Source organism: Fictibacillus fluitans, from assembly GCF_030418125.1.
In the GTDB taxonomy this organism is placed as follows: domain Bacteria; phylum Bacillota; class Bacilli; order Bacillales; family Fictibacillaceae; genus Fictibacillus_C; species Fictibacillus_C fluitans.
Genome location: NZ_JAUHTR010000017.1, coordinates 1 through 57,671, shown reverse-complemented (window position 1 = coordinate 57,671; position 57,671 = coordinate 1). Strand labels below are relative to the sequence as shown.

Here is a 57,671-nt window from a genome sequence, read left to right as displayed (position 1 = left end):
TCAAAGTACAGGGAAGCGATGATTCGGTTCGTCCGGAGCTTGATCTTCGCGGCAAGCGCTATGAAGATGCCATGATAGAGGTGGATAAGTATCTGGACGAGGCAATGCTCGCTGGCTATCCACAGGTTTCCATCATTCATGGAAAAGGCACGGGCGCTCTTCGTTCCGGTGTTCAGCAGCTTCTTAAATCCCATCCCAATGTGAAATCCACACGCATGGGGGGAGCCAATGAGGGCGGAAGCGGAATTACAGTCGCCTTACTAAAATAATCGGAGGTTAGAGATGGATGTATCCCAGAATCCGTTTATCCAAACGGCAGCATACTACAGTGTAGTCGTCCTTTTTCTAGTAATATTCCTTGCCATATTTGAGCTGGTTACCCGGTATCAGAACTGGGTGGAAATAAAAAACGGAAACGTGGCCGTTGCCATGGCAACAGGCGGGAAGATTTTTGGCATCGCCAATATCTTCAGGTACTCCATCGCCCAGAACGACTCCCTGCCGCAAATGATGGGGTGGGGTCTGTTTGGCTTCGTGCTGCTTTTGATAGGGTATTTTATCTTTGAATTTCTAACCCCGAAGTTTAATATTGATGAAGAGATTGAAAACGATAATCGGGCAGTGGGACTGATTTCTATGATCATCTCCATCGGACTGTCCTTTGTTATCGGTTCAGGGATCCATTAGGAGAGAGTGAAGCATCAGTGGACACATTATGGAAAGTGTTATTCGTAGTAAGCGGCCTTTTTATTCTGTTCGGCATCGTTTATTTACTTTTTTTATCGTAAATTTAAAAAGCTGCAGCGCGTCCACATCGCACTGCAGCTTTTTTATTGTTGAATGAGAAACCGGCAAGAATTGGGCCGGTTTTTGAGTAAATAGAGGTTTTTTTGGGTCCGCCATGATTAACTAGCCCTTTTGAGTGGGGGCTGAACTAAATTTTGCTATCGTTTTGCTAAAATACTGCCCGGTTTGAGATATTTACTGGCCAGAATGAAGAACTTACTGGCCAGAATTAAATATTTACTGGCCAAAATCGAAAATTTACTGTCCGGGGCCATTATTTGGAAAACCGGTTCAGCTTTTCATGATCCAGCTTCAGCAGGCAAAGCCTCGGCCGTTTCACTCTCTCACCTCAACACAAAAAGCGTGTTGCTGTGCGAGGGTTCCAACGTCTATCGGCTTTAAACGCCTGCTTCAGCTTTTCTTATCAATACTCAATCTCGTCGTAGTCGGCTGGCTGGGTGGTGAGCTCATTGTTGTCTTTCATGCCGATTTCGCTTGAGATTTCATGCTGTGATTTAATTTTGCCATGGGGGTGCTGGGTTTCTTTTCCCGCTCTTTTCTCCCCGTCTCTTCTTGCTTTGGATTGGGTCATTTTTTTCTCCTCCTTGCGCTTTAGTATGCGGCGTACCAAAACAGTCGATTCCCGAAAAAAAGTGCCAAATCCGGTAAAAATTTTTTAAATTTTAAAAATATATGTTAAATTGAATGCGTTTTCACTATAATATTATATGAGAGAGTATTTTTAGAGAAAGGCGTGAATTAAGGAGGAGATAGAAGTGGAAAGAAGATGGCTAAACCATTATCCACCCGAAATCCCCAGTGAGGTTGATTACAAAGAAAAGCCTTTATTCACGTACCTGGAAGAAGCAGCTGACATAGAGCCAGAAAAAACTGCTCTTCATTTTTTAGGAAAAGAATTAACGTATCAGGAGCTTCATGAGAGTTCACTTCGTTTTGCCAATGGTCTGGTGTCACTTGGAATCGAGAAGGGAGACCGTGTGGCCATCATGCTGCCCAATTGCCCGCAGGCGGTCATTGCCTACTACGGCATTCTTCTTGCCGGGGGAATTGTTGTCCAAACCAACCCTCTTTATACAGAAAGAGAACTGAGCCATCAGCTTGAAGACAGCGGGGCTGTTGCGATTGTCTGTCTGGACCAATTGTTTTCGAGGGTAGCGGCGGTCAAGGAAGACACTTCACTAAGGCATGTGATTGTCACAGGCATTAAGGATTATTTGCCGTTCCCGAAAAACCTGGTGTATCCGTATATCCAGAAAAAGCAAAAGCCGTATATTCTGGTTGATGTCCAGTATGGAGACACCGTGCATGCGTTTAAAGAAATGCTGAACAAAAGCCATGCAACAAGAATCGCCCTGACCATTGATCCAAAGGAAGATATTGCGCTTCTGCAATACACAGGCGGGACGACAGGGCCTTCAAAGGGTGTAATGCTTACGCACTCCAACCTCGCAGTGAATGCGAAGCAATGCAGTATCTGGATTTATAAACACAGGGTAGGGGAAGAAGTGGTGCTGGCGGCACTTCCATTTTTCCATGTGTATGGCATGACTGTGGTCATGAACCAGGCGATCATGACTCGTGCGAAGCTGATCATCCTGCCCCGTTTTGATGCCAAACAGGTGCTTCAGACGATCCATAAACAGCGCCCGACGTTGTTTCCCGGGGCACCAACCATGTATATTGCCCTGTTGAATCATCCGGATTTAGGGAAATATGACCTTTCCTCGATCAAGGCGTGCATCAGCGGTTCCGCTCCGCTTCCATTGGAGGTTCAGCAAAAGTTCCAGGAAGTCATTTCCGGCAGTTTAGTCGAGGGCTACGGGCTTACGGAGGCTTCCCCTGTTACCCATTGCAATTTTATTTACGAAAAAAAGGTAAAAGGAAGCATTGGTGTTCCCTGGCCGGATACCGAAGCAGCCATCTATTCCACGGAACGGGATGAACCGGCGCATGTCGGTGAAGTCGGCGAGCTGATGGTGCGCGGCCCCCAAGTGATGAAAGGCTATTGGAAACAGCCTGAGGAAACAGCAGCTGTTTTGAAAGACGGCTGGCTATTGACCGGTGATATGGGATATATGGATGAGGACGGATACTTCTATATCGTGGACCGGAAAAAGGATCTGATCATTGCAGGCGGCTATAATATTTATCCGCGCGACGTGGAAGAAGTGCTTTACGAACACGAAGCGGTAAAAGAAGCAGTGGTGGTCGGGGTACCTGACCCTTACCGCGGAGAGACGGTTAAAGCCTTTGTGGTGTTAAAAGACAACATACCGTGTACCGAAGATCAGCTAAATCAATTTTGCCGGCAACATTTGGCCGCATTTAAGGTGCCAAGGATATACGAGTTCCGCACTGAACTTCCGAAAACCATGGTTGGAAAAATTTTACGGCGCGTTCTGCTGGAGGAAGAAAAAGCAAAGGAACAGCAGGCAGAAGAACAAAAAGTACAAGAGATTTAAAGGGCCTTTAAAAAAGGCCCTTGTTTTTTTAGCAAAAGAATTGAATAATAGAATTGACAGAAAAAAACGACTTGTTTTACAATTAAAATATGAATGAACAATCATTCAGTTTACAGCAGCTCGTTTGAAGTGAGGAGATTATCGTGAAACGTAAAGGCCCAAAGTACGACCAAATTATTGATGCCGCGGTGAATGTCATCGCAATTCATGGATATCATCAGTCCCAAGTATCCAAGATTGCAAAGCAGGCATCTGTAGCAGATGGGACGATCTATCTTTATTTTAAAAATAAAGAAGATCTGCTCGTTTCTGTTTTTAACGAAAAAATGGGATCCTTTATCGAAAAAACGGGGAATGAGCTCAAGGGCAAATCATCGGCCATTGAAAAGCTGTTAACACTGATCAAGATGCATTTCAATCTTTTGAATGAGGATCATGAGCTGTCCATTGTCACCCAGCTGGAACTGCGCCAGACCAACCGTGCGCTTCGTGCCAAAATCGGAGAAGTGTTAAAGCGGTACCTGTCCCTGATTGACCTGATATTGAAAGAAGGGATGGAGGAAAGGGTGTTTGACAGAACGATGGACACACGGCTGGCCCGGCAGATGATTTTCGGGACGATAGACGAAACGGCGACAAACTGGGTAATGAATGATCACCGTTATGACCTGCCTTCCCTGGCTCTTCCAGTACACCGAATGCTTGTTAATGGATTAAGCAATAATGCAGGGAGCTAATTGCCCCTGTATCTGCCAGATAAATAAGGAGTGTGAGAGAGTGGAGTTTTTACAGGTTAATAAAGAAAATCGCATCGCCACCATACAGCTCAACCGTCCGCCGGCGAATGCCCTGTCGACTCAGTTAATCCGTGAGTTGTCCAGTGTGTTTGATGAATTGGAGCATGATGACGAAGCAAAAGTGATCGTGCTTAAGGGAGAGGGCAGATTCTTTTCTGCCGGTGCGGATATTAAAGAATTTACAACGATTCAGAATGAAGCAGATTTTGCTGAACTTGGAGCGTTTGGCCAGCAGCTTTTTGACCGGATGGAGAATTTTCCTAAACTGATCATTGCTGCTATACATGGTGCAGCGCTGGGCGGAGGCCTGGAGCTTGCAATGGCCTGCCATATCCGGCTTGTTACAAGTGAAGCGAAGCTTGGTTTGCCAGAACTGCAGCTTGGGTTAATCCCCGGTTTTGCCGGAACACAAAGGCTTCCGAAATATGTAGGAGCCGCAAAAGCGGCAGAAATGCTGATCACCTCCGAACCGATCACTGGAGAGGAAGCGGTTAGCTGGGGATTGGCAACGGCCGCATATTCTGATGAAGAACTTTTTGAAAAGGCTTACAGCCTTGCGGGAAAGGCAGCAGCCAAGAGCTCTCTCTCGATCCGCTATACCCTGGAGCTTTTGCAATATGCCGCAAAAGGGCAGTACGCGGAAGGTGCCAAAAAGGAATCTCAGTACTTCGGAAAAGTGTTTGTATCAGAAGATGGGCAAGAGGGAATTCAGGCGTTCATCGAAAAACGAAAGCCAAACTTTAAAAACTAATTTTTCATTGGAGGGTTTCGCATGAATTTATATGTAATTTTAAAACGAACGTTCGATACTGAAGAGAAAATCAGCATTTCCAACGGGGCAATTTCCCATGACAGTGCCGAGTATATTATCAATCCCTATGATGAATACGCGATTGAAGAAGCGATCACACTTCGTGACGCGCATGGCGGAGAAGTTACAGTGGTAACGGTCGGCACAGAAGAATCTGAAAAAGAATTGCGTACCGCACTTGCCATGGGGGCGGATAAAGCGGTTTTGATCGATACTGAGGAACTTGAAAGCACAGACCAGTTTACGACTTCTGCTGTACTGGCGGAGTTTTTCAAAGATAAGGAATACGATTTGATCCTGGGCGGAAACGTAGCGATTGATAATGGATCAGGCCAGGTTGGTCCGCGATTGGCAGAACTTCTCGGAATTCCGCAGGTTACCACCATTACAAAAATTGAAGTGAATGGCACCGATGTATTCATTGAACGCGATGTTGAAGGCGATGTTGAGAAAATCGAAACTTCACTTCCATTGCTGGTAACAGCACAGCAGGGATTGAACGAGCCGCGCTATTCTTCCTTGCCGGGAATCATGAAGGCGAAGAAAAAGCCGCTTGAAACGCTGGAAATCGATGATCTGGACATCGATGAGGAAGATGTAGCAGCCAAAACAAAGACAGTGGAAGTATTCATGCCGCCAAAGAAAGAAGCAGGGAAAATCTTAAGCGGTGAAGTCAACGACCAGGTAAAAGAACTTGTTTCATTACTACGCTCAGAAGCAAAAGTGATATAAGGAGGAATACAACATGTCTAAAAAGGTTCTGGTACTCGGAGAAGTTCGTGACGGAGAATTAAGAAATGTATCTTTTGAGGCGATAGCCGCAGCGAAGGAAATTTCTTCAGGCGGAGAAGTTGTCGCTGTCCTGTGCGGTGAAGGATTAAACGAAGCGGGTAAAGCATTGATCCACTTTGGAGCCGACCGGGTGGTACTAGCTGAACACAGCCTGTTATCCACCTATTCAACAGATGGATACGTTCAAGCGCTTTTGCAAGTGATTGATCAGGAAAAACCCGATGGATTAGTACTTGGGCACACAGCGCTGGGGAAAGACCTTTCTCCAAGACTTGCAGCCCGCCTGAAATCCGGATTGATTTCCGATGTGACGTCACTTGAGCAAGCCGGAGAAAACGTGGTATTCACCCGTCCGATTTATTCCGGAAAAGCGTTCGAGAAAAAAGTGATCACAGACGGGCTGGTATTCGTCACCATTCGCCCGAACAATATCCCGCCGCTTGAAATTGATGAAAGCCGTTCGGGAGATGTTGCTGCTCTAGCAGTTGATGTAAAAGATTTACGCACAGTTGTTAAAGATGTAGTCCGCAAAGCTTCCACAGGCGTTGACCTTTCCGAAGCGAAAATTATTGTGGCAGGCGGGCGCGGCGTAAAATCTGAGGATGGCTTTAAGCCATTGCAGGAACTGGCAGATGTACTGGGTGCAGCGGTAGGTGCTTCCCGCGGAGCATGCGATGCAGACTATTGCGATTACTCCCTGCAGATCGGCCAGACAGGCAAGGTGGTAACACCGGATCTTTATATCGCATGCGGAATTTCGGGCGCGATTCAGCATCTGGCCGGCATGTCCAATTCCAAGGTGATCGTTGCCATCAATAAGGATCCGGAAGCGAGCATCTTCTCTGTTGCCGATTATGGAATTGTAGGAGATTTGTTTGAAGTGGTTCCCCTGTTAACAGAAGAATTCAAGAATGTTCTCGTGAAATCATAAGCAAAGCGCCGGCGGACTCTGCCGGCCTTTTGTTTTTACCATCCCATCAATGATACAATGGGTCCAAATCTGAAGAAATGAGTGGGCAAATTGACAACAGTAGCATTTGTAAGACATGGCCAAACCGATTGGAATGCCGCTGGAAGAATCCAGGGAATCATGGATATTCCCCTTAATTCAGATGGCCGCAGCCAAGCAGATGCATTGGCCGCACGGTTCAAAGGAGAACAATGGGATTTCATTGTGACCAGTTCACTCTCCCGTGCCCGTGAAACGGGAGAGATTATTGCAGAAGTCCTTCATGTTCCTCTGGCTACGGATTCAAGGATACGCGAAATGAATTTCGGGCGCCTCGAAGGAACGGATGAAGCCGGGCGGATCGAGCGATGGGGAGATAACTGGAACAAGCTGGAACATGGGATTGAAAAAAAGGAAGAGGTCCTGAAGAGGGGATATCAATTTCTTCAGGAGCTGACCGAAAACCATGCAGGTAAAAAAGTTATGGTCATCAGCCATGGGGCGTTTATCGGAACCCTGATCAGGGATATGATGAAAACGGCGGAGTATGAAGCTTCACTCTTTAATACATCGGTGAGTATCCTGATATATAGAGAGAAGCATTGGGAGTGCCAGTTGTTTAATTGCAGCGCTCACCTGAAAGCGTCGGAGCCGATGAATGGCGGGGTTTGATTCTATCGTAATTTGGGTAGCATAAATCATGAGCAAACAAATAGATGTAAATTAGGATTGATGATATACTCTGTTTACATGCTGAAATTAAGGAGGCAATTTTAATATGGCAATTGTAAATGCAACAGATCAGACGTTCAGCCAAGAAACAAGTGAAGGCTTAGTGCTAGCAGATTTTTGGGCACCTTGGTGCGGACCTTGTAAAATGATCGCGCCCGTTCTTGAAGAGCTGGCAAGCGAAAACGAAGATTTAAAAGTAGTAAAACTTGATGTTGACGAAAACCAGGAAGTAGCCGGAAAATACGGAGTAATGAGCATCCCGACTCTAATCGTTTTCAAAAATGGCGAGGTCGTTGACCAGGTTGTAGGCTTCCAGCCGAAAGAAGCATTGGGCGAACTCCTAAACAAACACAAATAAAAACCTAAAGTAAGGGCTGGCCATTATATGGCTGGCCTTTTTCTTGGTTTAGAAGGTGGAGAGCATCTGTTCTTATAAACTGCAAAATTAAGGGTATCATGCTATGATATTACATAGAAAAGGGGGGAGAGGCACGTTGGATATTATAAGAGAAAAGCTGGCAGTACTTCCCGATCAGCCAGGATGCTACCTCATGAAAGACCAGTTTGGTAAAGTTATCTATGTTGGTAAAGCGAAAGTCCTGAAGAACCGGGTAAGATCCTATTTTTCAGGTTCACATGATGGGAAAACTCAGCGGCTGGTCGCAAATATTGCGGATTTTGAATACATCATTACCTCCTCGGAGTTTGAAGCTCTCCTTCTTGAAATGAACCTGATTAAAAAATATGATCCGAAGTTCAATGTCATGCTGAAAGATGACAAAACGTATCCCTATCTGAAAATAACCGCAGAAGAGCAGCCCCGGCTGCTATATACACGAAAGGTGAAAAAAGATAAGGGTAAATATTTTGGTCCCTTTGTCAATGCCTATGCAGCCCAGGAAACCAAGAAGCTGCTGGACCGGTTGTATCCGCTCCGCAAATGTGACCATATGCCAAACAAAGTGTGCCTGTACTATCACATCGGGCAATGTCTTGGCCCTTGTGTTTATGATATTACGAAGGAACAGAACAAAAAGATGGTCGATGAGATCGTTAAGTTCTTAAATGGCGGTTTTCCAGAAGTCCGAGAAGAATTAACGAAAAAAATGCTTGCGGCTTCGGAAGAGCTGAATTTTGAACGTGCAAAGGAACTCAGGGACCAGATCCAGCATATCGATGCGGTTATGCAGAAGCAAAAAATGATGACCGCTGATATGGCTGACAAAGATGTGTTTGGCTATCATTACGATAAAGGCTGGATGTGTGTTCAGGTTTTCTTCATCAGGCAGGGAAAGCTGATCGAGAGGGATGTTTCCCTTTTCCCGTTTTATGGAGAAGCCGCCGAGGATTTTTTAACGTTTATCGGCCAGTTCTACCTGCAAAAAAACCATATCCTCCCCAAGGAAGTTATTTTGCCGCATGATGTAAATGGGGAGATGATTAAAGAGCTTCTTCAGGTAAAGGTCTCGCAGCCGAAGCAGCGGCAGAAAAAAGAATTTGTTGACCTTGCCACAAAAAATGCCCAAAATGCACTGAAAGTAAAGTTTGCACTTATTGAGCGCGATGAAGACCGAACCATCAAAGCCGTCGAAAACCTCGGAAAGCAGCTGAACATCCCTGCACCATACAGGATCGAAGCGTTCGATAACTCAAATATTCATGGCACGAGCCCGGTTTCAGCGATGATTGTTTTTGAGGATGGCAAACCAAACAAAAAAGAGTATCGGAAATACAAGATTAAAACGGTAACCGGTCCTGATGACTATGCTTCCATGAAAGAGGTCGTGCGAAGAAGATATTCGCGCATTCTGAAGGAAAACGGTCAGATGCCTGATCTCATTATAATAGACGGTGGAAAAGGGCAGATTGCGGCAGCGCAGGATGTTCTTGAAAACGAATTGAATCTCTTTATACCGGTTGGCGGTTTGGCGAAGGATGAAAAGCACCGTACCTCTCAGCTGTTAATGGGGGACCCGCCGGTAATTATGGAGATGCAGAGAAACAGCCAGGAATTTTATCTTTTGCAGCGTATACAGGATGAGGTCCACCGGTTTGCCATCTCCTTTCACCGCCAGGTCAGGGATAAGGGCATGTTCCGATCCAGCCTTGATAATATTCCTGGAGTCGGTGAAAAAAGAAAAAAACTGCTGCTCAGAAAGTTTGGTTCGATTAAAAAGATGAAGGAAGCAACCATCGAGGACTTTCGGGCAGCAGGCATTCCTTCAGGAGTAGCAGAAGAAATCATTCAGGCACTTCAGAAAGATCCTTCTTAAAAAGGGTTGATTTTTAAAATCTACTTTGCTAAACTAAAAACAAATTTTAATAGAGCGCCATACTTCAGTTTTTGAAGTGATGGTAGAGGAGCAAAAACCAATAGTAAGCAACCGGAAGAGAAGGAGCTCTTATGACGGTGGCTGAAAGGGGATTTTTGCCGAAGCTTTGGGAAACTACCTTTTTCTTAAGGCTGGACCTGCATTGAACAAATGCAGAGCTGTCACACATTCCTTGCCCGGAGGATGTGTGGAGGACTATCTCACATGAGGGGAAAACATGCTGGCTTACTGTTGCCTATTCAAGCAGCGATAAGGTCTTTTCCTTATTGCTGCTTTTTTGTATGTATTCATAAACAGTTTTACAGCTTGTTAAAAAGTGGAAGCCGACGATGGCTGGCCATATCTGGGTGTCTTTTATAAGCATAACCATTATTGAGGATGAGAAAGGATGGACCATTGTGGCATTAATCGTTCAAAAATTCGGAGGGACAAGTGTAGGTACTCCCGATAGAATCAGAAATGCGGCCAGACGGATTATTCAGGCGGCCAATGAAGGCAATCAGGTCGTAGCGGTTGTTTCTGCCATGGGCAAAACAACGGACGAACTGGTGAAGCTGGCAGGAGAAATCACAAGCAAACCGTCTAAACGAGAGATGGATATGCTGCTTACAACAGGTGAACAAATTACCATATCCTTATTGGCTATGGCTCTTGAGGAGGCGGGTTATCCGGCGGAATCCCTTACCGGCTGGCAGGCAGGTATTCAAACAGAAAGCCTCCACGGTAATGCGAGGATATTAGACATTGATACAAATAGGCTGAGAACGCTTTTAAATAAAGGGAAAATAGCAGTAGTTGCCGGATTTCAGGGATGGACAGCCTCCCACAACATTTCGACTCTTGGCCGGGGCGGTTCGGACACAACAGCTGTTGCTTTAGCTGCGGCATTAAGGGCGGATAAATGCGAAATTTATACCGACGTGACCGGTGTGTTTACCACCGATCCCCGGGTTGTGAAGCATGCTCGTAAACTGTCTGCCATTTCTTATGATGAAATGCTTGAACTCGCCAATTTGGGGGCAGGTGTCCTGCATCCAAGAGCGGTTGAGTTTGCCAAGAACTATGGAGTAAAGCTAGAAGTACGTTCAAGCATGGAACAGGAACGTGGAACAATCGTTGAGGAGGAAGCAGAAATGGAAAATAATTTAGTGGTAAGAGGATTGGCTTTTGAAGGCAATGTGACCAAAATTACAATTGAGGATCTCCCGAACGGGCTGAATACACTTTCGTCTGTATTCTCTTTGCTCGCGGACAATAATATAAATGTAGATATTATTATACAAAGTGTAAACAAGCAGGAAAAGACCAACATTTCATTTTCAATTGACAGTTCCATTTTTGATGATACGGTCAAGCTTTTGGAACAGAACAAAGTACAGTTAGGTTACGGCCAAATTCTGCACGAAGATGGATTGGCCAAGGTTTCCATTGTCGGCTCAGGGATGATCTCCAACCCTGGTGTCGCTGCGCAAATGTTTAAGACCTTATCTGATCAGGATATTATGATTAAAATGGTAAGCACTTCAGAGATCAAAGTATCTACTGTAGTTGGACAGCAGGACATGATTAAAGCGATTGAAACACTTCATGATGTCTTTGAACTGGATGCCAGAGTGCCAGCTCAGCAAGCATAATAAAAGTCCGGGCGATTTTGCCCGGACGTTTTCTTTTTTATGCGAAGGCCTTCTCGTTCAAAAAGTCGATTTCAAATCCAAGGTCCTCGAGGATTTGATGATCAGCAGTGGTTTCTTGTCCACCGGTCGTCAGGTAATCCCCGACAAAGATTGAGTTTGCTGCATAAAGACCAAGCGGCTGCAGGCTGCGAAGGTTTATTTCCCTGCCGCCTGATATTCTGATTTCCTTCGAGGGATTCAGGTAGCGGAAGAGAGCCAGGACTTTTAAACAAAATCGCGGGTTCAGGCTGTCCATATTTTCAAGGGGAGTTCCCGGTATGGCATGAAGAAAATTGACAGGAATTGAATCTGCATCAATCTCCCGGAGAGCCCTCGCCATAGCAATAATATCCTTGTTGCTTTCTCCCATGCCGATAATAACACCTGAACAAGGCGAAAGGCCGGCTTCTTTTATTTTACCGAGGGTGGAGACTCTGTCTGCATATGTATGAGTGGTTGTGATGGCACTGTGATGGCCTTCCGCTGTGTTGATGTTATGGTTGTACCGTTCTACGCCCGCCTCTTTAAGCTGCTGTGCCTGAGTTTCGCTGACAATGCCCAGACAGGCGCATATTTTCAAATTATACGAGGATTTAATCTCTTTTACTGCTTCAATGACGGTCGCCAAATCCCTCTGAAGGGGTCCCCGCCCGCTTGCCACAATACAATAGGTTCTGACATTTTGCCGATAAGCTTTTTCTGCTCCGGCCACAATGGTTTTCTTGTCCATCATCGTGTATTTTTCGATAGGAGCTGATGAAACGGAAGATTGCGAACAATATCCGCAGTCTTCGGGGCACATGCCGGATTTTGTATTGATGATTTTATTCAATTTCACCTTTTTGCCATAGTAATGCTTTCTTATGATAAATGCACCATGAAGAAGGGGAAGCAGTTCGTCATCCGGAGATTCCAGTATTTTTAACGCCTCCTCCAGGGTAAGCACTTTTCCTTTGATTACCTCTTCTCCAAGCTGGGTCCAATTCATAAAATCCCTCCCGATTGTCAACCTTATTATTTTACAAGTTAACATTAAGGGTCAGGCGGGCAAATTGTCAATGGTGAGAGCAATAAAAAAAACCGGCATGCCGGTTTCGGAGTGTGGCCTTAAGCTAATTTTTCTGTGGTTGTTTCATCTTTTCGGTCCCACTGTACAGTAAATTGGATTTTATTTTTACGCTTTACTGTTTCATGGGTTTCCGAGATGCACTTCCGCTGATTTTGCACCTGTTCTGCAATAAACCCCGCTTCCAGGCCGAAGGTAGGGTTTTGCTGGAGTTCAAAGCGTTTGTCAATGAGTGGAGAAGAAAGCTCCAGTACCATCTCATTCTTGTTCATTTCGGCAATAACCAGACTTCCCCAGCCCGCTTCCGCAAAAAAATGAACCAGTTCTTCTGTTGAGCTTAAAGGAAATTTCCTTGCCAGACTGCGCCCGGCCCAGTACAGGATGTTGCGTTCTTCTTTTCCAAGCAATTCCGGCAGCAGAATGTTTTTCAGAAGTTCATAGCCGAAAACCGGAACACCTCCAGCATGTGGGGGTTCTTTGGCCGTTTCTTCCTCTTTTTGCCGGATGTCCTCATGTTGTTCCATTTTGATCTCCCCGCTTTCTACGTTTTCCATTATAGCCTGAATAATACGAGAACTCTATAAAAAGTCACATATTTGTCGAATTTTCCGTGAGCGATGATGTGGAAAAAACCCTTTAAAATCAAGACTTTTTTGAAATTTTTATGTTAACGTTTTCTTGACGGTGTCAAACGATGGGAGTAAAATGATACATGTTATTAGGTTAACGCATTAACAGTCATCTTTTTACTTCAAGCGCTGAGGAATAGCTTTCAAAAGGGACGGAGAGAAACCAGGGGTTTCAAAAAAGACAGAGGTAATTTAGAAAGGGGCAAATTGAATGGCAGGCAGTCGAAGTTTTAACACAAGAAGGCTACACTCATTACTCGGTGTAATCCCGGTAGGATTATTTCTACTTGAACACCTTGTTGTAAACTACTTTGCAACAAAAGGGGCGGCATCGTTTGATAATGCAGCAGATTTTATGGGTAACTTACCATTCCGTTATATTCTGGAAGCGGTTGTTATTTTTATTCCTCTCTATTTCCATGCGATTTACGGACTTTATATTACTTTTACGGCAAAGAACAACACAAGCCGTTATGGGTATTTCCGTAACTGGATGTATCTTTTACAGCGCGTAACTGGAGTTATTACTCTAATCTACGTTTCCTGGCACGTTTGGGAAACTCGAATTGCAGCAGCCTTTGGAGCAGAAGTAAACTATCAAATGATGGCAGACATTTTAAGCTCACCATTTATGGTGGCATTTTACTTAATCGGTGTACTTTCCGCCGTATTCCACTTTTCAAACGGTTTATGGTCATTTTTTGTCAGCTGGGGTCTTACGGTTTCGCCTCGATCACAGAGAATTTCAACTTACGTGACGATGGGCGTTTTTGTTGCGCTTGCGATCGTGAGTGTCCGAACTATTTTTGCATTCATTTAAGAAGGGGTGAACCATCTTGAGTAAAGGAAATATTATTATTGTCGGAGGAGGCCTTGCAGGGCTTATGGCTACCATTAAGGCAGCAGAAGCCGGCATGAAGGTTGACTTGTTTTCACTTGTTCCTGTAAAACGTTCCCACTCTGTATGTGCACAGGGCGGAATTAACGGTGCTGTAAACACAAAAGGGGAAGGGGATTCCCCGTATGTCCATTTTGATGATTCAATCTATGGGGGAGACTTTCTTGCGAACCAAACTCCTGTAAAAGCAATGTGTGAAGCTGCACCCGGGATTATCCACCTTATGGACCGAATGGGTGTAATGTTTAACCGTACGCCGGAAGGATTGCTTGATTTCCGCCGTTTCGGGGGGACACAGCATCACCGCACTGCATTTGCCGGAGCAACTACCGGACAGCAGCTTTTGTATGCGTTGGATGAGCAGGTAAGACGCCACGAAGTAGCCGGCCTTGTAACCAAGTATGAAGGCTGGGAATTCTTGTCCGCGATCGTGGATGATGAAGGCGTTTGCCGGGGTATCACTTCCCAAAACTTAAAATCAATGGAGATTCACAGCTTTTCAGCGGACGCTGTTATCATGGCGACCGGAGGACCTGGAATTATCTTCGGTAAATCCACAAACTCTGTCATCAATACTGGTGCAGCAGCAGCTTCTCTATATCAGCAAGGTGTTGATTATGCAAACGGTGAGTTTATTCAGATTCACCCAACAGCCATACCTGGAGATGACAAGCTTCGTCTTATGAGTGAATCAGCCCGTGGGGAAGGCGGCCGTGTTTGGACCTATAAAGACGGTAAGCCTTGGTACTTCCTTGAAGAAAAGTATCCTGCATACGGAAACCTGGTTCCCCGTGATATCGCTACACGTGAAATTTTCCACGTGTGTGTTGATGAAAAGTTGGGTATTAACGGCGAAAACATGGTCTATCTTGACCTTTCACATAAAGATCCAAAAGAACTGGACATCAAGCTTGGCGGAATTATTGAAATCTATGAAAAGTTCATGGGGGATGACCCTCGTAAAGTTCCAATGAAAATCTTCCCTGCCGTCCACTATTCCATGGGAGGCATGTGGGTGGACTTTAACCAGATGACCAACATTCCTGGTCTGTTTGCTGCTGGTGAATGTGAGTATCAATATCACGGAGCCAACCGTTTGGGAGCCAATTCTCTTCTTTCTGCGATATTTGGCGGAATGCAGGCTGGCCCTGCTGCTGCTGCGTATGTAGCCGGCCTTGAAAAAAGCTCGGATGACGTTTCTTCTTCTGTATTTGAGCAGCAAGTTCGCAAAGAACAAGAAAAATACGATAATATTCTTAGTATGGACGGTAATGAAAATGCGTACGTTCTTCATAAGGAACTTGGAGAATGGATGACGGATAACGTTACAGTCGTTCGCTATAATGACAAGCTTCAGCAAACTGATGAGAAAATTCAGGAATTGATGGAGAGATATAAAAAGATCAACATTAACGATACAGCTAAGTGGAGCAACCAGGGTGGATCCTTTACACGCCAGCTGTGGCATATGCTTCAGCTGGGAAGAGTCATTACGCTTGGTGCCCTTAACCGTGATGAAAGCCGCGGAGCGCACTATAAGCCGGACTTCCCGGAGCGTAATGATGATGAATGGTTGAAAACCACAAGAGCAGCCTTTAACCCTGCCACTAATGGTCCAGATTTCTCTTATGAAGAAGTGGACATTCAATACATCAAGCCGCGTAAGCGTGACTATTCTAAAAAGAAAGCGGAGGCGAAATAAATCATGAGTGATAAGACAGTTAAGTTTCTCATCATGAGACAAGACACTCCTGAAACGGCCCCGTACGAAGAAGAATTCGAACTTGATTACCGTGCGAACATGAATGTCATTTCCGCACTGATGGAGATCCGCAGAAGCCCTGTGAACGCTAAAGGCGAAGCGACTACTCCTGTAACATGGGAAATGAACTGCCTTGAAGAAGTATGCGGAGCATGTTCCATGGTCATTAACGGGAAGCCGCGCCAAGCGTGTACGGCTCTCGTTGACAAGCTTGAACAGCCGATTCGTCTGGCCCCTATGAAAACATTTCCGGTCGTACGTGACCTAGCAGTCGACCGAAGCCGTATGTTCGATGCCCTTAAGCGGGTAAAAGCGTGGATTCCAATCGATGGCACCTATGATTTAGGCCCCGGACCCCGAATGCCGGAAACAAAACGCCAATGGGCGTATGAACTTTCCAAGTGCATGACATGCGGTGTTTGCCTTGAAGCATGTCCGAACGTAAACAGCAAATCTGATTTCATCGGCCCTGCGCCTTTGTCTCAGGTTCGATTGTTCAATGCGCATCCAACAGGAGCGATGAACAAGGAAGAGCGTTTGAACGCGTTGATGGAAGACGGTGGTCTTGCATCTTGCGGTAACTCTCAAAACTGCGTGCAGTCTTGTCCAAAGGGTATCCCATTGACAACTTCGATTGCCTCTTTGAACCGTTCCACTACATTCCAGGCTTTCAAAAACTTTTTTGGAAGCGACCGAGTATAAAGCAAAACCCCTTCGTCATTGAAGGGGTTTTTTTTATACCCATTTTAAAAAGGCGCATATTACGGGAAGATCAATTGAAATCTAAATACTTTTTCAATGAACCAAGTCACTCCTAAAAACCTTCTGACATAGTATATGTTGACTAAATACTTCCAATTTGCAAATGTGCATTGGCAGTTCTTTAAACCCTAGCAAGGAGGGGTGAAATCATTGAAGGAGAAACACTACCGACCGAAGCCTCTACTTACAAAACGAGAAAGAGAAGTTTTTGAATTATTGGTCCAAGACAAGACAACCAAAGAAATCGCAGAACAGCTTTTTATCAGCGAGAAGACCGTTCGAAACCACATTTCCAACACTATGCAAAAGCTTGGGGTGAAAGGGCGCTCTCAAGCCGTTGTAGAATTATTGAGGCTTGGAGAACTAGAAATTTAGTCAGAAAACGGCTTTCGCTGAAAGCCGTTTTTCTTTTTTGAGTCGATGTCTGATTTTGTTAATTGCTAAACATAATGATTTGGGCTATTATGTAGACATTGCGAAATTTCAGGCTTACTGCTCGAAAGGAATGGAAACAGGATGAATACACCCTTTCACATTAATAAAACACTCAACAATAATGCAGTGGTCGCCAAAGATGCATCAAGCAGGGAATTAATCCTGATTGGAAAAGGTATCGGGTTTGGAAAGGTGAAAGGTGACGTTATAGAGGCTGATGACGTTGACAAACTCTATATTTTGACCAGCGAAAAAGAGCAACAGCAGTATGTGTCTCTTGTCCGTTCCCTTGAGGAGTCGTTTATCGAACTTCTTAATGATGTGATCACCCACATTGAGAAGCGGATGCAAACCAAATTGAATGAACATATTCATGTCGCGTTAACCGACCACATGGCTTTTGCCGTTAAGCGTCTTGAACAAGGCATGGATATTCGGAATCCGTTTCTGGTGGAAACTCAGACTCTTTATCCAAAGGAATATACCGTAGCCGAAGAAGTAATCGAGGAAATCAATCAGGCGCTCGGCATTCATTTGCCCGATGGCGAGATTGGCTTTGTTGCCCTTCATATCCACAGCGCAGTGACCAATAGAAGTTTAAGTGACATCAATCAGCATTCACGTCTGATCAACAAGCTGGCGGAATTGATCGAGGAGTCGCTTGAAATTAAGCTGGACCGGAAAAGCATTAATTACTTGAGGCTTGTCAGGCATTTGCGGCATACAATCGAGCGTGTGGAAGCCGGTGAAAAAGTGGACAAACAAGAAAAATTAGCAAAGGTCTTGAAAGAAGAATATCCTTTGTGCTACAATCTTGCTTGGAAGTTAATTAAGGTAATGCAGAATACGTTGAATAAGCCCATTCCGGAAGCGGAAGCCGTGTATCTGACGATGCATTTGCAAAGGCTTACTTAAACTTAATAAATGTACTTTTGCTTTACGTGTTACTGATTCGATCAGGCATGAGTGAAGAAAAAAGTGTAGTAAGAGCTTAATTCGGATAATCTATATCTGATTGGCTTTTGTATGCGCTTTTTTGATTCGCTCATGCCTTTTTATATTGATTCAACTTCCGGTACAAATCTATTTAAAAATAAAAGGAGGAACATTCCCATGTGGAAACAAATTTTCGGGGTGCTTCAACGGGTAGGTAAAGCTTTGATGCTTCCAGTCGCAATTTTGCCTGCGGCAGGTTTACTCTTGGCATTTGGTAACGCGTTCAAAAACCCTGCATTACTTGAAAAAATACCTGCATTAAAAGCAGACTGGTTTCAGCTTGTTTCAAGCGTTATGGAGAACTCGGGTAACATCGTTTTCTCAAACCTGTCCTTGCTGTTTGCAGTAGGGGTTGCCGTCGGACTGGCCGGCGGAGAAGGGGTAGCAGGACTTGCTGCCATCATTGGATACTTGATCATGAACGTGACGATGGGAACGTTAAAGGGCATTACGCCGGATATGATTAAGGACAATCCGGAGTTTGCCAGTGTGCTTGGAATTCCTACGTTGCAAACTGGTGTTTTTGGCGGTATTATCATAGGTATTCTTGCTTCATATCTATATAAGCGGTTTTACAAAATCGAGTTGCCTCCATACTTAGGATTCTTTGCTGGTAAACGGTTTGTGCCGATTATAACAGCGGTTTCATCTTTGGTTTTGGGGATCATCATGATTGGTGTTTGGCCATACGCACAGCAAGGGCTAAACTCATTCTCGCATTTTATGCTTGATTCCAACCGTACCCTTGCAGCATTTGTCTTCGGTGTGATTGAACGTTCATTAATCCCTTTCGGACTTCATCACATTTTTTACTCTCCGTTTTGGTTTGAGTTTGGACAGTATACGGACAAGGCCGGTGACATCATCCGCGGAGACCAAAAAATCTTTTTTGCTCAAATTAAAGATGGTGCACCGCTAACGGCCGGTACATTCATGACAGGTAAATTCCCGTTCATGATGTTCGGTCTCCCGGCAGCAGCACTTGCCATGTACCATGAAGCACGTCCGGAAAACAAAAAAGTTGTTGCGGGAATAATGGCCTCTGCTGCCTTGACTTCATTCCTTACAGGGATTACTGAACCAATTGAATTCACATTCTTGTTTGTAGCTCCTGTACTTTTCGGAATTCATGCCATTTTTGCCGGGTTGTCTTTTATGACAATGCAGCTGTTAAATGTTAAAATCGGTATGACCTTCTCAGGTGGAGTTATCGATTATCTGTTATTCGGCGTTTTGCCGGGGCGCACTGCATGGTGGCTTGTTATCCCGGTAGGTTTGGTTCTTGCGGTCATTTATTACTTCGGTTTCCGCTTTGCGATCAGAAAATGGGATCTTAAGACTCCAGGACGCGAACTCGTGGATGATGAAGTAGAAACAAACGTGAGTGCCAGCAACGAAGGCTCATTGGCAGCGAACATACTTGAGGGACTGGGCGGAAAAGGAAACATTCGTGACCTTGATGCTTGTATCACTCGTCTGCGTGTTGCGGTTAATGATGCGAAAAATGTCGATAAAGATCGTTTGAAAAAGCTCGGAGCATCCGGTGTACTGGAGATGGGCAACAACATTCAGGCCATTTTCGGAACACGTTCAGATACGATTAAGAGTGAAATCAAAGATATTATGGACGGTAAAGTAGTTGCAGCACCGAAAGAACCATTAACCGAAAAACAGGAGATGGAAGTACCTGCTCCAGCTGTAGCTGAACGTTTCGTTTCACCGCTGGAAGGGAAAATCATGCCTATAACAGAAGTGCCTGACCAAGTGTTTTCTGGTAAAATGATGGGTGATGGATTTGCTGTGGAACCTTCGGATGGGACAGTAGTATCACCAGTAAATGGTAAGATCATCAACGTATTCCCGACAAAGCACGCGATTGGAATTGAGTCTGATGGCGGCCGTGAAATTCTGGTCCATTTTGGAATCGACACGGTCAAACTTAAAGGTGAAGGTTTCGAATTGTTTGTGAATGAGGGTGACATCATAGAGCAAGGGCAAGAATTAATGAAAGTTAATCTTGATTTTGTAAAAGGAAACGCTCCATCAGTGATAACACCAATCGTGTTCACCAACCTTGCTGAAGGAGAAAGCATTCACCTTGAGAAAACAGGAAATGTGTCAAAAGGTGAAGAAAATATCATTGCAATCCACTAAAAAACATAACAAAGGAGTTTTTCAATCATGGCAGAAAAAACATTTAAAGTAACTAGCGACTCAGGAATTCACGCACGTCCGGCAACTGTTCTTGTGAACCAGGCAGGACAATTCAGCTCAGATATCACTCTTGGCTACAACGGTAAAAATGTTAATCTTAAATCCATCATGGGTGTTATGAGCCTTGGAATCCAAAGCGGTTCTGAGATCACAATCAAAGCTGAAGGTAACGATGCAGACGATGCATTGAAAGCAATTGAAGATGTAATGAAAAAGGAAGGGCTTGGTGAGTAATGTCTGAAAAAATTTCAGGTATTGCTGCATCAGCCGGCATAGCGATTGCCAAAGCATTCATCCTTGAGAACCCTGAATTAACAATCGAGAAGAAGCGGGTGGAAGATACCGCTTCCGAGATTAACCGTTTTTCCGCCGCAGTCGAAAAGGCGAAAGGCGAGCTTCAGATTATTAAAGAAAATGCACTGAGAGATTTAGGAGAAGATAAGGCAGCAATTTTTGCTGCCCATCTTCTTGTTCTTGAAGATCCAGAGCTAATTGATGCAGTAAAAACGAAAATTGAAGGCGAAAATGTAAATGCGGAAAGTGCCATGGATGAAATCTCTGGCATGTTCATCAATATGTTTGAACAAATGGACAATGAATATATGAAAGAGCGCGCCGCAGATATCCGCGATGTTTCTAAACGTGTTCTTGCTCATTTGCTCGGAGTTCAATTCTCATCCCCTGCAAGCATTGCTGAAGAAGTTATTATTATTGCGGAAGATTTAACTCCATCTGATACCGCCCAGCTTAACCGCCAGTTCGTTCTTGGTTTTGCTACGGATATCGGCGGAAGAACTTCACATTCTGCCATCATGTCCCGTTCCATGGAGATTCCTGCAGTCGTTGGAACCAAAGTGGTGACCGGGAAAATTCAAAACGGTACGATTCTTGTTATTGACGGGATTGACGGTGAAGTGATCGTTGACCCGACAGAAGAAGAACTTGTTCTTTATAGGAAGAAACAAGATCAATATAAAGAACAAAAAGCAGAGTGGGCGAAGCTTGTTAACGAGCAGACGACGACGTCTGACAGCCAGCATGTAGAACTCGCAGCCAACATTGGTACGCCTCAGGATGTTCAAGGTGTCCTTGAAAACGGCGCTGAAGGTGTTGGGCTTTACCGAACAGAGTTCCTTTATATGGGCCGCGACCAGCTTCCAACCGAGGAAGAGCAGTTTAAGGCGTATAAAGAGGTTCTTGAAAAAATGGAAGGCAAACCGGTTGTAATACGTACGCTGGATATCGGCGGCGATAAAGAACTGCCTTATTTGGACCTTCCAAAAGAAATGAACCCATTCCTTGGTTTCCGTGCCATTCGACTTTGTCTGGAGCAGCAGGACATCTTCAGAACACAGCTGAGAGCACTGCTTCGTGCAAGTGTACACGGCAATTTGAAGATCATGTTCCCAATGATCGCAACCCTGGTGGAGTTCCGTGCGGCCAAGAATGTGCTGCTTGAGGAAAAAGAAAAATTGGCAAAAGCAAATGTTGATGTTTCAGAAAACATTGAGCTCGGAATTATGGTTGAGATTCCATCAACCGCGGTTCTTTCCGACCGCTTTGCCAAGGAAGTAGATTTCTTCTCCATCGGAACGAATGATCTTATTCAGTATACGATGGCAGCAGACCGAATGAACGAGAGAGTCTCTTATCTGTACCAGCCATATAATCCGGCAATTCTCCGTTTGGTTCAAATGGTGATTAATGCTGCCCATAAAGAAGGAAAATGGGTTGGCATGTGTGGAGAGATGGCAGGAGACCCAATCGCTATTCCGATTTTGCTCGGGCTTGGACTCGATGAATTTTCAATGAGCGCAACATCTGTGCTTCCAGCCAGAAGCCAGCTTTCCAAACTTTCTAAAACAGAAGCTGCAAAACATATAGATACCATTTTAAATATGGATACCGCTGAAGAAGTTGTACAGTTTGTGAATGAGAATTTTTAATGGCAAGTGAATGATGAGAGCTGATCCTTTACAAAAGGATCGGCTTTTCTTTGTTGACAACCATGGAGTTTTCTTTTATTCTTTTTAAGGATTTTGTGTGGAACGCGGTGGATGTTTGCATGCAGCAGTAAAGATAGAAGCATACAACATGAATAGACACCGGAAGAAAGAAGAGGCGAAAAAATGGATAAACCAATAGGTGTAATTGACTCGGGTGTTGGCGGATTGACTGTGGCCAGAGAAATTATGCGGCAGCTTCCCAAGGAGGAAATCTATTACCTGGGAGACACGGCACGCTGCCCTTATGGTCCGCGGCCGATGGACGAAGTCAGAACCTATACACTGGAAATGATTGAATTCCTTTTGAGCAAGGAGATAAAAATGCTTGTCATTGCCTGCAATACGGCAACGGCAGCCATATTGGAAGAGGTAAAGGAAAAGCTGAGCATCCCTGTCATCGGGGTAATTAACCCTGGCGCACGAACTGCCCTCAAAGTGACACAAAATGGCCAGGTGGGCGTTATTGGCACCGCAGGGACGATCAAAAGCCATGCCTATGAGAATGCCTTAAAGGGCATTAAAGGGGACATTACCGTGCACAGTTTGGCGTGTCCTCCGTTTGTACCCCTTGTGGAAAAGGGCGAGCTTGACGGGGAAGAAACGGTTCACGTTGTATCCGAGGTGCTGCAGGAGGTAAAGAATACACCAATCGATACCCTTATTCTCGGCTGTACACATTATCCTTTATTGCGGCCGGTTATTCAGCGTGTAATGGGAGAGGGCATCAAATTGATCTGCTCAGGTGCTGAAACGGCTCGTGAAGTGTCGGCCATCCTTGATCACAGCGGCCTTTTGTACAAAGGGGAACGGATGCCTGAGCATGAATTTTTCTCAACCTCTGATAACGGTCATTTCCTTGAAATCGCCAATCATTGGATGGAACAAAAAATCGAAAAAGTACACTTTATTACTTTGGGGCAAAATCGGTAATGATTTAAGCCTGGGGATGCATGAAAGTCAGAAATTGACCTTCATGCATCCCTTTTTTTCTCAACATAGTGGTCTAAACGATGGGACAGCCCGTATACATAGTAGTACAACCACTCGGGGAGGGAAAAGTATGTACAAAAGGTACAAAACAGGAGCACCGCTTGTTCTGCTGTCAGTATCCTTATTGATGGCGGGATGTGGAATGGGAGGGAATAAAGCAGATAATGCGGTCGATCCTCCGAAAGTGAACTATGTGAAAGAAGGAAAATCTCTTGATGCGGAGACAACGGCGAAGGCGACTAAAAACTCTGTAAAGCGCCAGCTGTTTTTGCTCGACAGCAATAATCTGGTGGTGCCTCAGATGCTGAATCTGCCGAAAACTGGAACAGCTGCAAAGCAAGTGCTTGAATATCTGGTTAAAGATGGGCCAGTCTCCAACCTTCTGCCAAATGGCTTTCAGGCTGTGCTTCCTCCAGACACGCAGGTGCTTGATGTCGCTGTCAGCAAGGATGGCACCGCAACAGCTAATTTTTCGAAAGAATTTATGGATTACAGAGGACAGGATGAACAAAAATTACTTCAGGCGATCACCTTTACTCTCACGCAATTTGACAATATCAAAAATGTAAAGATACAGATAGACGGCAAGGACCAAAAAGTAATGCCAGTTAATCACACTCCTATCAATGATGGAGTCAGCCGGGCCGATGGGATTAACATTGAAAACGGCGATGTCGTGGATATGACAGGCAGTGATACGGCAACGCTCTACTTTGTTGCCCAAAATGATTCTCAGACCTATTATGTGCCAGTGACCCGCCGGGTAGCCAAAAATGATTCGGACCCAATCAGTGCATCCATCCATGAACTGGTTCAGGGACCGGGTGAGCAGAGCAGACTTTTGACTGGCATGAGAAATGATGTGAAATTGCTGGATCAGCCGGTCTTAAAAAAGGGAGTTGCTACCCTGAACTTTAATAAAGCCATTCTTGAAAACAAATCCGAACATACAATTGATGATACAGTACTCCAGTCGATCGTCTTGTCTTTGACCGAGCTGAATGGTGTGAAAAAAGTGGCGATACAGGTAGACGGCAAAGCAAAATTGAAAAATGAGGAAGGGAAATCCATTACTGAGCCGGTTTCCCGTCCCGAGATGGTGAACACCGGAGAATTTTAATGAAATAAAAACTTATGGTAGGATAAAAGAGACGGCTTCTTGCCTTCTCTTTTTTTGTTCACGAAATTTTCGGAATTTGATGTGAGAGATCAGGAAGCGAGCAGGAAAAGCGGGAGGATTACAATGAGAAATGACGGCAGGACAAACGATGAACTCAGATTGGTAAGAATGGAAAAAAACTACATAAAGCATGCGGAGGGATCGGTTTTAGTTACCGTTGGGGAGACAAAGGTTATTTGTACAGCGAGCATCGAAGAAAGAGTTCCCCATTTTATGAGAAACCAGGGGAAAGGCTGGATAACAGCTGAATACTCCATGCTTCCAAGGGCAACAGAGCAACGGACGGTCCGGGAATCAAGCAGGGGAAAGGTGACGGGCCGGACAATGGAAATCCAGCGTTTAATCGGCAGAGCACTCCGATCGGTTGTGGATTTAACCAAAATGGGCGAGAGGACACTCTGGATTGATTGTGATGTTATTCAGGCTGACGGAGGCACCCGTACCGCGTCCATTACCGGAGCATTTGTGGCGATGGTTCTTGCGTTTGACAGGCTGGTTGAAGGCGGGACAATGAAAAAGATGCCAGTAAAAGATTTTCTCGCGGCGACTTCTGTTGGCATTGATCAAACGGCCGGCCCCATTTTGGATTTAAATTACACAGAAGACTCCAGTGCGAATGTTGATATGAACATTGTGATGACGGGAAGCGGGGAGTTTGTGGAGCTTCAGGGAACGGGTGAAGAAGCGACATTTTCCTATACAGAGCTTCAGTCCTTGTTAAAGCTCGGATCAAAAGGTGTCAGTGAGCTGATTGAATTACAGAAGGAAGTCCTCGGTGAATCGGCGAAACTTATCATTGAAGCGGAGGGTGAAAAATGAAAGTTCTGATTGCGACAAAAAATGCAGGAAAAGCCAAAGAGTTTCAATTCATGTTTGCAGAAATGGGTATTGAGGTTTCTTCTTTGCTGGATGTAAAAGACGCACCAGAAGTTGAAGAAACAGGCACCACTTTTGCCGAAAATGCCCGTCTCAAAGCAGAAGAAATTGCAAATCTATATGAATTGCCGGTGATCTCAGATGATTCCGGTCTTGTTATTGATGCGCTCGGCGGAAGACCTGGTGTTTTTTCCGCCCGTTATGCGGGAATAGAAAAAGACGATAACAAAAATATGGACAAGGTACTGAATGAAATGCGCAGCGTTCCGGATGAGGAGCGGATGGCAAGGTTTGTTTGTGCTTTGGCTGTGGCCAGGCCTGGTAAGGAAACGGTGATTGTTGAAGGCCATTGTGAGGGAAGCATTGCCTATAAAAAAACAGGAAGCCATGGGTTTGGGTATGATCCGATTTTTATCGTTAAAGGGACATCCAACACAATGGCGGAGCTTACAAAAGAGGAAAAAAACAAAATCAGCCATCGTGCAAAAGCATTGGCCAAGCTTAAAGACCAGATGCATCTGCTGTTTTAGGAGGTAGCCAACCGTGAAAGTACTAATTGTGAGTGACAGCCATGGATACAAAAAAGAACTTGAACTGATAAAGGAACGGCACCGCCATGAAGTGGAGGCCATGATTCATTGCGGGGACTCCGAACTCACCTCTGATTCCCCTGAGCTGAAAGATTTTATCACTGTGAAGGGAAATATGGACTTTGCTGCACCGGATCTTCCCACAGAAGTCATCGAATTGATCGGAGATACCGTGTTTTATGTCACACATGGACATTTAATAGATGTAAAAATGTCACTTGTATCCCTGACCTACCGCACAGAAGAAACCGGAGCCAAAATTGCATGTTTTGGCCATTCGCATACTGCACATTGCTTTGAACAGAACGGCCACGTGTATATCAACCCAGGCAGTATCAGAATGCCGAGGGAACGTTTTGAGAAGACATATGCACTGTGTGAAGTGCAAGGAACCTCAGTCACCGTCTCCTTTTTAGATCTTGAAGGACAGGAAGTAAGTGACCTTAGAAGGGAATTTCAACTGAATTAGTAATGGGGAGATTTTTCTCCCCAAAAGTTGTTGACATAATTAAAAAGGTGTAGTATATTTACTAATGTCGCTGATGCAGTGACATCCTAATCAAACATGCGGGTGTAGTTTAGTGGTAAAACAAGAGCCTTCCAAGCTCTGGTCGTGAGTTCGATTCTCATCACCCGCTCCATTTGCTATTTCTCACGTCGCAATGGAAATGAAAAGGCAAGACTTTTTTTACGGAACAGGAAAAGTCAATTAGTGATTGATCATACGTTTTCCCCGAGGAAAACAACCTGTGTGCCCGCAGCGCTTTGCAGTAGCATGAAGTTGCACTGCCAGGCGGAAAGGGCTCTAAAATACATATGTCCCAGTAGCTCAGCCGGATAGAGCATACGCCTTCTAAGCGTACGGTCGGGAGTTCGAATCTCTCCTGGGACGCCACTTTACTTACATACTCAAGACACCTTTTATAAAAAGGGTGTCTTTTTTTGCGTAAATTACTAAGTAACTTACTTTCTTTGTAAGCGCTTTAAAAATGTTTACAAACTACACGGTTATAGCGCCATTTCATGCACAGCAATAATGTAAGCGCATACAAGAAATCTGAATAAACAGAAAAATTACACTTTTTTAAAAAAGGTGGTTGACCTGCGTCCAAAAGGGGCGTAACATAATCAACAATTATCAGATTAAATTAAAATATTCGAACAATTACTACTAAGGAAAAGGAGGATCACGATGTTAGAACAATGGGTTTACGTAGACGGTGAGTTCGTCTTAAAAGAAGATGCCAAAATCTCTGTTTATGACCATGGGTTTCTATATGGAGATGGGGTGTTTGAAGGCATTCGCGTCTACAACGGAAATGTTTATCGACTGGATGAACATCTGCAGCGTCTTTACGAATCAGCTCAGTCCATCATGTTAACTATTCCACACACGAAAGAGGAGCTAACCCAGATTATTATTGAGACGCTCCAAAAAAACCAATATCGTGATGCCTACATTCGCTTAGTGATATCACGGGGACGGGGAAATCTTGGACTGGATCCGTTTACCTGTGAAAAGCCGGGGGTTATTGTCATCGCAGAACAGCTTGCGCTTTTCCCGAAGAAGCTTTATGAAACGGGAATTGAAATCGTGACGGTAGCGAGCCGGCGGAATAGAGCGGACGTGCTCAGCCCGAAAGTTAAATCACTCAATTATTTAAACAATATTCTGGTTAAAATTGAAGCCAATCTGGCCGGTGTAAGCGAAGCCTTGATGCTGAACGATCAGGGTTATGTGGCGGAAGGCTCTGCAGATAATGTTTTCATCGTTAAAGGAAACAGCATAAAAACACCTCCGGGTTACCTGGGGGCTCTCGAAGGAATAACAAGAAATGCCATCATAGAAATTGGCGTTGAACTTGGCTATAAAGTGTCTGAAGAACCGTTTACACGGCACGATGTCTATGTGGCTGATGAAGTATTCCTTACTGGGACGGCAGCAGAGGTTATTGCTGTCATTAAGGTGGACGGAAGAGTAATCGGAGAAGGCGTTCCAGGAAAACACACCAATACCCTTTTGGAAGCTTTCAGAAAAAGAGTGGTTGAAGAAGGAGTCAAGGTTTATTCCAAATCAACCAACGTACAAGCAGGATAATCAATTTGTAACAGGAGATGTCATATATGCGCAGTAACATGATAAAAAGCGGAATTGACCGGGCGCCTCACCGAAGCTTGCTTCATGCGGCCGGAGTAAAAGAAGAGGATATGAACAAACCATTTATTGGGGTCTGTAATTCCTATGTGGATATCATCCCGGGCCATATGCACCTCAATAAAGTAGGGGAAAAAGTAAAACAGGCGATTCGCGAAGCGGGCGGTGTTCCATTTGAATTCAACACAATCGGAGTTGATGATGGAATTGCCATGGGCCACATCGGGATGCGCTATTCCCTTCCAAGCCGGGAAATTATCGCGGATTCAGCTGAGACGGTAATCAACGCCCACTGGTTTGACGGAGTATTTTACATTCCCAACTGTGACAAGATTACACCGGGAATGCTGATGGGAGCGGTCAGAACCAACGTGCCGGCTGTATTCGTCTCCGGTGGTCCAATGGAAGCCGGTAAGTCTTCCGCCGGGAAATCCCTTTCACTTGTTTCGGTGTTTGAAGGAGTAGGTTCCCACCTGTCAGGCAAAATGTCGCGTGAAGAGCTCTTGGAGCTTGAGACAAGTGCCTGTCCGACCTGCGGATCCTGTTCAGGAATGTTCACCGCAAACAGCATGAACTCCATCATGGAAATGCTCGGCATCACGCTTCCGGGGAATGGAACGCTTGTAGCTACCTCCCAGGAACGCGATAAGCTGTATAAAGACGCAGCATTCCATCTGATGGATCAGGTTAATCGGGATATCCGGCCGAGAGACATTATCACAAAAGAAGCAATCGATGATGCGTTTGCTCTCGACATGGCCATGGGAGGTTCAACGAACACAGTCCTTCACATGCTGGCCATTGCACATGAGGCTGGTATTGAGTATGACCTTAAACGAATCAATGAAGTTGCTGAAAGAGTGCCATACCTCTCCAAAATAAGCCCTGCATCAGACTACACCATGCAGGATGTTCATGAAGCCGGAGGAGTCAGTGCCATTATCAAACAGCTGGGTCTCATGGACGGGGCCATTCACCGTGACAGAATTACTGTCACAGGCAAAACATTGTTTGAAAATGTGGAAGATGCTGAAATTCTTAACAGTGATGTCATCCGTTATCCTGATAATGCCTACAGCCCTGTGGGAGGGCTTTCCATCCTTTTTGGGAACCTGGCACCTGATGGCTGTGTCATCAAGGTTGGCGGCGTGGATCCATCCATCAAATACTTTGAGGGAGAAGCGATTGTCTTTGAATCCCAGGATGAGGCACTGGAAGGAATTAAAAGCGGCAAAGTCAAGGAAGGCCATGTCGTGGTTATCCGCTATGAAGGACCAAAAGGCGGACCGGGGATGCCGGAAATGCTTTCTCCGACTTCCGCGATTGCCGGAATGGGCTTAAGCACAAAGGTTGCATTGATTACCGACGGACGATTCTCAGGTGCTTCCAGAGGAATCTCAATCGGTCATATCTCACCGGAAGCTGCAGAGGGCGGACCGATCGCTTTCATAGAAAATGGCGACCATATTTTAATCGATCTACCCGACCGAACTATCAACTTGCTGGTCAGTGAAGAAGAATTGGAACAAAGAAAAGCAGATTGGCAGCAGCCGGAGCCTAAAATCAAAACAGGGTATCTTGCCCGTTATGCCAAACTTGTTACTTCAGCCAATACTGGCGGAGTTCTGAAAATATAACATCATTTAAAGACTAAAAACTAAACATCGCTAAATCTGTGAAGGGGAAGAATGACAGAAGGTTATTTACAGAGAGCCGGGTTGCTGTGAGCCGGTAATAACCCTGTCAGGATCTCACCCCTGAGTGTCTGATCGAACACGCTATTCCAAGTGTCAGTAGGCCAGGCCGAGTTAACCAGTTTCTTTAATGGCTAACTTGTTATCAAACCGGATGATTTTTTCATCCATGAGGCGGCTGTGAAAATAGCCGCGAAGAAGGGTGGTACCGTGAAAAGAAGCCTTTTCACCCCTTTGGCAGGATACACACTGTCATTTTGGGTGGATAGGCTTTTTATTTTGACCAAATAAGGGAGGAATCAGAAATGAAAGCCAGCTGGGTGGCCGAGGAAGAAAAAGGCAAAGTCCTGAAAATGTCTGGAGCCGATATGCTGATGGAGGCACTGGAAAAAGAAGGGGTTGACGTATTATTCGGATATCCCGGAGGTGCCGTCCTTCCCATTTATGATGCACTGTACAAAAAGAACATCAAACATATTCTGACAAGGCATGAACAAGGAGCAATTCACGCCGCTCAAGGTTTTGCCAGAGTTACCGGAAGGGCTGGTGTCGTAATCGCAACTTCCGGGCCGGGCGCGACGAATCTGGTGACCGGAATAGCAGATGCCATGATTGATTCACTCCCGCTTGTTATTTTCACAGGCCAGGTTGCTACATCCGTCATTGGAACAGATGCGTTTCAGGAAGCGGACATTGTTGGAATTACCATGCCGATCACAAAGCACAATTACCAGGTCAGGAAAGTGGAAGAGCTGCCGGGAATCATTAAGGAAGCCTTCCACGTTGCCCAGACCGGACGGCCCGGTCCTGTACTGGTTGATATTCCTAAAGATATCTCTACCTCAATCGGTTCGTACAAACCAGCCAATGAAGTTGATCTTCCGGGATATCAGCCAACCACAATGCCGAACCTGCTTCAAGTTAAGCGTTTGGCAGATGCCATCGTGCAGGCAAAGAAACCTGTTATCCTGGCTGGAGCCGGTGTTTTGTTTGCCAAAGCCGAGGAAGAGATTTTGGCATTGGCCGAGCAGCATAGAATTCCTGTCACTAATACCCTTCTGGGATTGGGAAGCTTTCCGGCGGACCATCCGCTCTTCCTGGGAATGGCCGGAATGCATGGGACGTATGCATCAAATACAGCTCTGCATGAATGTGACCTTTTGATAAATATTGGAGCCCGATTCGATGACCGCCTTACAGGCAACCTCGCTCACTTTGCTCCAAAAGCGACTGTTGCCCATATCGATATCGATCCGGCTGAGATCGGAAAAAATGTTGAAACACTTATTCCTATTGTAGGCTGTGCAAAACATACAGCGGCCGCTTTGCTCCGTGAGAGCCCGACGTCAGGGGACACGGCAGAATGGGTGTACCAATTGGCGGAACTTAAAAACACTTACCCGCTTTGGTACAAAAACGAAGGTGAGGTACTGAAGCCCCAGCGTCTGCTAGAAATCATCCATGAGGAAACAAATGGAGAAGCCATTGTTACAACGGACGTTGGCCAGCATCAAATGTGGACGGCTCAATATTACGGATTTGCTAAACCGAACCGCTGGGTAACTTCAGGGGGACTCGGAACAATGGGATTTGGTTTTCCGGCGGCAATCGGAGCCAAAATCGGCAAACCAGAGCTTCCGGTAGTAGCGGTAACAGGGGATGGAGGGTTTCAGATGACCCTTCAGGAGCTCTCGGTTTTACAGGAAATGAAGCTTCCGGTAATCATTGTCATCGTTAACAATCAATCGCTGGGAATGGTGAGGCAGTGGCAGGAAATCTTCTACGAAGAACGCTATTCAGAATCCTTGCTTCCGGTCCAGCCGGACTTTGTAAAACTGGCTGCCGCCTACGGAATTGAAGCCGCATCGGTTACGACCGAAGAAGATGCGCGGGCCAAATTTGCCGAAGCGCTCGATTCCAAAGCACCATACTTGCTGGACTGCAGAGTCGCATCAGATGAAAATGTTTATCCGATGATTGCACCCGGCAAGGGAATTCATCAAATGATTGGGGTGAAACCATGAGGCGCATCATAACCGCCACAGTATTAAATCGGAGCGGGGTACTCAACCGGCTGACAGGATTAATGACCAAACGGCAATTTAACATCGAAAGCATCACGGTCGGTCATTCCGATGAACCATCCATCTCAAAGATCACAATCGTTGTTCAGGTGGAGGATGACAGGAAGCTTGAACAGCTCCTGAAACAACTTCACAAGCAAATTGATGTGCTAAAGGTGAAGGATTTGACGGAAATGGCACTTGTTGCAAGGGAGCTGGCCTTGATTAAGGTGATCACCACTCCGGAAACCCGCAGTGAGATCAAAGTGATCATTGAGCCTTTCAGGGCAAGCATCATCGATGTCAGCCTGGAGAATGTCACCATTGAAGTGACGGGCGACAATGACAAGGTTGAAGCTATTATCGAACTGCTCAGACCGTATGGCATTAAAGAAATCTCGAGAACAGGCCTTACAGCCATGCCTCGGGGCACACAAAAAACGGTCTACAATCTGAATCAGTTTTCTATTATTTAAATCTAAAACTATAAAACCAACAAAACCAACAAAACCAACTATTATTGAGGAGAGATGAAAAATGGCTAAAGTATATTATGACAAAGAGATCGCAGATCAGTATCTAAACGGGAAAAAGGTAGCAGTTATCGGATATGGTTCACAGGGGCATGCTCACGCACTAAACCTGAAGGAAAGCGGTTATGACGTGGTAGTGGGTGTAAGACCCGGTAAATCATACGATCAGGCAGTGGAAGACGGAGTTCGGGTGGCATCGGTTGAGGAAGCTTCCAATGAAGCAGATGTAATCATGGTCCTTCTTCCGGATGAACTGCAGCCTCAGGTCTACAAAAATGAAATTGAGCCGGCATTAAAACCAGGCAAATCTCTTGTTTTTGCCCATGGATTCAATGTTCACTTCCATCAGGTTGTTCCACCGGACTTTGTGGATGTATTCCTTGTAGCTCCTAAAGGACCAGGACACCTTGTGCGCCGTACGTACGAGGCGGGTGCAGGAGTGCCGGCACTGATCGCTGTTTATCAGGATGTTTCAGGAACTGCGAAGGAAACAGCGCTGGAATATGCAAAAGGAATCGGAGCTGCAAGAGCGGGTGTGCTTGAAACAACCTTTAAAGAAGAAACAGAAACTGATTTGTTCGGTGAGCAGGCTGTATTGTGCGGCGGGCTGACTTCGCTCGTTAAAACTGGATTTGAAACACTTGTAGAAGCTGGATACCAGCCGGAAGTTGCTTACTTTGAATGTTTGCATGAACTTAAATTAATCGTAGATTTGATGTACGAAGGCGGTTTGGAAGGCATGAGATACTCCATCTCGGATACAGCCCAGTGGGGTGATTTCCAATCGGGTCCTAGAGTGGTAGACGAAGATACAAGAGAGAAAATGAGAGCGGTATTGAAAGACATCCAAACCGGTGAATTTGCAAAAGGATGGATTCTTGAAAATCAGGCCAACCGCCCGGTATTCCATGCTGTCAATGAAAGTGAAAAGAATCATCCCATCGAGGTTGTAGGACGCGAATTAAGAGCGATGATGCCATTTGTGAAACAGCAAAAATCAAAGAAAAAGGAGGCAGTAAGCAGTGCGAAAAATTGATATCTTTGACACAACATTACGGGATGGAGAGCAGACGGCTGGAGTTAACTTAAACGCCCATGAAAAACTTGAAATAGCCAGACAGCTTGAACGGCTCGGTGTTGATGTCATTGAGGCAGGATTTCCGGCAGCTTCACCCGGCGATCTTGCTGCGGTGAAACGGATTGCTGAAGAAATTAAAAACAGCACGGTCACCGGCCTTGCGCGCTCGACCCAAAAAGACATCGATGCGGCATGGGAAGCACTGAAAGATTCGGCTGAACCTCGTCTGCATGTGTTTCTGGCCACATCGCCGATTCATATGACATACAAATTGAAAAAGACACCGGACGAAGTCGTTGAAACGGCTGTCCAGTCCGTCAAATACGCTAAGCAGAAATTTCCGGTTGTTCAGTGGTCGGCTGAAGACGCCTGCCGCTCAGATTTGCCTTTCCTTGCTGAAATTATTGAACAGGTGATTGATGCTGGTGCCACTGTCATCAATTTGCCGGATACAGTAGGTTATCGCAGCCCTAATGAATACGGACAGCTCTTCCAATATGTAAGAGAGCATGTTCCTAACATCCACAGGGCGAAATTATCGGCACACTGCCATGACGATTTGGGCATGGCAGTGGCAAACTCGATGGCCGCTATTGAAAATGGAGCGGATCAGATCGAGTGCGCCATCAACGGTTTGGGAGAACGTGCGGGTAATGCTTCGCTGGAAGAGATTGCGGTTGCTCTTGCGATCCGCAGCTCCTTTTATCAGGCGGAAAGCCGTTTGGAGCTAAAGGAAATCAGCCGTACGAGCTCGCTCGTGAGCAGGCTGACAGGTATCAGTGTACCTCCAAATAAAGCAGTGGTAGGTAAAAATGCATTTGCGCATGAATCCGGAATTCATCAGGATGGTGTGCTTAAAGAAAAATCAACCTATGAAATCATCACACCTGAACTTGTCGGAGTATCTTCCAACTCGCTTGTGCTGGGTAAACACTCCGGACGTCATGCGTTCCGGTCACACATTCAGAAGCTTGGCTTTGAGCCTGGTGAGGAACAGATTAATACTCTGTTCAAGGAATTCAAGGATCTTGCCGACAGAAAGAAAGAACTTACGGAGGAAGACATTTTGGCGCTGCTTCTGGAGCACAAGATTCAGCCTCCGGTGCCGATGTATCAGCTTGGCGACCTTCAGGTGAATTATGGAACAAACAATATTCCGACGGCGACCATTACATTAAAAGCACCGGATGGATCCGAGATTCAGGAAGCGGGTACGGGATCAGGAAGTGTAGAAGCAATTTACAATACGCTGGATAAAATGCTTCCGCTTCCTGTTCATTTAAAGGATTACCGCATCCAGTCTGTGGGTTCCGGAAGAGACGCGCTGGCACAGGTATATGTGCTTCTCGAGTACGAGGATGATGAGATCAATGGAAGCGGTACGGCGCAGGATGTACTTCAAGCTTCCGCCAAAGCGTATGTTCACGCCTTAAACAAAACAATAATGAACGTTCAAAAAGACGAATTGGTGAACGTGAGTCTATAAATCTAATGAGGAGGGGTCAAGATGGAAAAAACAATTACAGTCTTGCCGGGTGACGGTATCGGACCGGAAGTGATGAAAGGGGCTTTGCGTGTCCTCAAAGCAGTAGAAGCCCGCTATGGCCATCAATTTAATGTGACAGAAATGCCGATTGGCGGTAAAGCCATTGATGAGACAGGACTTCCATTACCCTCTGAAACGCTGGAACAATGCTTAAAAAGTGATGCCATTTTACTTGGAGCGGTAGGCGGTCCGAAATGGGACGGGATGGATAAACGCCCTGAGCAGGGTCTGCTTCAAATTCGCAAGGAATTGAATGTTTTTGCCAACCTTAGGCCGGTAAAAGCATTCGCCCCCCTTGCTGATATCTCCCCGCTTAAACCGGAGCTCATTGAAAACGTTGACCTGATTTTTGTAAGAGAGCTGACAGGCGGACTGTATTTTGCCCAGCCAAAAGGCAGAACAGGAAACGAAGAAGCGGTGGACACACTGTATTATCACAGCAATGAAATCGAACGAGTGGTAAAAAAGGCTTTTGAAATTGCAGCATCCCGCAGCGGTAAATTGACTTCTGTGGATAAGGCCAACGTCCTTGAATCAAGCAAGCTTTGGAGGGACGTGGTCAACGAGATGGCGGAGAGCTTTCCGGAGGTGGAAGTGGAGCATATGCTGGTTGATAATGCCGCGATGCAGCTTGTCAGAAATCCCGGTCAGTTTGATGTTATTGTGACAGAGAATATGTTTGGAGACATTTTATCTGACGAAGCATCTATGATTACAGGTTCCCTGGGTATGCTGGCATCGGCTTCGGTAAGTGAGGACGGTCCGGGGCTTTATGAGCCTGTACATGGATCAGCGCCTGACATTGCCGGCAAGAATGCAGCCAATCCACTGGGCATGGTCCTGTCAACTGCCATGATGCTCAGACATTCTTTCCATATGAACGATGAAGCGGACGCGATTGAAATGGCCGTTCAGGAAGTATTGAACGCTAATTATCGAACCAGAGATATTGAAAGCAAAAAAGGAAGAATTTCTACAACCGATGAAATCGTGGATCAATTGATCTATCGATTGGATGAAAATGCAGCAACCGCCACACTGCTTGAAGTTTATGTGTAAGGAGGAAGATGAAATGGCAAAAACCATTATAGATAAAGTTTGGGAAAAACATACCGTCATGCAAGAGGATAACAAACCCGGTCTTTTGTACATTGATTTGCATCTTCTTCATGAAGTGACATCTCCGCAGGCCTTTGCCGGCCTGCGGGAAAAAAACCGGCCGGTAAGAAGACCGGACCTTTGCTTTGCCACCATGGATCATAATATTCCGACTAAAAACCGGTTTGTGATCGATGACAGCATTGCATTGAAGCAGATTCAGACGCTTGAACAAAACTGCAAGGAGTATGGCATCCATCTGGAAGGACTTGAATCCGAGCACCAGGGAATTGTCCATGTCATTGGACCGGAACTTGGGTTGACATTGCCAGGGAAAACCATCGTTTGCGGAGACAGTCATACATCCACTCATGGAGCATTCGGTGCTCTTGCCTTTGGGATCGGGACGAGTGAAGTGGAGCATGTTTTGGCCACACAGACCCTATGGCAGCAAAAACCAAAGCAGCTAAAAGTAAATATAGAGGGCAAACGTGGTTTTGGAGTAACGGCTAAAGATATTATTCTTGCATTGATTGCTCAATATGGCACTAACGCAGGTGCAGGCCATGTCATTGAATTCACTGGAGAAACAGTCCGCAGTTTTACCATGGAAGAACGCATGACATTGTGCAACATGTCGATTGAAGCAGGGGCAAAAGCCGGATTGGTTGCGCCTGACGAGACGACCTTTGAATATATTAAAGGCCGCAAATATGCTCCTCAAGGTGAACAGTTTGAAGAAAAAATGAAAGAGTGGAGCGCACTTTGTTCCGACGCGGATGCGAAATACGATAAAGTGATTGAAATAAATGCCGCCGAAGTGGAGCCGATGGTTACCTGGGGAACCAACCCCTCCATGGGTGTTGGGATTTCCGGAAATGTCCCTTCCTATACGAATGAACAAACACAGCAAGAAAAGGAAGCCTTGCAGAAAGCACTTCAATACATGGGTTTAAACCCGGGGCAATCTCTGACTGAAGTACCTGTCCAGCATGTGTTTATTGGATCCTGTACCAACTCCAGAATCAGTGATTTACGTGCTGCTGCAAAAGTGGTTAAGGGAAAAAAGGTTCACGGTGCCGTTCAGGCCATCGTGGTTCCGGGCTCACAGCAAGTCAAGGTAAAAGCAGAGCAGGAAGGCCTCCATCTTGTTTTTCAGGAAGCTGGTTTTGATTGGCGTGATTCAGGATGTTCCATGTGTCTGGGGATGAATCCGGATATCGTCCCCGAAGGTGAAAGGTGTGCTTCTACTTCCAACCGGAACTTTGAAGGCAGACAGGGCAAAGGAGCAAGAACGCATCTGGTCAGTCCTGAAATGGCGGCAGCAGCTGCCATCGAAGGAAAGTTCACAGACGTTCGGAAGTTTCAATCTGGTTCGAGGGATGGTGAGCAGTATGCCAGGATTTAAAACATTTACCGGAACAGCGGCGGTGCTTGACCGTGACAATGTGGATACGGATCAAATCATACCGAAGCAGTTTTTAAAGCGTGTGGAAAGAAACGGTTTTGGAAAATACTTATTCTTTGACTGGCGTTTCAACCGTGACGGTTCGCTCAATCCGGAATTTGAATTGAACCGTCCTGAAGCAGCAGGAGCCGAAATTCTGCTGGCCGGCGATAACTTTGGCTGTGGATCTTCACGTGAACATGCTCCATGGGCTTTAAAGGATTATGGCTTTAAAGTCATCGTTGCTCCGGAATATGCGGATATCTTCTATAATAACTCATTAAAAAATGGGATCCTGGTGATCAAGCTTCCTGCGGAAACCATCAATAGCATGAAGGACAGAGTGGCAGCAGGTGACCAAAAGCTGACGGTCAGCCTTGACAGACAGGAGATTTTATCCGGAGAGGAAGTTCTGGCTTCTTTCCCTTTTGATCCATATTGGAAAGAGATGATTCAGAATGGCTGGGATGAAATTTCTATTACCCTTAAATATGAGGATGCCATCAGCCGTTATGAAGAACAGCAGCAATCAGCTAAACAGCTTCAATTGTAGGTCGTTAAGTTTTTGGACAGAAAAAGGTTTGAAGAAAGAGAAAAAGGGAACGATAAGAGGAGCATTGCAAAACTGAACGTGTTGGCAGGTTTCCCATATGATAGTTCCATATCAGCAATCCTGCACATGGTTGTGCAGGATTTGTTGTTTTCATCGGCCGCCTGTGATCCGTCTTGAGTTTATGTCTTTAAACTGTTAAACTGATGCAAATAGAAACTGGAAGTGAATAAACCTAATGGCTAATGAAAAAAAAGGAAAAAACCCAAGCAATGTCGTCCCTTTTCCTAATTTGCCTGCCCGTTTGCTTGAAAAAGGAATGGCTTCCCTGAAAGCAAAACACTATAAGGAATCTCTATCCTGTTTTCTTCAGCTGCTGGAATTGAACCCCGGCCATCCACAGGGCCATCTTGGGGTTGTGCTCAGCCTGATCGAACTGGGCCAGCTTCAGGAGGCAAAGACAAGAGCAGAGAGAATGCTTAAGCAGGGAATTGGGGAATACTTTGACGTTTTGCAGATTTATCTTTCCGTTCTTATTCAGCTTTCAGCATACGATACCGTCGTTTCTGTGGTGGAAGCTGTGCTGGGGGAACATCAGCTGCCGGCTGCCCAGGCTGAATCCTTTTACCAGCTGCTTCATTTCAGCCGGAAAATGGCAGAAGACCCCGAACCTGGCGTCGAATTTACTCCCGAGCCGGCTGAAGACAGGAAACAAGAAATCGAAACGCTCAGAAGTATGCTGACAAGCAGCGAAATACATAATCAATGGATTGCCATGCAGCAGCTGAGCTACATGGATCCGGAAGAAGCCCTTTCTGTCTATCGTGAATTTTTGGCCAATGAAGAGGGCCACCCGGGAATTAAAACGATGGCACTTAATTACCTGAAGTCAAAGAATGTGGAAGAAACCGTTACTTTACATAAGTTTGGACAGTTGTATTCGATCTCTTTACAAGAGCTTCATGATGTTTACGAAGAACCGTTTAATCTCGAAGTGAAAAAGGAAGTGGAGGACAGGCTGGAACAGGAAAATCCAACCTTGTCACAATTTGCTCTTACCATTTGGTGGGACTACATACTTGCAATTTATCCACAGGTTCCTGAACCCGCGGACCGTTTTTTCTGGTCTCATGCTCTGCAATGTGCAGCAGGCAAATTGAGCGGTATGGACGCGTGTGAAGAGCTTGAATCAGAAATCGAGATCCATCCCGAAACACTGCAAAAAGCAGTGGAGCAACTGCTTGATATTGAACGCTTTACGTTTGGGCCCAATAAATTTTCAGATCACTAATCCCAAACAGGTAATGGTCGTTGTTGAAATACAAGTCGGTTATGATATAATGGAATGGTTGCAAAGAAAATGTAAAATTTTCAATGAAATACGTAATGTTGGAGGGAACTTTGAATGAGTGCAAAGTGGGAAAAGTTAGAAGGTAACCAAGGCGTCTTAACGATTGAAGTTGAGGCTTCTGAAGTAGATACAGCCCTTGACCAGGCGTTTAAAAAAGTGGTTAAACAGGTAAACGTGCCAGGTTTCCGTAAAGGGAAGATTCCACGTAAGATGTTTGAACAGCGTTTTGGGGTTGAATCTCTGTATCAAGATGCGCTTGATATTATCCTGCCGCAAGCATACAGCCAAGCTGTAGAAGAAACAGGAATTGAGCCGGTTGACCGTCCTGAAGTGGACATTGAAACAATGGAAAAAGGCAGCAACCTTGTATTTACAGCAAAAGTTGTAGTAAAGCCGGAAGTAAAGCTTGGCGACTACAAAGGCCTTGAAGTAACTGAATTTGATACAACTGTAACGGACGAGGATGTTGACAATGAAGTGAAGCGTCTTCAGGAACAGCAGGCTGAGCTTGTTGTAAAAGAAGAAGGAGAAGTCGAGAACGGAGATACAGCAGTTATCGATTTTGAAGGATTTGTCGACGGAGAGCCGTTTGAAGGCGGTAAAGCTGAAAACTATCCACTGGAAATCGGATCAGGTTCTTTCATTCCTGGATTTGAAGAACAGCTGATCGGCGATAAAGCAGGTACTGAAAAAGAAGTAGAAATTACTTTCCCAGAAGAGTACCATGCAGCCGAGCTTGCTGGAAAGCCTGCTGTTTTCAAAGTTACTATCCACGATATCAAAACAAAACAGCTTCCTGAACTGAACGATGAGTTTGCTAAAGAAGCTGACGCTGAAGTAGAAACAGTAGAAGAACTTAAAGCCAGCATCCGTAAAAAGCTGGAAGAGAGCAAAAACCATGAAGGTGAGCACCACACTCGTGATTCCGTTGTTGACAAAGCCGTTGATAATGCAGAAGTAGACGTGCCGGAAGCAATGGTCAACACTGAATTGGACCGTATGGTTCAGGAGTTTGGACAACGTCTTCAAATGCAAGGCATGAACCTTGACCTTTACTTCCAGTTCTCTGGCACAGACGAAGCTGCCCTTCGTGAGCAAATGAAAGAAGATGCTGGAAAACGTGTGAAAACAAACCTTGTACTTGAAGCAATTTCCGAGGCGGAAAACATTGAAGCTACTGAAGAAGAAATCAATGAAGAGCTTAAGAAAATGGCTGAAATGTACAACATGGATGTTGAGAAAATCACGCAAATGCTTGCAATGCAAGGCGGAAATGACGCTGTAGCTGCTGATCTGAAAATCAGAAAAGCAATTGATCTTTTAGTGGAGAACAGCAAAACAGTTGCATAATATTAAGTAAGGTCTGACAAGGCACGAAATTTTCGTGCCTTGTTTTATATAATTATTTATCGGACTGGCAGGAAAAGCGGTTTTTTTATGGAAACTTTTTTAAAGGCTTTATTTTTCTGATTCAGGTTTTAAAATAAGCCATAAGGTTAATACTTATAAAACACATCGAAAACAGTCCATTTTTGCTAATACATACTATTAAATGCCAATGAAGGGTTTTTATTTCCGTTTCAAAGGGGTAATATGATACAATCCAATACATAAACTTGCGGAAATGAAATCAGCGTGCAGCACAAGTTCAAGCTCACACAGTAATGAAACAAGCATTCATGCATCAGATGATGAACAGGTAAATGGTTTCATTCAATTTAAGGTTTAGGGGTGATTTCATTGTTTAAATTCAATGACGAAAAAGGGCAGCTTAAGTGTTCCTTTTGTGGAAAAACACAAGATCAAGTTCGTAAACTGGTAGCAGGACCAGGTGTATATATTTGTGATGAATGCATCGAGCTTTGTACCGAGATTGTGGAAGAAGAACTGGGTACAGAAGAGGATGTAGAACTAAAAGAAGTTCCAAAACCAATGGAAATCCGCAAGATTCTCGACGAGTATGTCATTGGCCAGGAACAGGCGAAAAAATCTCTTTCCGTTGCGGTGTATAACCATTACAAACGTATTAACTCTTCCCACAAATCGGATGAAGTTGAATTGGCGAAAAGTAATATAGCCATGATCGGGCCGACAGGTAGCGGTAAAACTTTACTGGCTCAGACCCTGGCTCGGATTCTCAATGTGCCGTTTGCCATTGCCGATGCTACATCTTTAACAGAAGCAGGGTATGTCGGGGAAGACGTAGAGAATATTTTGCTTAAATTGATTCAGTCCGCTGATTATGATGTGGAAAAAGCTGAAAAAGGCATTATCTACATCGATGAGATCGATAAGATTGCCAGAAAGTCTGAAAATCCATCCATTACCCGTGATGTTTCAGGGGAGGGTGTTCAGCAGGCGCTTCTGAAAATTCTTGAAGGTACGGTTGCAAGTGTTCCTCCGCAGGGCGGAAGAAAACATCCTCATCAGGAGTTTATCCAAATCGACACTACCAACATTCTCTTCATTTGCGGTGGAGCGTTTGATGGCATCGAACAAATCATTAAGCGCCGTCTCGGCAAAAAAGTAATTGGATTCAGTTCCGAATCAAGACAGGCGGAATTAAAGGCAGGAGAATACCTTGCAAAAGTATTGCCGGAGGATTTGCTTCGTTTCGGTTTGATTCCGGAATTTATCGGACGTCTTCCTGTTACTGCAAGTCTGACTCCTCTTGATGAGGAGGCATTGGTTGAAATTCTTACCAAGCCGAAAAACGCACTGGTTAAGCAATATCAAAAGCTTCTTGACCTCGATGGAGTTGAACTTGAATTCACGGAAGAAGCGCTCTCCGAAATTGCCAACCAGGCGATTGAGCGTAAAACCGGGGCTCGTGGTCTTCGTTCCATCATTGAAGGAATGATGCTCGATGTTATGTTTGAGCTTCCTTCCCGTGAAGACGTGGCCAAGTGCATTATTACAAAAGAAACCGTTTCTGATAAAGTTCCTCCGAAACTTGAGCTTGAGGATGGAACCATTGTTGAACCAAAAAAAGAAACGCCAAAGGAAAGTGCATAATAACGTAAAAAACCAGCCCGAGGGCTGGTTTTTTTATTTCGTTTAAAGGGATTATGTGGTTCGGTTCAAGTTTTTTCCATTTCTATTTTTTTCTGTTTAGTCCTCCCGACACTCGGAGATACTAGGATCATAAAAAAAATTTGGGAGGAAGAAATGAACTGGACTGGAATTGCTTTACTCATTCAGCTTTTCTTTGGAATCGTGATTGGACTTTACTTTTGGAACTTGTTGAAAAATCAGCGTACCCAAAAAGTGAGTATAGATAAAGAGTCAAGAAAAGAAATGGATCAACTGCGAAAAATGCGCTCTATCTCATTAACAGAACCGCTTTCCGAGCGCGTGCGTCCTGGAACATTTGCAGATATTGTCGGCCAGAAAGACGGCATCAAGGCGCTTCATGCAGCTCTCTGTGGACCAAATCCGCAGCATGTTATCGTCTATGGACCGCCTGGAGTGGGAAAAACTGCAGCAGCACGGCTTGTTCTTGAGGAAGCGAAGCGGAACCGTAACTCACCATTCCGTCCGGCAGCGGTATTTGTGGAGCTTGATGCCACTACTGCCAGGTTTGATGAGCGCGGCATTGCCGATCCATTAATCGGTTCTGTCCACGATCCTATTTATCAGGGAGCAGGGGCAATGGGACAGGCGGGAATTCCGCAGCCCAAGCAGGGAGCAGTCACCAATGCCCACGGTGGGGTTCTTTTTATCGATGAGATAGGAGAACTGCATCCGATTCAAATGAACAAGCTTCTAAAAGTGCTCGAAGACCGCAAAGTTTTTCTTGAGAGTGCTTATTATAATGAAGAAAATACAACAATCCCAACACACATCCATGATATTTTTCAAAATGGGCTCCCGGCAGATTTCAGGCTCATTGGTGCGACGACACGTACACCAGATGAAATTCCTCCCGCCATCCGTTCAAGGTGTCTTGAAGTATTCTTCAGAGATTTACAGTCACCAGAAATTCAGCAAATCGCAAAAAAAGCAGCAGATAAGGTCAGCATGAAAGTTGATGACGAAACGTTGGAGCTTCTTGCCCAATATGCAAAAAATGGCCGGGAAGCAGTAAATATGATGCAAATTTCAGCAGGACTGGCGATCACAGAGGACAGAGATTTTATTAAAAAATCGGATATGGAGTGGGTGATCCATTCCAGTCAGATGACTCCCCGTCCCGAGACCAAGATTGCAGACAGGCCAAAAGTCGGGCTGGTCAACGGACTGGCTGTTTATGGGCCAAACAGCGGAGCCCTTCTAGAAATTGAAGTTACCGTTTTGCCCGCGAAAAAACAGGGTACGCTTACTATAACAGGTATTGTTGAAGAAGAATCGATCGGCAATAATTCAAAATCAATCAGAAGAAAAAGTCTGGCAAAAGGATCAGCTGAGAACGTTCTCACCGTTTTGAGGAAGATGAACGTAGATGCCTCACTGTATGATATTCATGTGAATTTTCCTGGCGGCGGCCCTGTAGACGGCCCATCCGCCGGAATTGCCATTGCCACTTCCATTTATTCGGCTGTGCATGATCTGCCGATTGACAATGAACTGGCAATGACAGGTGAAATAAGTGTTCATGGAAAAGTGAAGCCGGTTGGTGGAGTTATGGCAAAGGTTCTCGCGGCGAAATTGGCCGGTGTAAAAAAAGTCATCATTCCTAAAGACAATGATCAGGCCATTCTAAGAGAAATTGAGGGAATTGAGATCATTCCGGTCACAAAGTTAACACAAGTATTTCAGCATGCATTTCCTGAACTGGATAAAGAAAATCAACAGGCGATTCCAGCGTCTGCATTTTTACAGTCCCCTCCAAAATCCGTTTGAAGAGGGGGCTTTCCTTTCGATAGCCCAAAAACAAGCTGTGATTAGACAAAACCGTCCTTTATGGGTAGAATTGTACAAAGGCTGTAGAAATTTCTTCGGCTGCTTTTGGCATTTTACAAAGAATTGCCATACTATAAAAATGGGCTGCACGGATTTGAAATCATTCAATACAGTTAGCAGTATTCGGAGGTGTGTTCAATGGACGAAAAAACTACCCGCATCCTTCCCCTCCTTCCTCTTCGCGGCCTGCTGGTGTACCCCACCATGGTGCTTCACCTTGATGTAGGAAGGGAAAAATCAGTACAGGCATTAGAGCAAGTAATGCTTGATGATCAGCATATCTTCCTTTCTACACAAAAGGAAGTCGCTGTTGAAGACCCGAGCGGAGAACAAATATATGAAATTGGTACCCTTTCAAAAGTCAATCAGATGTTAAAGCTGCCGAACGGGACCATTCGTGTGCTCGTAGAAGGCATTCAGCGCGGTAAGATTACCCAATTTATCGATCGGGAAGAGTACTTGGAAGTTGAAGTAGAACTGATGGAAGATCAGGGCGAAAAGGACTTGGAAATACAAGCCCTTATGAGGACAGCTCTTCAGCAATTCGAGCAGTACATAAACTTATCCAAAAAAGTGACTCCGGAAACCCTCGCATCCGTTCAAGATATCGAGGAACCAGGCCGGCTGGCAGATGTCATTTCCTCTCATCTTTCATTGAAAATAAAAGAAAAACAACATATTCTTGAAATCAATGAAGTAAAGGACCGCTTAAATCATCTTATCTCAATTTTGAATAATGAAAAAGAAGTGCTGGGCCTTGAGAAAAAAATCGGGCAGCGCGTCAAAAAAGCAATGGAAAAAACGCAGAAGGAATATTACCTTCGCGAGCAAATGAAGGCGATTCAGAAGGAACTTGGGGATAAAGAAGGCAAAACAGGCGAGATCTCAAGCTTAAGAGACCGTATTGAAGACTCGGATATGCCTGAAAATATAATGGAAATCGCCTTGAAAGAGCTGGACCGTTACGAGAAGATGCCTGGCTCATCGGCGGAAAGTGCTGTAATCCGCAATTATATTGATTGGCTGATCAATTTGCCCTGGACCAAAGAGACGAAAGATCAGCTGGATATTAAAAGGACTGAGAAAATCCTTAATGAAGACCACTATGGACTTGAGAAAGTAAAAGAACGGGTCCTCGAGTACCTCGCTGTTCAGCAGCTGACCAATTCACTTAAAGGACCCATTCTTTGCCTGGTCGGCCCGCCGGGGGTAGGTAAGACATCTCTGGCCCGTTCCATTGCCAAGGCCATCGGAAGAAACTTTGTCCGCATCTCGCTTGGCGGTGTACGTGATGAAGCGGAAATCCGCGGCCATCGAAGGACCTATGTGGGAGCAATGCCGGGCCGTCTGATTCAGGGTATGAAAAAGGCGGGCACCATTAATCCGGTCTTCCTGCTGGATGAAATCGACAAGATGTCCAATGACTTCAGGGGAGATCCATCCTCTGCATTACTCGAAGTGCTTGATCCGGAACAGAACAATTCGTTTTCCGATCATTTCATCGAAGAACCATATGATTTATCAAAAGTGATGTTCATTACAACAGCCAACAGTCTGACAACCATTCCAGGACCGCTTCTCGACCGAATGGAAATTATTTCGATCGCTGGTTATACGGAAGTGGAGAAGGTGCATATCGCCAAGAATCACCTTATTCCCAAGCAGTTAAAAGAACATGGCCTGGCAAAATCACAGTTTCAGCTGAAAGAGGATGCCATCCTGAAACTGGTCCGCAATTATACAAGGGAAGCCGGCGTAAGAAGCATGGAAAGGCAGATTGCGGGGCTTTGCCGAAAAGCAGCCAAACAGCTGGTATCCGGTGAGAAAAAAAGGGTAACCATTACGGCCCGCAACCTGGAGGACTACACTGGCAAACCCCGATTCCGTTATGGACAGGCGGAGATGGAGGACCAGGTGGGTGCAGCGACCGGGCTTGCTTATACCACAGCCGGCGGGGATACACTTTCCATTGAAGTGGCCCTTACACCGGGAAAAGGAAAACTCATTTTGACCGGAAAGCTCGGAGATGTCATGAAGGAGTCCGCACAGGCGGCGCTCAGTTATGTCCGGTCAAGAGCAAAAGAGTTTGATATTGACCCTGACTTTTATGAGAAAACCGATATTCATATTCACGTGCCTGAAGGAGCAACACCAAAGGACGGGCCTTCAGCAGGAATTACGATTGCCACAGCACTGGTCTCAGCCCTTTCAGGAAAGCCGGTGCGCAAGGATGTGGGGATGACCGGTGAAATTACCTTGCGTGGACGCGTACTCCCAATTGGCGGATTAAAGGAAAAATCCCTCAGCGCCCACAGGGCGGGAATCCAGACGGTCATCATGCCAAAAGAAAATGAAAAAGACATTGATGATATCCCGGAAAGCGTCCGTAGCAGCCTTGCCTTTATTCCGGTGTCCCACCTGGATGAAGTGTTAAAACATGCCTTAGTAGGAGATAATAAATGAAAGTAACAAAAGCAGACATTGTAATATCAGCCGTTAAACCAGAACAATATCCAGAAGACCAGCTTCCCGAGATTGGTCTTGCAGGACGTTCTAACGTCGGAAAATCATCCTTCATTAACAAGATGATTGCCCGCAAGAACCTGGCCCGCACCTCTTCACGGCCTGGAAAAACCCAGACGCTCAATTTTTACATTATTAATGAGCAGCTCTATTTTGTGGATGTGCCGGGTTATGGATTTGCCAAGGTGTCGAAGACAGAAAGAGAAGCCTGGGGAAGAATGATCGAACGCTATATCATGGAAAGGCCCCAGCTTAAGGCTGTCGTTCAGCTGGTTGATCTACGACATGCGCCATCCAAGGATGACGTAATCATGTATGACTGGCTGAAATATCATGATATCCCGGTCATTGTCGTGGCCACCAAATGCGACAAGATCCCAAAAGGAAAGTGGGAAAAGCATTTGAAGGTCGTACGCGACACGTTAAAAAAGAAACCGGATGATCCGCTGCTTCTGTTTTCCTCGGAAACAGGACACGGGAAAGATGCAGCATGGAGCACCATTCAGAGTTATATACAAAAATAAACCAGAGCCTGGGCTCTGGTTTATTTTTTTTTGATAAAGACAAAATACGCACCGGCCGCAATAAGAACAAACGGCCAGAATCCTTCCACGGAAGAAAACCATTCCTTGATTGACGGTGTCTGTGACTTATTGAAGAAATTCCATGCAGCGATCGCGATCAGTACGATCCCTGGCAGCAGGCCTTCCTTTGCCTGCTTGTACATATATATAAAAGCAAGACCGATAATCAGGATGATGGTTGCCGGCTCATTCGGCCAGCTGTCGATATGATGGATGGCGTGAAAATGAATGCCCAGTCCCAAAAGCAGTATGGCAGAAAACGAACTTGCGCCATCCTTTCCCCCCGAACTTTGTACGAGAAAAGCCAACCCAATGATAATCAAAAATGTGGGCCATGTTAAATAGGGTGCAACATATGTAACTTTCATTTGCTGTGCAAGGAAAAAGAGTCCAATCCCCAGCAGCACAATACCTGAAAAACTTCCTTTACCTCTCATCATTACCTCCAAACAAATTAAAAAACACAAATCAATCCTTTGCTAAAAAGGTCGAAATTTGTTATTTTTATATGGGTATCACAATTATATTTTTTTTATGTACACGACATTTTTTTATAGTTTGTTACAGTTTGGACAGAATAGGGAAGTACTTGTAGTTAAAGCAAATCGAAATGGTTTGCGCTTTATTTATGATAGCATACGTTTCATAGTCTGTTCACATTTTTAGAATCATTATTTTATTATACATGTTATAATGGATTTGGATAATTACTGCAGTTTTTACGATGAGAAAAAAGGGGGTGAGTGGGATGCACATCCTTGTTGTCGGTTTAAATTACAAGACGGCACCTGTTGAGATTCGGGAAAAAGTGTCATTTCAGCCAACTGAATTAGCGGATGCTCATAAAGCCTTGCGGTCGAGAAAAAGCATTTTGGAATGCACGATTGTTTCCACATGCAACCGTACAGAGGTGTACGCAGTCGTCGACCAGCTACATACTGGCCGCTATTATATGAAGTCATTTCTCGCAGAATGGTTTTCAATTGAAACGAATGATTTGAATCCGTTTCTTTTTATCCGCGAGGAAGAGATCGCTGTAGAACATTTATTCAGAGTGGCTGCCGGCCTGGATTCCATGGTATTGGGAGAAACCCAAATTCTTGGACAGGTTCGTGACAGTTTTCTTCTTGCCCAGCAGGAAGGAACAACAGGTACGATCTTTAACCATCTTTTCAAACAGGCAATAACACTCGCAAAGCGATCCCACTCCGAAACAGAAATCGGGGAAAACGCCGTGTCAGTAAGCTATGCCGCGGTGGAGCTGGCAAAGAAAATCTTTGGCGGCCTTGAAAAGAAGGATATATTAATTGTTGGTGCCGGAAAAATGGGTGAATTAACCGCAAAGCACCTTCACAGCAACGGTGTTGCCAGTGTTCATGTGGTGAACCGGACGTATGAAAAAGCGCTTGAGCTCGCCGGACGATTCAACGGAACCGCACACCGTATGGAAGAATTGGGCAGTGTTCTGAACATTGCTGACATCGTCATCACTTCAACTGGGTCAGAATCGTATGTCATCACTAAGGACATGGTTCAAGCCGTGCTTAAGCAAAGGAAAGGCCGTCCGTTGTTTATGGTCGATATCGCCGTTCCGCGCGACCTTGATCCATCATTAAACGATCTGGAAAGTGTTTTCCTTTATGATATTGATGACCTTGAAGGAATTGTTGAAGCCAACCTTGCAGAACGAAAGAAAGAAGCGGAAAAGATTGAGATTATGATTGAAGGCGAAATTGTAGCCTTTCAATCATGGGTCAACATGCTTGGTGTAGTGCCGGTAATTACAGCATTGCGTGAAAAAGCACTCGCTGTTCAGGCAGAAACGATGCAAAGCATTGAACGGAAAATGCCGCATTTGAGCGATCGTGAGAAAAAAGTGCTGAGCAAGCATACGAAAAGTATTGTTAACCAGCTGCTTCGTGATCCGATCGTAAGAATTAAAGAGCAGGCTGGGGAACCTGGGGCAGATCAGGCGCTTGAATTTTTCACCAAAATTTTTGCGCTTGAAGAAGAGGTGAAACAGCAGGAGCTCAAAACGGAAAAAGAAACATCAAAGTTACGTGAAGCATCTCCTTCTATGCCTCAGTAAAGGGATGTCACTGGACTCCTAGAGGGGAGTTTCTGATATGCAAAACGCAAATTGGATATACGATACGACCATTATTTTATATGCGCTGAGCATTATAGGTTATTTTATCGACTTTTTACAAAACAACCGGAAGGCTAACCGAATTGCCTTCTGGTTGCTTTCTATTGTCTGGGTATTGCAGTCGGTTTTTTTCGTCCAGCGCATGGTGGAAATGGGCCGCCCGCCCATTTTGACGCCTTTTGAAGGCTTGTTTTTTTATGCTTGGATCCTGGTCACCTTGTCTTTGGTCTTAAACTGGTTTTTCAGAATCGACTTTTTGGTCTTTTTCACCAATGTGCTCGGTTTTCTGATCATGTCTATTAATCTGTTTGCACCGGGGGAACAGGTCAGCGACGAAATGTCCACCAGACTCATTTCCGAGCTATTGGTCATTCATGTGACAATGGCATTTATTTCATATGGGACATTTACGCTCTCATGCATTTTTTCAATCATGTACCTGCTTCAGCACAGGCTGTTGAAACAGAGAAAGTGGAATAAGAGGCTTCAGCGCCTTGGCAGCCTTTCCACCCTGGAACGGCTTTCCTACGGTTTAAATATAACGGGGGTGCCCATCCTTTTATTGAGTTTAATACTGGGTGTTATCTGGGCATTCTTAAAAATACAGGACTTTTCGCTGCTGGATGCGAAGGTGGTTTCGTCCTTTGTGGTAATTGGAGTCTACAGTGTCTTTTTATATCAAAAAGTAGCCAGGGGACTGCAGGGGAAGACGCTCGCCGTTTGGAACACAGCCGCCTTTCTGATCGTCCTGATCAATTATTTCCTGGCTTCCACACTGACTGAATTTCATTTTTGGTATCAGTAGGCAATGGCAATTTTGTAGGAGGTTTTAAATAGATGAGAAAAATCATAGTAGGATCTAGACGAAGTAAATTGGCGCTTACGCAGACCAATTGGTTCATTGACCAGTTGAAAGCCCAAGGGTGCCCTTTTGAGTTTGAAGTAAAAGAAATCGTTACCAAAGGGGATGTCATCCTTGACGTGACCCTTTCCAAAGTAGGAGGGAAAGGGCTGTTTGTAAAGGAGATCGAGCAGGCTCTTTTAAACAAAGAGATTGATATGGCTGTACATAGTATGAAAGATATGCCTTCTGTACTGCCAGACGGATTGATGATCGGATGCACCCCTAAGCGTGTGGATCCGCGTGATGCGTTTATTTCAGAAAAATACAACTCCCTGCAAGACTTGCCATCCGGAGCAGTTGTAGGAACAAGCTCGCTGCGGCGTGCCGCACAAATTTTAAACGTCAGACCTGACCTCACCATCAAATCCATCAGAGGTAACATTGATACACGCCTTGGGAAATTGCGGTCTGGAGAATTTGACGCAATCATACTTGCTGCTGCTGGCCTGGAGCGCATGGGCTGGTCCAGTGACACGGTAACTGAATATTTATCTGTTTCAACAAGCCTCCCGGCGGTTGGCCAGGGAGCGCTGTCGATTGAGAGCAGGGAAGACGACAAAGAGCTTAATGACTATCTTCAACAGCTAAATGATAAAGAGACATTTGAAACGGTAATGGCGGAGAGGGCTTTTCTTTATACACTTGAAGGCGGCTGCCAGGTACCGATTGCGGCTTATGCCGAAAAAACAACTGCAGGCGAAATTTCTTTAACCGGACTTGTGGGAACACCTGATGGGAAAACAATCATCAAGGAGCATGCTGTTTCGGACGATCCGCAAAAGCTTGGTGTTGAGTTAGCAACTACACTGCAGGCTAAAGGAGCAGCAGATATTCTTGAGAAGGTAAAGAAAGATCTGGGGATATGAATGCCTGTTTAACCGGGAAGACAGTTGTTGTTACAAGGGCCGCTGCACAATCCCGGAAGCTCTTATCCCGTTTACGGGAAGAAGGAGCAGATGCGGTCAGCTTTCCAGTGATGCATATTGAAAAAGCGCCGCTGGACCTATCATCTGCCCAGAGGCTGAGCCGGGAATTTGAGACCTTTGAGTGGGTCGTTTTTACGAGCATCAATGGTGTCCGCTATTTTCTTGAATGGCTGCATGAGCAAAATTTAAGTATTGGTGACAAGAAGGTTGCGGCAGTTGGGCAAAAAACTGCGGAAAGCTTGAACCAACAAGGTATTTCTGTGGATTTGATGCCCGAACAATTTGAAGGCAGTGAACTCGCTGCTCTTTTAAAGCGCACTGTTACTCCAGGTGTAAGGGTATTGGTCCCCAAAGGAAACCTGGCAAAATCAACGATTAAAAAAACACTCGCCGGAATAGCTGATGTTGTGGAAATAATCGTGTACGAGACTAAAAGGAATCCTGTGCTCGATTTCCGGCAGCTGCCGGATAAGGTGGACATGCTTCTTTTTATGAGTCCTTCGAGTATCTCGTTTTTTAGTGAGATGGCAGGAGGCAGGCTGGCTGATTATCGTGACATTCCCACTGCCTGTGTCGGACCGGTTACTGCTTCAAAAGCGAAAGCAACCGGCTTTCGTAAGCTGATTACTGCCAATGATTATACGGAAGAAGGTATAATGGATTCGGTGAGGATTTTTTTCGGAAAGGGGAAACAATGATGAACTTTAAAAGACACAGAAGATTGCGCACGAGTGAAGGCATGCGTGCGCTTGTAAGAGAAACACAATTGCACACAGATGATCTGATCTATCCGATCTTTTTTGTAGAAGGTGAACGGGTAAAGCAGGAAGTACGATCAATGCCTGGCGTATACCATGTATCCCTTGACTATCTTCATGAGGAAATGCAGGAGCTTGTTGACCTTAATATCCGTTCTGTCATGGTGTTTGGCGTACCGGATCATAAAGATGAAGTCGGCAGCTCTGCCTACGACCATAACGGAATTGTCCAAAAAGCGATTAAAATGATCAAGGAAAGCTTTCCACAGCTTACCGTTATTGCCGATACATGTTTGTGCCAGTACACTGATCACGGCCACTGCGGCATCATCAGGGACGGAGAAGTGCTCAATGATGAATCGCTTGCAGCACTGGCTAACACAGCGGTCTCCCAAGCAAAAGCAGGGGCCGATATTATCGCTCCATCCAACATGATGGATGGATTTGTAACCGCCATTAGAGCAGGATTGGACGAAGCCGGATTCTTAAATGTTCCGATCATGTCCTACTCTGTTAAATATTCATCAGCTTATTACGGTCCATTCCGTGAAGCAGCTCACAGCTCTCCACAATTCGGTGACCGGAAGTCGTACCAAATGGATCCAGCCAACCGCATGGAGGCGCTTCGTGAAGCTGAATCCGACATTGAGGAGGGTGCCGACTTCCTTATGGTGAAACCGGCATTGGCTTACCTTGATGTACTTCGTGAGCTGAAGGACCGTTATCCACTCCCACTTGTTGCCTATAATGTGAGCGGGGAGTATTCCATGATCAAAGCAGCCGCCCAAAATGGCTGGATTGATGAAGAAAGCATTGTGATGGAGACGCTGACTGGAATGAAGCGTGCAGGTGCAGATTTAATCATCACTTATCATGCAAAGGATGTATCACGCTGGTTAAACCGTTAAGGACAGGAGGATATAAACATGAGAAGCTTTGAAAAATCAAGTGCGGCTTTCCAGGAAGCGAAAAAGTATATGCCCGGCGGTGTAAACAGCCCGGTGCGTGCGTTTAAATCGGTGAATATGGATCCTGTATACATGGAAAGAGGTAAAGGCTCCAAGATCTATGACATCGACGGTAATGAGTACATTGATTATGTTCTTTCATGGGGCCCGCTTATTCTGGGACATGCCGATGAAAAAGTTGTAGATTCATTGAAGAAAACCGCTGAACTGGGTACCAGTTTTGGTGCTCCTACAGAGTGGGAAACAAAGCTTGCGGAGCTTGTTGTTGAAAGAGTTCCTTCGATCGAAATTGTCCGTATGGTCAATTCAGGGACAGAAGCGACAATGAGCGCGCTGCGGCTGGCAAGGGGATATACCGGAAGAAACAAGATTTTGAAATTTGAAGGCTGCTACCACGGCCATGGAGATTCCCTTCTCATTAAAGCCGGCTCTGGTGTAGCCACGCTCGGACTGCCTGACAGCCCGGGAGTTCCCGAGTCCATCGCCAAAAACACGATTACGGTCCCTTACAATGATCTAGAGAGTGTCCGTTATGCTTTTGAACAGTTCGGTGAAGATATTGCGTGTATCATCGTGGAGCCGGTTGCCGGAAACATGGGAGTTGTCCCTCCTCAAAAAGGTTTCCTTGAAGGTCTTCGTGATGTAACGAAGCAATACGGTTCCCTTCTGATTTTTGATGAAGTGATGACCGGCTTTCGCGTCGACTACAATTGTGCTCAAGGCTATTTTGGCGTAACGCCGGACCTTACCTGTCTCGGCAAGGTAATCGGTGGAGGGCTTCCGGTAGGTGCCTATGGCGGGAAGAAGGAAATCATGGAGCAAGTAGCGCCAAGCGGTCCGATTTATCAGGCAGGAACTCTATCAGGCAATCCGCTCGCCATGGCCGCAGGATACGAAACACTGTCCCAGCTGACTCCGGAATCCTATAAGGAATTTGTGAGAAAAGGAGACCGTCTGGCCGAAGGAATTGCAGCAGCTGCTGAAAAGTACGGAATTCCCCACACCCTTAATCGTGCCGGATCCATGATTGGTTTCTTCTTCACAGACCAGGACGTTGTAAATTATGAAAGTGCAAAGACGTCCAACCTTGATTATTTTGCTTCTTATTTCAGAACGATGCTCGAAGAGGGCATTTCACTTCCTCCGTCCCAGTTTGAGGGCTTGTTCCTTTCGACAGCACACAGTGATGAAGATATCGAAAAAACAATCGCCGCTTGCGAAAAAGCATTTTCCAAGCTGAAATAATAATTTATAACTGCCCCCGGTTTATCTGCCGGGTGCAGTTTTTTTATTTTGAAGATATCTAGAAAGTGCAAAGGTTTCCCCCATTCTCCTCTTTCTTGCTTTTCCAATCATATTTTCATCAACCTGTTCATAATCCTGTAATGTATGATATTTGGCTGAAAGGAGGAGAAAGGCGTTGAATCCATCGAAACTGCGTTTCTCCATAGAGGAGTCGGTCTGGTTAAAGAAAGGACAGGAAGTTGCAGAAGTATTATCGATGGCCATGGAACCTGAAATTCAGGTGACAGAAGAAAATGGCCAGGTTTGTGTTAAAGGTGCTTTAAAACTGCACGGTGAGTACCGTCCGTGTGCACTTGATGAGGGCGGTTCGCTTAATTTGGAAACCGGTTCGCTAAGAGAGCAGGTGTCCTACCGTTCATTGACCCAGTTGAAAATGAACGATGAAGGATTTGCAGAGCTTGATCATCGGTTTCCTGTAGACATTACGATTCCGTCATCACGAGTACCGCGGCTTGAAGAAGTTTTTGTGCTGGTTGATGCGTTTGATTATGAACTCCCCAATCCAACGTGCCTGGAGCTGACAGCGTCAGTTTCCATATCAGGAATACTTGACAGCAATGAAAATGAAGGTGCTGTTGAGCGCGAAGAAGAGGAGTTTTCCGCACAGCCGGATGATGAGATTGTTGAATCAATGGATAGTTATAACGAGGAAGAACCGGTGGAAGCCTTCCAAATTCCTGTTTTTGAGGCGAGATATGAAACCGGGGAGCAGGAGCCTGAGGTACAGGAGGAAGAAACCCCGAGGGACACAGACGAAGAAATCTTTGCGCCTTTTTCTTTTGAATCTAAAAAACATTTCGAACTGCCTGTTCCAGAACAACCGGCAGAGGACGATTTTTCAGAACCTGCCATTCACTACAATCGCCAGGATGATGAATATTCACCGCTGGCAGCAGAGCCAGCAATGGATGCAGAAGAAGAGCTAGATGAAGAGGCGGCAGAGGAAGAAACAGCATTCCCGGCGCTTAAGTCGATCTCCTACTATACTCCTTCTTACACACCGCCTGTACCACCTATACCCGCTTTTCAACAGGAAAAAGCCGATGAACAAGAGCATGCACAAATGGAAGAGCAACGGCCGGAAACCTATTCTCCCTTCTCATATGCACAATCTGAAGATCACGTAAGCGAGGCGGCAGAGGATGATGTTTATGAAGAAGAGCCGGCAGAAATGCAGCATACAGCTCCATCGAGAAAAGAAGAGAACGCCCTGTACCTGACAAAAATGCTTTCTGGCAATGAAGAAAAGTTTTCAAAAGTAAAAATGTACATTATCCAGCGGGGAGAATCTCTGGACAGTATTTGCGAGCGGTATGACATATCCATTCATTCCTTGCTCAGGGTAAATAGAATCAACCAGGAAGAGGTCAATGAAGGCCAAATTATTTATATCCCTGTCTCGCATAGCCGTTAGGGGCGGTGGAAGAGATGACCATACTATTTGAGATAAAGAAACATTATGAACTTCAAAAGGTAACGTGGAAAGAGAAAGACCATCTTGTGGATACCGATTGCGGGGTTAAGCAAATCCGGATCTGGAAGGATCATGCCCTTCTGGACTGGCATGTCCGGTGGAGGGACGAAGTAGGCAAAAACAGCCTCGCAGTTGCCGACCGCATGATTCGTACATCAGAAGGCAAACCTTGGGTGGCCGTGGGTAACGAATACCTGACCCTGCATGACTATGTTGAAGGAACACACGAACGCGGCGGTCATGAAAAAAGGTGGGGCTTACTCATTGGCAATATGCTGCAGGCAGGGCTTGAACTACAGAAAGAGTACAGCTCCATCACGAGGGAAGATCATTATTCGTTTGATGCCTGCCTGGCGGCCATTCACAAGCTAAGCAAAGAATATAATGAACTGGTGAGTGTGAAAAATTCACTGCCTGAAGCAAACAAACGGCTGAATCTGGCGATGGAATTAAAAAAAGCTTCAAGCCAGGTACCGCTGCCGCTGTTCGATTCGGACACCCATATGAACAATGGCGGACAGATTTTCAATATTCTTTTTTACAGGGGAAGCAATGGCTTTCCGGAGCAGGGATACCGACCGCTGCGCAGGCTGCTGACCGAGTGGCTGAAAGAGTGTGGCCCCTATTCGCTCAGGAAACTCTTAACCTGCATAAACGAACATTTCTCACTTGAAAGAGAACAGGGATATTTGCTTCTTGCGGAGATTTTAACACCGTGGGAGCTTCAGGATTGTGTGGACCAGTTAAAAAATAAAGAACTGGCCCATATCGTCAGTTATGTCGAATCCTTTGAACAAGATTGGGATTTTAACAGAATTCTTCTTCACTGCTTTACCGACTGGATGGACGATAAACGAAAGAGGGTAGCCCTGTGAGCCATTCAAGCGAAACGGTTAATTATGGCCCGATTCTGTTTCAATATGATCTCTATCCCGAAAAAATTGAGGAAGTAGGCAAAGTTAAAAAGGTAATCTCCAGAAGAGGGACGTTTGCGCTGAAAGAAACTTCGTTAAATGAAGAAGAAGCGAGCTGGTTTACTCATGTAATCCACAGGCTGTCCGAAATCGGCTATCATCAAATCGTCCCGCTTTATCCTACCAAGTATGGAGATTATACGGTTCAATATGGCAACAGAACCTATTACCTGATGCCCTGGTTTGCAGGCGGGGACCGTTTTGGATTAACAAGGGAAGAAACGATCATCGAAGAAATTGGTAAAATTCATTTCTTGACACTGAAGGAGCAGGACTTCTCTCCTGAGGTGGTTGATCATTCGTATCAGTATTTGATACAGCGCTGGGAGTCACGGCAGCTTGAGATGGAGCGGTTTGCTGAAGAATCGGAACGCATGCCGTACATGTCTCCTTTTGAACTGACCTATTTAAGCCATTTCCATCATATGATGCGTATGGCAGAAGACGCCAAAAGGCGCCTGAAAGACTGGTATGATGCGTGTCATTCAGAAAAGCGGTATCGAAGTGTACTGTGTCACGGCAAACTCTCACGTAATCATCTGTTATATTCCCATCACGGAGAGCCTCATCTTTTAAACTTCGAGAAAGCCGTATTAGATACGCCTGTAAGAGATTTGGCGGTCTTTTTCAGAAAAGCAGTGCACCTGTCAAACTGGACGAAGGAAGAGGGAGGAAGGCTTTTATCACTATACCAGAGGCATATCCCGTTGCTTGAGGAAGAAAAAAGCCTGCTTGTCAGCTATATCAGCTATCCTGAACCCCTTTTTCACTCCGTTGATCTATATCGGCATCAAAAGGAGCGTTACAGCCAAATAGAGTTTGTCCACAGACTCGAAAAAAGGATTTCGGCGATGCGGCATATCCGTGACTTCTGTGACCTGATCCTGACACCGCCGCCGCCCCAGCCTCTGGATGCCAATACCAATAAC

52 protein-coding genes, 2 tRNA genes and 1 riboswitch (1 of these 55 running past the window's edge) are annotated in these 57,671 nt (G+C 45.3%); of the genes, 50 read left to right on the top strand and 4 right to left on the bottom strand.

All coding sequences use genetic code 11. The features are described 5' to 3' along the window. Window positions 1–269 carry the 3' end of an endonuclease MutS2 gene (locus QYB97_RS21495; RefSeq protein ID WP_301168081.1) on the top strand. Its footprint begins 2,101 nt before the window's first position, so the window shows 269 of its 2,370 coding nt (coding positions 2,102–2,370); its start codon lies beyond the left edge, outside the window; its stop codon occupies window positions 267–269. Window positions 270–282: 13 nt separating this feature from the next. Continuing rightward, window positions 283–687: a DUF350 domain-containing protein gene (locus QYB97_RS21490; RefSeq protein ID WP_301168080.1), complete on the top strand. Its 405-nt coding sequence runs from the start codon at window positions 283–285 to the stop codon at window positions 685–687. Window positions 688–1,210: 523 nt separating this feature from the next. Here the strand turns inward: QYB97_RS21490 and QYB97_RS21485 are convergent. Continuing rightward, window positions 1,211–1,378, bottom strand: a complete 168-nt coding sequence (locus tag QYB97_RS21485; RefSeq protein ID WP_301168079.1) for a DUF6254 family protein — start codon at window positions 1,376–1,378, stop codon at window positions 1,211–1,213. A gap of 184 nt (window positions 1,379–1,562) precedes the next feature. On the opposite strand from QYB97_RS21485, the gene QYB97_RS21480 reads away from it, so the two are divergent. The 9 genes from QYB97_RS21480 to QYB97_RS21440 all read left to right on the top strand — a co-directional run bounded on the left by QYB97_RS21480 (window position 1,563) and on the right by QYB97_RS21440 (window position 11,317). Continuing rightward, entirely contained in the window at window positions 1,563–3,269 is a 1,707-nt protein-coding gene (locus QYB97_RS21480; RefSeq protein ID WP_356948201.1) for a long-chain-fatty-acid--CoA ligase, read from the top strand. 143 nt (window positions 3,270–3,412) lie between these two features. Then, the gene (gene fadR / locus QYB97_RS21475) at window positions 3,413–4,006 is read left to right on the top strand and encodes a fatty acid metabolism transcriptional regulator FadR (protein WP_301168078.1); all 594 of its coding nucleotides are present in this window, start codon (window positions 3,413–3,415) and stop codon (window positions 4,004–4,006) included. A 40-nt stretch (window positions 4,007–4,046) separates the two neighbouring features. Beyond that, complete coding sequence (locus tag QYB97_RS21470) at window positions 4,047–4,817, top strand: enoyl-CoA hydratase (RefSeq protein WP_301168077.1); 771 nt, start codon at window positions 4,047–4,049, stop codon at window positions 4,815–4,817. A 21-nt stretch (window positions 4,818–4,838) separates the two neighbouring features. Further along, on the top strand, window positions 4,839–5,609 hold the full coding sequence (locus tag QYB97_RS21465) for an electron transfer flavoprotein subunit beta/FixA family protein (RefSeq protein ID WP_301168076.1): 771 nt from the start codon (window positions 4,839–4,841) through the stop codon (window positions 5,607–5,609). 13 nt (window positions 5,610–5,622) lie between these two features. After that, entirely contained in the window at window positions 5,623–6,600 is a 978-nt protein-coding gene (locus tag QYB97_RS21460; protein WP_301168075.1) for an electron transfer flavoprotein subunit alpha/FixB family protein, read from the top strand. Window positions 6,601–6,690: 90 nt separating this feature from the next. After that, on the top strand, window positions 6,691–7,290 hold the full coding sequence (locus QYB97_RS21455; protein ID WP_301168074.1) for a histidine phosphatase family protein: 600 nt from the start codon (window positions 6,691–6,693) through the stop codon (window positions 7,288–7,290). Window positions 7,291–7,396: 106 nt separating this feature from the next. After that, entirely contained in the window at window positions 7,397–7,708 is a 312-nt protein-coding gene (gene trxA, locus QYB97_RS21450; protein WP_061972561.1) for a thioredoxin, read from the top strand. 193 nt (window positions 7,709–7,901) lie between these two features. Further along, on the top strand, window positions 7,902–9,623 hold the full coding sequence (gene uvrC / locus QYB97_RS21445) for an excinuclease ABC subunit UvrC (RefSeq protein ID WP_425589836.1): 1,722 nt from the start codon (window positions 7,902–7,904) through the stop codon (window positions 9,621–9,623). 75 nt (window positions 9,624–9,698) lie between these two features. Then, window positions 9,699–9,889, top strand: a riboswitch (Lysine riboswitch). A gap of 192 nt (window positions 9,890–10,081) precedes the next feature. Next, a complete protein-coding gene (locus QYB97_RS21440; protein ID WP_301168102.1) occupies window positions 10,082–11,317 on the top strand; it encodes an aspartate kinase in 1,236 nt (411 codons plus the stop codon). Window positions 11,318–11,354: 37 nt separating this feature from the next. Here the strand turns inward: QYB97_RS21440 and bioB are convergent, their stop codons facing one another. Together bioB and QYB97_RS21430 are read right to left on the bottom strand one after the other, a co-directional pair. Then, window positions 11,355–12,344 carry a biotin synthase BioB gene (gene bioB / locus QYB97_RS21435; protein ID WP_301168072.1) on the bottom strand — a complete coding sequence of 330 codons (990 nt, stop codon included), beginning with the start codon at window positions 12,342–12,344 and terminating at the stop codon, window positions 11,355–11,357. 119 nt (window positions 12,345–12,463) lie between these two features. Further along, the gene (locus QYB97_RS21430) at window positions 12,464–12,946 is read right to left on the bottom strand and encodes a YslB family protein (protein ID WP_301168071.1); all 483 of its coding nucleotides are present in this window, start codon (window positions 12,944–12,946) and stop codon (window positions 12,464–12,466) included. Window positions 12,947–13,262: 316 nt separating this feature from the next. Between QYB97_RS21430 and QYB97_RS21425 the strand changes: the two genes are divergently transcribed. The 30 genes from QYB97_RS21425 (at window position 13,263) to yihA (ending at window position 47,224) form a co-directional block, all read left to right on the top strand. Further along, complete coding sequence (locus QYB97_RS21425; RefSeq protein ID WP_061972564.1) at window positions 13,263–13,871, top strand: succinate dehydrogenase cytochrome b558 subunit; 609 nt, start codon at window positions 13,263–13,265, stop codon at window positions 13,869–13,871. A 16-nt stretch (window positions 13,872–13,887) separates the two neighbouring features. Further along, entirely contained in the window at window positions 13,888–15,651 is a 1,764-nt protein-coding gene (gene sdhA, locus QYB97_RS21420) for a succinate dehydrogenase flavoprotein subunit (RefSeq protein ID WP_301168070.1), read from the top strand. Between the two features lie 3 nt (window positions 15,652–15,654). Continuing rightward, window positions 15,655–16,413, top strand: a complete 759-nt coding sequence (gene sdhB / locus QYB97_RS21415) for a succinate dehydrogenase iron-sulfur subunit (RefSeq protein ID WP_425589835.1) — start codon at window positions 15,655–15,657, stop codon at window positions 16,411–16,413. Between the two features lie 210 nt (window positions 16,414–16,623). Continuing rightward, the gene (locus tag QYB97_RS21410) at window positions 16,624–16,848 is read left to right on the top strand and encodes a helix-turn-helix domain-containing protein (protein WP_007202417.1); all 225 of its coding nucleotides are present in this window, start codon (window positions 16,624–16,626) and stop codon (window positions 16,846–16,848) included. A gap of 141 nt (window positions 16,849–16,989) precedes the next feature. Next, window positions 16,990–17,823 (top strand): glucose PTS transporter transcription antiterminator GlcT, encoded by an 834-nt coding sequence (gene glcT, locus QYB97_RS21405; RefSeq protein ID WP_301168069.1) that lies wholly within the window; start codon window positions 16,990–16,992, stop codon window positions 17,821–17,823. 198 nt (window positions 17,824–18,021) lie between these two features. Further along, window positions 18,022–20,058, top strand: coding sequence for a glucose-specific PTS transporter subunit IIBC (ptsG, locus tag QYB97_RS21400; protein ID WP_301168068.1), 2,037 nt, complete (start codon window positions 18,022–18,024; stop codon window positions 20,056–20,058). Window positions 20,059–20,085: 27 nt separating this feature from the next. Further along, a complete protein-coding gene (locus QYB97_RS21395; protein ID WP_301168067.1) occupies window positions 20,086–20,352 on the top strand; it encodes a phosphocarrier protein HPr in 267 nt (88 codons plus the stop codon). Beyond that, window positions 20,352–22,064, top strand: a complete 1,713-nt coding sequence (ptsP, locus tag QYB97_RS21390; RefSeq protein ID WP_301168066.1) for a phosphoenolpyruvate--protein phosphotransferase — start codon at window positions 20,352–20,354, stop codon at window positions 22,062–22,064. The genes QYB97_RS21395 and ptsP overlap by 1 nt, the downstream gene beginning before the upstream one ends. Before the next feature lie 183 nt (window positions 22,065–22,247). Then, window positions 22,248–23,054, top strand: coding sequence for a glutamate racemase (gene racE, locus QYB97_RS21385; RefSeq protein WP_301168065.1), 807 nt, complete (start codon window positions 22,248–22,250; stop codon window positions 23,052–23,054). A gap of 130 nt (window positions 23,055–23,184) precedes the next feature. Continuing rightward, window positions 23,185–24,234 (top strand): GerMN domain-containing protein, encoded by a 1,050-nt coding sequence (locus tag QYB97_RS21380; RefSeq protein ID WP_301168064.1) that lies wholly within the window; start codon window positions 23,185–23,187, stop codon window positions 24,232–24,234. 123 nt (window positions 24,235–24,357) lie between these two features. Next, window positions 24,358–25,113 carry a ribonuclease PH gene (gene rph, locus QYB97_RS21375; RefSeq protein ID WP_301168063.1) on the top strand — a complete coding sequence of 252 codons (756 nt, stop codon included), beginning with the start codon at window positions 24,358–24,360 and terminating at the stop codon, window positions 25,111–25,113. Next, a complete protein-coding gene (locus QYB97_RS21370; RefSeq protein WP_301168062.1) occupies window positions 25,110–25,700 on the top strand; it encodes an XTP/dITP diphosphatase in 591 nt (196 codons plus the stop codon). Before rph ends, QYB97_RS21370 begins: the two co-directional genes overlap by 4 nt. Window positions 25,701–25,713: 13 nt before the next feature. Then, window positions 25,714–26,229 (top strand): metallophosphoesterase family protein, encoded by a 516-nt coding sequence (locus tag QYB97_RS21365; protein WP_301168061.1) that lies wholly within the window; start codon window positions 25,714–25,716, stop codon window positions 26,227–26,229. Between the two features lie 98 nt (window positions 26,230–26,327). Further along, window positions 26,328–26,401, top strand: a tRNA-Gly gene (locus tag QYB97_RS21360). Window positions 26,402–26,578: 177 nt separating this feature from the next. Continuing rightward, window positions 26,579–26,655: transfer RNA gene (locus tag QYB97_RS21355), tRNA-Arg, on the top strand. Between the two features lie 297 nt (window positions 26,656–26,952). Then, window positions 26,953–27,858, top strand: a complete 906-nt coding sequence (gene ilvE / locus QYB97_RS21350; protein ID WP_301168060.1) for a branched-chain-amino-acid transaminase — start codon at window positions 26,953–26,955, stop codon at window positions 27,856–27,858. A 26-nt stretch (window positions 27,859–27,884) separates the two neighbouring features. Next, complete coding sequence (ilvD, locus tag QYB97_RS21345; protein ID WP_301168059.1) at window positions 27,885–29,552, top strand: dihydroxy-acid dehydratase; 1,668 nt, start codon at window positions 27,885–27,887, stop codon at window positions 29,550–29,552. 362 nt (window positions 29,553–29,914) lie between these two features. Further along, window positions 29,915–31,633: an acetolactate synthase large subunit gene (ilvB, locus tag QYB97_RS21340; protein WP_301168058.1), complete on the top strand. Its 1,719-nt coding sequence runs from the start codon at window positions 29,915–29,917 to the stop codon at window positions 31,631–31,633. Next, entirely contained in the window at window positions 31,630–32,148 is a 519-nt protein-coding gene (gene ilvN / locus QYB97_RS21335; protein ID WP_301168057.1) for an acetolactate synthase small subunit, read from the top strand. The genes ilvB and ilvN overlap by 4 nt, the downstream gene beginning before the upstream one ends. 61 nt (window positions 32,149–32,209) lie before the next feature. Then, window positions 32,210–33,241 (top strand): ketol-acid reductoisomerase, encoded by a 1,032-nt coding sequence (gene ilvC / locus QYB97_RS21330; RefSeq protein ID WP_301168056.1) that lies wholly within the window; start codon window positions 32,210–32,212, stop codon window positions 33,239–33,241. Beyond that, the gene (locus QYB97_RS21325) at window positions 33,228–34,769 is read left to right on the top strand and encodes a 2-isopropylmalate synthase (RefSeq protein WP_301168055.1); all 1,542 of its coding nucleotides are present in this window, start codon (window positions 33,228–33,230) and stop codon (window positions 34,767–34,769) included. Before ilvC ends, QYB97_RS21325 begins: the two co-directional genes overlap by 14 nt. Before the next feature lie 21 nt (window positions 34,770–34,790). Continuing rightward, window positions 34,791–35,888, top strand: coding sequence for a 3-isopropylmalate dehydrogenase (gene leuB / locus QYB97_RS21320; protein ID WP_301168054.1), 1,098 nt, complete (start codon window positions 34,791–34,793; stop codon window positions 35,886–35,888). 13 nt (window positions 35,889–35,901) lie between these two features. Beyond that, a complete protein-coding gene (gene leuC, locus QYB97_RS21315) occupies window positions 35,902–37,335 on the top strand; it encodes a 3-isopropylmalate dehydratase large subunit (protein ID WP_301168053.1) in 1,434 nt (477 codons plus the stop codon). Beyond that, window positions 37,322–37,927 (top strand): 3-isopropylmalate dehydratase small subunit, encoded by a 606-nt coding sequence (leuD, locus tag QYB97_RS21310; RefSeq protein ID WP_301168052.1) that lies wholly within the window; start codon window positions 37,322–37,324, stop codon window positions 37,925–37,927. The genes leuC and leuD overlap by 14 nt, the downstream gene beginning before the upstream one ends. Before the next feature lie 235 nt (window positions 37,928–38,162). Further along, window positions 38,163–39,215: a tetratricopeptide repeat protein gene (locus QYB97_RS21305; protein WP_301168051.1), complete on the top strand. Its 1,053-nt coding sequence runs from the start codon at window positions 38,163–38,165 to the stop codon at window positions 39,213–39,215. A gap of 114 nt (window positions 39,216–39,329) precedes the next feature. Then, window positions 39,330–40,625, top strand: coding sequence for a trigger factor (tig, locus tag QYB97_RS21300; protein WP_301168050.1), 1,296 nt, complete (start codon window positions 39,330–39,332; stop codon window positions 40,623–40,625). Between the two features lie 390 nt (window positions 40,626–41,015). Continuing rightward, window positions 41,016–42,290, top strand: coding sequence for an ATP-dependent protease ATP-binding subunit ClpX (gene clpX / locus QYB97_RS21295; RefSeq protein WP_301168049.1), 1,275 nt, complete (start codon window positions 41,016–41,018; stop codon window positions 42,288–42,290). 153 nt (window positions 42,291–42,443) lie between these two features. Then, window positions 42,444–44,117, top strand: coding sequence for an ATP-dependent protease LonB (gene lonB, locus QYB97_RS21290; RefSeq protein WP_301168048.1), 1,674 nt, complete (start codon window positions 42,444–42,446; stop codon window positions 44,115–44,117). Between the two features lie 198 nt (window positions 44,118–44,315). Next, on the top strand, window positions 44,316–46,640 hold the full coding sequence (gene lon, locus QYB97_RS21285; protein WP_301168047.1) for an endopeptidase La: 2,325 nt from the start codon (window positions 44,316–44,318) through the stop codon (window positions 46,638–46,640). After that, a complete protein-coding gene (yihA, locus tag QYB97_RS21280; protein ID WP_301168046.1) occupies window positions 46,637–47,224 on the top strand; it encodes a ribosome biogenesis GTP-binding protein YihA/YsxC in 588 nt (195 codons plus the stop codon). The genes lon and yihA overlap by 4 nt, the downstream gene beginning before the upstream one ends. A gap of 20 nt (window positions 47,225–47,244) precedes the next feature. Here the strand turns inward: yihA and QYB97_RS21275 are convergent, their stop codons facing one another. After that, window positions 47,245–47,724 (bottom strand): LiaF transmembrane domain-containing protein, encoded by a 480-nt coding sequence (locus tag QYB97_RS21275; RefSeq protein WP_301168045.1) that lies wholly within the window; start codon window positions 47,722–47,724, stop codon window positions 47,245–47,247. A gap of 308 nt (window positions 47,725–48,032) precedes the next feature. Here QYB97_RS21275 and hemA point away from each other — a divergent pair, with 308 nt between their 5' ends. The 9 genes from hemA to ysxE form a co-directional block, all read left to right on the top strand. Beyond that, window positions 48,033–49,373: a glutamyl-tRNA reductase gene (gene hemA / locus QYB97_RS21270; protein ID WP_301168044.1), complete on the top strand. Its 1,341-nt coding sequence runs from the start codon at window positions 48,033–48,035 to the stop codon at window positions 49,371–49,373. 37 nt (window positions 49,374–49,410) lie between these two features. Then, window positions 49,411–50,238, top strand: coding sequence for a cytochrome c biogenesis protein (locus tag QYB97_RS21265; RefSeq protein WP_301168043.1), 828 nt, complete (start codon window positions 49,411–49,413; stop codon window positions 50,236–50,238). Between the two features lie 32 nt (window positions 50,239–50,270). After that, entirely contained in the window at window positions 50,271–51,203 is a 933-nt protein-coding gene (gene hemC, locus QYB97_RS21260; protein ID WP_301168042.1) for a hydroxymethylbilane synthase, read from the top strand. Next, entirely contained in the window at window positions 51,200–51,961 is a 762-nt protein-coding gene (locus tag QYB97_RS21255; RefSeq protein ID WP_301168041.1) for a uroporphyrinogen-III synthase, read from the top strand. The genes hemC and QYB97_RS21255 overlap by 4 nt, the downstream gene beginning before the upstream one ends. After that, complete coding sequence (gene hemB, locus QYB97_RS21250; protein ID WP_301168040.1) at window positions 51,958–52,929, top strand: porphobilinogen synthase; 972 nt, start codon at window positions 51,958–51,960, stop codon at window positions 52,927–52,929. The genes QYB97_RS21255 and hemB overlap by 4 nt, the downstream gene beginning before the upstream one ends. 18 nt (window positions 52,930–52,947) lie before the next feature. Next, window positions 52,948–54,234: a glutamate-1-semialdehyde 2,1-aminomutase gene (gene hemL, locus QYB97_RS21245; RefSeq protein WP_301168039.1), complete on the top strand. Its 1,287-nt coding sequence runs from the start codon at window positions 52,948–52,950 to the stop codon at window positions 54,232–54,234. A gap of 175 nt (window positions 54,235–54,409) precedes the next feature. Beyond that, window positions 54,410–55,708: a LysM peptidoglycan-binding domain-containing protein gene (locus QYB97_RS21240; RefSeq protein WP_301168038.1), complete on the top strand. Its 1,299-nt coding sequence runs from the start codon at window positions 54,410–54,412 to the stop codon at window positions 55,706–55,708. A gap of 14 nt (window positions 55,709–55,722) precedes the next feature. Continuing rightward, window positions 55,723–56,643: a hypothetical protein gene (locus QYB97_RS21235; protein ID WP_301168037.1), complete on the top strand. Its 921-nt coding sequence runs from the start codon at window positions 55,723–55,725 to the stop codon at window positions 56,641–56,643. After that, window positions 56,640–57,671 (top strand): spore coat protein YsxE (ysxE, locus tag QYB97_RS21230; protein WP_301168036.1); only part of this gene is annotated, 1,032 nt, incomplete at its 3' end. The genes QYB97_RS21235 and ysxE, both read left to right, overlap by 4 nt.

What these genes read in the sequence shown, in the direction of transcription:
- racE (WP_301168065.1), top strand. Translation starts at nt 22,248, where the DNA reads ATGGATAAACCAATAGGTGTAATTGACTCGGGTGTTGGCGGATTGACT.
- hemC (WP_301168042.1), top strand. Translation starts at nt 50,271, where the DNA reads ATGAGAAAAATCATAGTAGGATCTAGACGAAGTAAATTGGCGCTTACG.
- lon (WP_301168047.1), top strand. Translation starts at nt 44,316, where the DNA reads ATGGACGAAAAAACTACCCGCATCCTTCCCCTCCTTCCTCTTCGCGGC.
- ilvE (WP_301168060.1), top strand. Translation starts at nt 26,953, where the DNA reads ATGTTAGAACAATGGGTTTACGTAGACGGTGAGTTCGTCTTAAAAGAA.
- trxA (WP_061972561.1), top strand. Translation starts at nt 7,397, where the DNA reads ATGGCAATTGTAAATGCAACAGATCAGACGTTCAGCCAAGAAACAAGT.
- QYB97_RS21265 (WP_301168043.1), top strand. Translation starts at nt 49,411, where the DNA reads ATGCAAAACGCAAATTGGATATACGATACGACCATTATTTTATATGCG.
- ilvB (WP_301168058.1), top strand. Translation starts at nt 29,915, where the DNA reads ATGAAAGCCAGCTGGGTGGCCGAGGAAGAAAAAGGCAAAGTCCTGAAA.
- QYB97_RS21275 (WP_301168045.1), bottom strand. Translation starts at nt 47,724, where the DNA reads ATGATGAGAGGTAAAGGAAGTTTTTCAGGTATTGTGCTGCTGGGGATT.
- rph (WP_301168063.1), top strand. Translation starts at nt 24,358, where the DNA reads ATGAGAAATGACGGCAGGACAAACGATGAACTCAGATTGGTAAGAATG.
- bioB (WP_301168072.1), bottom strand. Translation starts at nt 12,344, where the DNA reads ATGAATTGGACCCAGCTTGGAGAAGAGGTAATCAAAGGAAAAGTGCTT.
- QYB97_RS21490 (WP_301168080.1), top strand. Translation starts at nt 283, where the DNA reads ATGGATGTATCCCAGAATCCGTTTATCCAAACGGCAGCATACTACAGT.
- QYB97_RS21305 (WP_301168051.1), top strand. Translation starts at nt 38,163, where the DNA reads ATGGCTAATGAAAAAAAAGGAAAAAACCCAAGCAATGTCGTCCCTTTT.
- leuC (WP_301168053.1), top strand. Translation starts at nt 35,902, where the DNA reads ATGGCAAAAACCATTATAGATAAAGTTTGGGAAAAACATACCGTCATG.
- ilvD (WP_301168059.1), top strand. Translation starts at nt 27,885, where the DNA reads ATGCGCAGTAACATGATAAAAAGCGGAATTGACCGGGCGCCTCACCGA.
- hemA (WP_301168044.1), top strand. Translation starts at nt 48,033, where the DNA reads ATGCACATCCTTGTTGTCGGTTTAAATTACAAGACGGCACCTGTTGAG.
- glcT (WP_301168069.1), top strand. Translation starts at nt 16,990, where the DNA reads ATGAATACACCCTTTCACATTAATAAAACACTCAACAATAATGCAGTG.
- ptsP (WP_301168066.1), top strand. Translation starts at nt 20,352, where the DNA reads ATGTCTGAAAAAATTTCAGGTATTGCTGCATCAGCCGGCATAGCGATT.
- QYB97_RS21465 (WP_301168076.1), top strand. Translation starts at nt 4,839, where the DNA reads ATGAATTTATATGTAATTTTAAAACGAACGTTCGATACTGAAGAGAAA.
- QYB97_RS21370 (WP_301168062.1), top strand. Translation starts at nt 25,110, where the DNA reads ATGAAAGTTCTGATTGCGACAAAAAATGCAGGAAAAGCCAAAGAGTTT.
- leuB (WP_301168054.1), top strand. Translation starts at nt 34,791, where the DNA reads ATGGAAAAAACAATTACAGTCTTGCCGGGTGACGGTATCGGACCGGAA.
- hemL (WP_301168039.1), top strand. Translation starts at nt 52,948, where the DNA reads ATGAGAAGCTTTGAAAAATCAAGTGCGGCTTTCCAGGAAGCGAAAAAG.
- QYB97_RS21485 (WP_301168079.1), bottom strand. Translation starts at nt 1,378, where the DNA reads ATGACCCAATCCAAAGCAAGAAGAGACGGGGAGAAAAGAGCGGGAAAA.
- QYB97_RS21430 (WP_301168071.1), bottom strand. Translation starts at nt 12,946, where the DNA reads ATGGAACAACATGAGGACATCCGGCAAAAAGAGGAAGAAACGGCCAAA.
- QYB97_RS21425 (WP_061972564.1), top strand. Translation starts at nt 13,263, where the DNA reads ATGGCAGGCAGTCGAAGTTTTAACACAAGAAGGCTACACTCATTACTC.
- yihA (WP_301168046.1), top strand. Translation starts at nt 46,637, where the DNA reads ATGAAAGTAACAAAAGCAGACATTGTAATATCAGCCGTTAAACCAGAA.
- uvrC (WP_425589836.1), top strand. Translation starts at nt 7,902, where the DNA reads ATGAAAGACCAGTTTGGTAAAGTTATCTATGTTGGTAAAGCGAAAGTC.
- QYB97_RS21235 (WP_301168037.1), top strand. Translation starts at nt 55,723, where the DNA reads ATGACCATACTATTTGAGATAAAGAAACATTATGAACTTCAAAAGGTA.
- QYB97_RS21380 (WP_301168064.1), top strand. Translation starts at nt 23,185, where the DNA reads ATGTACAAAAGGTACAAAACAGGAGCACCGCTTGTTCTGCTGTCAGTA.
- tig (WP_301168050.1), top strand. Translation starts at nt 39,330, where the DNA reads ATGAGTGCAAAGTGGGAAAAGTTAGAAGGTAACCAAGGCGTCTTAACG.
- ilvN (WP_301168057.1), top strand. Translation starts at nt 31,630, where the DNA reads ATGAGGCGCATCATAACCGCCACAGTATTAAATCGGAGCGGGGTACTC.
- QYB97_RS21460 (WP_301168075.1), top strand. Translation starts at nt 5,623, where the DNA reads ATGTCTAAAAAGGTTCTGGTACTCGGAGAAGTTCGTGACGGAGAATTA.
- leuD (WP_301168052.1), top strand. Translation starts at nt 37,322, where the DNA reads ATGCCAGGATTTAAAACATTTACCGGAACAGCGGCGGTGCTTGACCGT.
- ilvC (WP_301168056.1), top strand. Translation starts at nt 32,210, where the DNA reads ATGGCTAAAGTATATTATGACAAAGAGATCGCAGATCAGTATCTAAAC.
- sdhB (WP_425589835.1), top strand. Translation starts at nt 15,655, where the DNA reads ATGAGTGATAAGACAGTTAAGTTTCTCATCATGAGACAAGACACTCCT.
- hemB (WP_301168040.1), top strand. Translation starts at nt 51,958, where the DNA reads ATGATGAACTTTAAAAGACACAGAAGATTGCGCACGAGTGAAGGCATG.
- ptsG (WP_301168068.1), top strand. Translation starts at nt 18,022, where the DNA reads ATGTGGAAACAAATTTTCGGGGTGCTTCAACGGGTAGGTAAAGCTTTG.
- lonB (WP_301168048.1), top strand. Translation starts at nt 42,444, where the DNA reads ATGAACTGGACTGGAATTGCTTTACTCATTCAGCTTTTCTTTGGAATC.
- QYB97_RS21255 (WP_301168041.1), top strand. Translation starts at nt 51,200, where the DNA reads ATGAATGCCTGTTTAACCGGGAAGACAGTTGTTGTTACAAGGGCCGCT.
- QYB97_RS21395 (WP_301168067.1), top strand. Translation starts at nt 20,086, where the DNA reads ATGGCAGAAAAAACATTTAAAGTAACTAGCGACTCAGGAATTCACGCA.